Below are 51,109 nucleotides of genomic sequence, written 5' to 3' on the forward strand. Positions count from 1 at the left end.
CCATCTTCCCCATGACTGCATCTCCATGTTCAGTTTAGGAAGAATAGGTCTTTCTTTGTTTTGTCTCCACCCTCTTTGCCGGTCAAAGAAAAGTGACCGGCAGCCCCCGCAGGGGGATGTCGTATGGCCCTTGGGTCCAAAAACCAACACCGAAAAATCAAATCCGAAGCGTGAACAAGAGCAAACGGTTCTGCTCTTGCCCCCCCACCTTACCCCTCCCCCATCCTCGCCAAAACAGGCAACACCGGCAACTCCCCCGCCACCTCCGCAATCATCCTGCGCATCCACATCACATCCGGCGCAGCATGACACCGCTCATGCCACAGCTGATAAAACCGCATCCGCGGAAACGCCACCGGCGAAGGCACCATCTTCAGCGGCAGGTACTGCGCATAATGCGCGGCAAACTGCCGTCCCGTGGTGAACACCATATCGGTCTTCATCAACACATACGGCACCAGCCCGAAATACGGCAACGTGACCTGGATATTGCGCTTGTACCCCTGCTCGGCCAGCGCCTGGTCGATCATGCTGCGCTGCATCGAGGCATAAGGCGCCGGCGCCAGGTGCGGCATCTCCAGGTAGTGCTTGAGGGTCAGCCCCTTGCGCGCCAGCGGATGCTGCGCCCCCAGCATGCACACCACCTCATCGTCGAACAGCGGCGAAATATGCAGATGCTCCGGTGGCGACAGCCAGTTGCCGACCACGATGTCGAGTTGCCCTTGCTCCAGGCTGTCGAGGAAGTCGCTCGATGACGTCATCGGGTGCACGAACAGCTTGGCGCCGGGCGCCAGCCGGCGCACGCGCTCGACGATGTTGGGCAGGAAGAAGGCGTCCAGGTAGTCCGGCGCGCCCAGGTGAAAGGTACGGGTCGTGGTGGCCGGGTCGAAATGCTGGGGCGGCCGGGCGATGCGGTCCATGGCCGCCAGGCTCTGTTCGGCCAGCTGCAGCAGCTCGCGGCCGCGCTCGGTCGGCACCATGCCGCTCTTGCCGCGCACCAGGATGGCATCCCCCGTGATTTCCCTTAGCCGCTTGAGCGTATTGCTGATGGCGGGCTGCGACTGGCCGAGGCGGACCGCGGTGCGGGTCACGCTCTGCTCGGTGAGCAGAGTGTGCAGCACCCGCAGCAAATAGGTGTCGAGATGGTCGCGTCCGTGCATGGCGAGGGGGCGCCTGGCGCGCTTTGCGGCCGGTGGCGTGGGGAATGGGAACGGCGCATAGTGTATGTCACGCACCCCGTCATTGGTCAAATCCGGTGGCCGCCGCCCTCGCCGGCCGCCAGAACGCTCTCCCCGCTTGATGGGGCATATCACCTGGGCCGAATATTGCATCATCGGCGTCAGTGCTATGTTTGGCCCCATCCACAAAGAGAGAAGACACCATGGAGACGCAAACCATCCGCTTTTACCACCGGGGCAAGGTCACGGAGGTCGCAGACGCCCCCGTTACCCGCACCGTGCTGCAGTACCTGCGCGAGGACGCGCGCTGCACGGGCACCAAGGAGGGCTGCGCCGAAGGCGATTGCGGGGCATGCACCGTGGTACTGGGCGAGCTGGGCGAAAACGGCCAGGTCGAGTTCAAGGCGGTCAATGCCTGCATCCAGTTCCTACCCACGCTGGACGGCCGCGCGCTGATCACCGTGGAAGACTTGCGCCAGGCCGACGGCGCGCTGCACCCGGTGCAGCAGGCGATGGTGGAGTGCCATGGCTCCCAGTGCGGTTTCTGCACCCCCGGCTTTGTGATGTCGCTGTGGGCGCTGTACCAGCAAAAATCCGAGGACGCCGGCACCGGCCGCGCCCCGGCGCGCGAGGCCATCTGCGACGCCCTGACCGGCAACCTGTGCCGCTGCACCGGCTACCGCCCCATCATCGAAGCTGGCCAGCGCATGATGGCGCTGCCTGCGCCGCAGGCCAGCAAGCTGGACCCGCGCCAGATCGCCGACACGCTGCGCGCGCTGCAGCGCGACGACACCTTCCACTACAGCGCCGAAGGCCAGCACTTCTACGCGCCCCGCACCGCCTCGGCTTTTGCCGCCATCAAGGCCGCCGAGCCCGGCGTGCGCATCCTGGCCGGCAGCACCGACGTGGGGCTGTGGGTGACCAAGCAGTTCCGCGAACTGGGCAACCTGCTATACGTGGGCCAGGTGGCTGACCTGAACGGCATCCGCGAAATCGATGGCGCCCTGGAAATCGGCGCGGCGGTCTCGCTGGAGCGCGCCTACGCCGCGCTGAACGACGTCCATCCCGAGCTGGAGGAATTGTGGAAGCGTTTCGCTTCCCTGCCGATCCGCAATGCCGGCACGCTGGGCGGCAATATCGCCAACGGCTCGCCGATCGGCGACTCCATGCCCGCGCTGATCGCGCTTGGCACCGAAGTGGTGCTGCAGCGCGGCGACGTGCGCCGCACCCTTGCGCTGGAAGACCTCTACCTGGCCTACCAGAAGACCGCCATGGCCGAAGGCGAGTTCGTCGCGGCGCTGCGCGTGCCGCTGGCCGGGCCGGAGCACTTCCGTACCTACAAGCTGTCAAAACGCTTTGACGAAGACATTTCCGCTGTCTGCGCGGCCTTTGCGCTGACGCTGGAAAACGGCGTGATCCGCCATGCGCGCGTGGCCTTCGGCGGCATGGCTGCCACGCCCAAGCGCGGGGCACTGACGGAAGCCGCGCTGATCGGCCAGCCCTGGACCGAAGCCAGCGCCCGCGCCGGCATGAGCGCGCTGGCGCGGGACTTCACGCCGTTGTCCGATATGCGCGCCACCGCCGCGTACCGCAGCCGCGGCGCCGCCAACCTGCTGTACCGCTTCTGGCTGGAAACGCGCGCCGACGCGCTGCCCGCCGCCGCCGTCAATGTCCGCGCCATCGGCGCGGGCGCGGCCACCGCCACCGCTACCGCGTAAGGAGAGATCGGCATGAACAAGCAAACCGAACCCTTCCTGCTCGACGCCGCGAGCGAAGCCAGGAGCGCCATTTCGACGCAGCAAGTGGGCGTCTCGCGCCCGCACGAATCAGCCCACCTGCACGTGGCCGGCACGGCAACCTACACCGACGACATCCCCGAGCTGGCAGGCACGCTGCATGCCGCGCTCGGCATGAGCACACGCGCCCATGCTCGCGTCAAGTCGATCTCGCTCGACAAGGTGCGCGCCGCGCCGGGCGTGGTGGCGGTGCTGACCGCCGAGGACATTCCCGCCGCCAACGAATGCGGCCCGATCATCCACGACGACCCGATCCTGGCCAACGGCCTTGTGCAGTTCATCGGCCAGCCGATCTTCGTGGTGGTGGCCACCTCGCACGATGCCGCGCGCCGTGCCGCCCGCCTGGGTGCGATTGAGTATGAAGACCTGGCGCCGGTGCTGTCGCCCGAGGCCGCGCACCAGGCCGGCAGCTATGTGCTGCCGCCGATGCACCTCACGCGCGGCGAGCCGGCCAGCCATATCGCCGCCGCCGTGCATCGGGACAAGGGCAATATCCGCCTGGGCGGCCAGGAGCAGTTCTACCTGGAAGGCCAGATCGCTTACGCCGCGCCCAAGGAAAACGACGGTATGCATGTGTGGTGCTCGACCCAGCATCCCACCGAAATGCAGCATGCGGTGGCGCATATGCTGGGCTGGCACGCGCACCAGGTGCTGGTGGAGTGCCGCCGCATGGGCGGCGGCTTCGGCGGCAAGGAATCGCAATCGGCCATGTTCGCCTGCTGCGCCGCGCTGGCCGCCTGGAAGCTGCTGTGCCCGGTCAAGCTGCGTCCGGACCGCGACGACGACATGATGATCACCGGCAAGCGCCACGACTTCGTCTTCGACTACGAAGTCGGCCACGATGCCGACGGCCGCCTCGACGGCGTGTCGGTGGAGATGGTTTCGCGCGCCGGCTTCTCGGCCGACCTGTCCGGCCCGGTGATGACCCGCGCCATCTGCCATTTCGACAACGCCTACTGGCTGCCGAACGTGCAGATCGACGGTTACTGCGGCAAGACCAACACGCAGAGCAACACTGCCTTTCGTGGCTTCGGCGGCCCGCAGGGTGCCTTTGCCATGGAGTACATCCTCGACAACGTGGCACGCACCGTGGGCCGCGATGCGCTCGACGTGCGCCGCGCCAACCTGTACGGCAAGACCGAGCGCAACGTCACGCCTTACGGCCAGACCGTGGAAGACAACGTCATCCACGAACTGCTCGACGAACTCGAAGCGACCAGCGCCTACCGCGCGCGCCGCGAGGCCACGCGCGCGTTCAACGCCACCAGCCCGGTGCTCAAGAAGGGCATCGCCATCACCCCGGTGAAGTTCGGCATTTCCTTCAACGTGGCCCACTTCAACCAGGCCGGCGCGCTGGTGCACGTGTACAACGACGGCTCGGTGCTGGTGAACCACGGCGGCACCGAGATGGGCCAGGGCCTGAACACCAAGGTGGCGATGGTGGTGGCGCATGAGCTTGGTATCCGGCTCGAACGCGTGCGCGTAACCGCGACCGATACCAGCAAGGTGGCCAACACCTCGGCCACCGCCGCCTCCACCGGCACAGACCTGAACGGCAAGGCCGCGCAGGACGCCGCGCGGCAGATCCGCGAGCGGCTGGCGGCGTTTGCCGCGCGCCAGGCCGGCGTGGACGCCAACAGCGTGCAGTTCGGCGACGACCTGGTGGTCGCGGGCGAACTCCGCCTGGACTTCAGCGACCTGGCACGGCAAGCCTACGTGGCACGCGTGCAGCTGTGGTCCGATGGCTTCTACACCACGCCCAAGCTGTACTGGGACCAGTCCAAGCTGCAAGGGCGGCCGTTCTATTACTTCGCCTATGGCGCGGCGTGCTCGGAAGTGCTGGTGGACACGCTCACCGGCGAATGGCGCCTGCTGCGCGCCGACGTGCTGCACGACGCCGGCCGCTCGCTCAACCCGGCCATCGACATCGGCCAGGTAGAGGGTGGGTTTATCCAGGGCATGGGCTGGCTGACCACCGAGGAACTGTGGTGGAACAAGGACGGCAAGCTGATGACGCATGCGCCCTCCACCTACAAGATCCCGACCGTCAACGACTGCCCGGAAGACTTCTACGTGCGGCTGTTCGAGAACGACAATGCGGAAGACAGCATCCATCGGTCCAAGGCCGTGGGCGAGCCGCCACTGCTGCTGCCGTTCTCGGTGTTCTTCGCGATCCGCGACGCGGTGGCCAGCGTCGCGGACTACAAGGTGAACCCGCCGCTGGTGGCGCCCGCGACCAGCGAGGCAATCCTGGATGCGGTGGACGCGGTGTGGGCGGTGCGGGTGGTGCAGTAGGAGACAGCGGCTTGCGGATGCGCCAGCCGGCTCCCACAGGCCATCTTCGCTGAAGACCGAAATGAAGTAACGAAGTAACAAGCTGAAGTAACAAGCTTCACCCAGAGCATCAACCTAAAAAGGCATCACCATGCAGGACGCGCCCCTCAAACCCTTCCGCTTCGCCGACGCCACCCGCTGGGTGCGCGCGGGCGTGCCGGTGGCGATGGTCACCATCGCCGAGGTGAAAGGCTCCGCCCCGCGCGAGGCGGGCGTGCGCATGCTGGTGACCGCCAACGAACTGGTCGGCACCATCGGCGGCGGCCATCTCGAGTGGCGCGGCATGGAGATCGCCCGCACCATGCTGGCCGAGCGCGACGCGATGCGGCAGATCGTGCGCATCCCGCTGGGCCCGGCGCTGGGACAATGCTGCGGCGGCGTTGTGCTGCTCGCCTTCGAGGTGTTGGGCGAAGCCGACCTGCCGTGGCTGGACGCGGTGCAGGCCGCGTTCGGCACCGGACGCGCGCTGATGCGCACGGTGCCGCGCACCGGCGCGGTGCAACACGCCGCAGCGCCGGCGCTGCTGCCCTCGGTGGCCTTGCAGGCGGACGGCGGCTGGACCGACACCCTGGTGCCGGACGCGCTGCACGTGGTGCTGTTCGGCGCCGGCCACGTGGGCCATGCGCTGGTCAAGGTGCTGGCCAACCTGCCGTGCCAGGTGCACTGGGTGGATGAGCGCGACACCTTGTTCCCCGCCGACCTGCCCGACAACGTCACCCCGGAAGCCAGCGACATCCCCGAAGCCGTGGTCGACCATGCGCCGGCCGGCAGCTACTTCCTGGTGATGACGCACAGCCACGCGCTGGACCAGACGCTGTGCGAGCGCATCCTGCGGCGCGACGACTTCGCCTACTTCGGCCTGATCGGTTCCAAGACCAAGCGCGCGCGCTTCGAGCACCGCATGGCGGAGCACGGCATTGACCCTTCCCGCTTTGCGGAAATGACGTGCCCGATGGGCGTCTGCGGCATCACGGACAAGGCTCCGGCTATGATTGCGGTTGCCATCGTCGCCCAGTTGCTGCAGGTTCGCGACCAGCGCCTCGCCCATCTGGGCGCGCTCGTCGCCAGCCGCGGCGGCAAAGCGACGAGCTCGACGCAAACCAAGACCGCAAAAGGAACCCCATGACGCTCGATGCCGCGCTCGCAGACCGTATCCGCCAGACGCCCAAGGCGGAACTGCACGTCCACATTGAAGGCACGCTCGAGCCTGAGCTGATCTTCCGGCTGGCCCAGCACAACAAGGTCAAGTTGCCGTACGCCAGCGTGGAAGCCCTGCGCGAGGCCTACGCCTTCACCGACCTGCAATCCTTCCTCGACATCTATTACGCCGGCGCCAGCGTGCTGCTGACCGAGGACGATTTCTTCGACATGACGATGGCCTACGTGCAGCGTGCCGTCGCCGACAACGTGCGCCACGCCGAGATCTTCTTCGACCCGCAGACCCATACCGAGCGCGGCGTGCCGATCCATGTGGTGATCGACGGCATTTCCGACGCGCTCGCCCAGGCCCGCACGCAGTACGACTTCTCCAGCAGCCTGATCCTTTGCTTCCTGCGCCACCTCTCCGAGGAAGACGCTTTCGCCACGCTGGAAGCCGCGCTGCCTTACCGCGACCGCTTCGTCGGCATCGGGCTGGATTCCTCCGAGCAGGGCAACCCGCCGGAGAAGTTCGCCCGCGTGTTTGCCCGCGCCCGCGAGCTCGGCCTGCACCTGGTGGCGCATGCCGGCGAGGAAGGCCCGGCGCAATACGTGACCGACGCGCTCGACATCCTCAAGGTGGAGCGCATCGATCACGGCGTGCGCGCCATCGACGACCCGGCACTGGTCGAGCGGCTGGCCCGCGAGCGCGTGGCGCTCACGGTATGCCCGCTGTCCAACCAGAAGCTCAAGGTCTACCCCGACCTGCGCGACCACTCCCTGCACCGCCTGCTGGAAGCCGGCGTGCTGGTCACGCTGCACTCGGACGACCCCGCCTATTTCGGCGGCTATATGAACGCGAACTGGGAAGCCACTTTCGAAGCCTTGCCGCTGACCGCGGCCGATGGCCACAAGCTGGCGCGCAACAGTTTCGAGGCGTCGTTCCTGCCCGCCTCGCAAAAGACTGCCTTCCTCGCCGAAGTCGACCACTTCTGGCAATCCCCCTTGCCCGCCGCGGCCTCCACGGCCTGAAGCGCGGCTCACACCAAGATGCCGGCGCGCCATGCGCGCGCCGGCGCATGACGAGACATCGATATGACGACCACGCCCCCCACCCAGTCCATCACCCGCGCCATCCGTGGCCGCGTGCTGCACTTCCTGCGCGACCCCCAGTTTCATGACGACGCGTATCAGTATTGGGAAGACGGGGTGCTGATCGTCACCGCCGGGCATGTCGCCGCGGTTGGCAACCATGCCGACCTGGCCGACCAGATCCCGGCTGGCGCCGAAGTGATCGACCGCCGCGGCAAGCTGATCGTGCCGGGCTTTATCGACACGCACGTGCACTACCCGCAGACCGACATCATCGCCTCGCCCTCGCCCGGCCTGCTGCACTGGCTGGAGACCTATACCTTCCCCGAGGAGCGCCGCTTTGCCGAGCCGGAATATGCGGCGGCCGTGGCCGGCTTCTTCGCCGACGAGTTGCTGCGCAATGGCACCACCAGCGCCGTGGCCTGGAGCACCGTGCATACGGCCTCGGCCGATGCGCTGTTTGCCGAAGCCGACCGCCGCAACCTGCGCCTGGTCACCGGCAAGGTGATGATGGACCGCAACTGCCCCGAATTCCTGCGCGACACCGCCGAGTCCGGCGCGCGCGATTCGGCCGACCTGATCTCGCGCTGGCACGGCAAGAACCGCCTGTCGTACGCCATTACGCCGCGCTTCGCGCCCACCTCCAGCGAAGCGCAGCTGCAAGCCTGCGGCGAGTTGGCCAAAGCCTACCCGGACGCATTCATCCAGACCCACGTGGCGGAAAACCGCGACGAAGTGAAATGGGTGGCCGAGCTGTTCCCGCAAGCCCGCAGCTATCTGGACATCTACGATCACTACGGCCTGCTGCGCCCGGGCGCGCTGTACGGCCACGCCATCTACCTCGACCAGGACGACCGCAAGCGGCTGGCCGACAGCGGCGCGGCGGTGGCGCACTGCCCCACCTCCAACCTGTTCCTGGGCAGCGGCTTCTATGACTTCCACCAGTCGGATGCGCACCGCCTCAATGTGACGCTGGCCACCGACGTGGGCGGGGGCACCTCGTTTTCGATGCTGCGCACCATGAACGCCGCGCACAAGGTGGCGCGCATGGGCGGCTACCACCTGAGCGCGCTGCGCATGTTCTACCTGGCCACCCGCGCCGCCGCCGATGCGCTGGGCTGGGGCGAGCGCGTGGGCAGCTTCACCCCGGGCTGCGAGGCCGACTTCATCGTGCTCGATCCGCAGGCCACGCCGCTGATCGCGCGCCGCAGCGAGCGCTCGGAAACGCTGGAAGAGCAGTTGTTCGCCTTCGCCATGCTGGGTGACGACCGCGTCATCGGCGAGGTGTATGTGATGGGCGAGCCGGCGAGCGCGCCAGCCTCCGCCGCGCACTAATCATCACTTTTAACAAGGTGGCACCGGGTCCGGCCTCGCGGGCTTGACCCGGATCAACACCCCTGTCATGCAATACTTCTAAGCTGTCACATCATCGGCCGCCCTGTGGCCGTGCACCGCCAGTCTCGGGCCCAGCCCGACCCCGCGTTCGACAACTGAAGGTTTTTGCATGATTGCCACGCAGCAAGCTTCCTTTCCGGAGCCGATTTCCCCTGACGTCCCCCTGCCCTCGCGCAAGATCATCCGCGGCTGGCTGATCCCGCTTGGCGCGCGCAGCACGCCGCGCGCGCTGGCGCTGTTCGCGCTGGACACCGCGCTGTTCCTGGCCGCGCTGGCCGGGGTGGTGCTGTTCTCCCACTGGCTCGCCAAGCTGGCCGCCAGCGTGGCAACGGGGCTGATCATCGCCCGCCTGTTCATCATCGGCCACGATGCCTGCCACCAGAGCCTGACGCCCCGGCGTGGCCTGAACAAATGGCTGGGCCGGCTGACCTTCCTGCCGTCGCTCACGCCTTACAGCCTGTGGGAAGTGGGCCATAACGTGGTTCACCACGGTTACTCCAACCTCAAGGGCTTCGACTTCGTCTGGCAGCCTTACTCGCTCGAGGAATTCCAGGCCCTGCCGCGCTGGCGCCGTGCGCTGGAGCGGGTCTACCGCACCGGCTTTGGCGCGGGCCTGTACTACCTGGTCGAGATCTGGTGGTTCAAGATGTTCTTCCCCAGCCGCCGCCAGATGCCCACGCGCCGCGCCGTCTTCATGTGGGACTGCACGCTGGTGGCGCTCTTTGGCGTGGCCTGGATCGGTGCGCTGGCGTGGCTGGCCCTCGCCACCGGGCAGTCGGTGGCGCTGCTGGTCGGGCTGGGCTTCGGGCTGCCGTTCCTGGTCTGGAATTTCACCGTGGGCTTCGTGCTCTACGTGCACCACACCCACACCAGCGTGGCCTGGTACGACACCAAGGCCATGTGGGCGCGTGCCCAGCCCTTCGTCTCCACCACCGTGCACCTGCGCTTTCGCTATGGCATCGGCGCGGCGCTGCACCACATCATGGAGCACACCGCGCACCACGTGGACATGAGCGTGCCGCTGTACCGCCTCAAGCGCGCCCAGGCGCTGCTGGAGCATGCGCTGCCGGGCCGCATCATCATCCAGAACTTCACCTGGCGCTGGTATTTCCATACCGCGCGCCGCTGCAAGCTGTACGACTTCAAGGCGCTCTGCTGGACGGACTTCCGCGGCCGGCAGACCAGCGCCAACGCGCCAGTGCCGGCATAACCCACCACCACCCCCACCCCCTGCCGCAGCCGCCCTGGCTGCGGTTTGTCTTTTGGGACGCGTAATACTCAATTACAAAGTCTTTCCGCGCGCTTGTCCCGCGCAGCGGCGCTTGCCTCGTTAAGCAAGGTATCGGTCCCAAGGTCATTGCGCATCCCGACCCGGGGCCGCCCCTTGGACAACGCCCGAGCGCCAATCAGCGCCGACAGGACAAACAGGACAAAGACAAATGGCAATCAGCAAACCCCATGCGCCGGCACGCCGCCGCCTGCTCCGCGCCGCCCTGCCGGCGCTCGCCTCGCTGGCGGTGCTCGGCAGCCTTGCCGGCTGCGTGACCGAGCGCGTGGTAGTACGCCAGCCGGCGCCTGCGCCACCCCACCAGATGGTCCGCAACATGCCGCCGCCGGTGCACGAAGACCGCGGCCCCGCGCCTGCCTACGGCTGGAACTGGGTGCCGGGCCACTGGAAGTGGGAAGGCAACGACTGGTTCTGGGTGCACGGCCGCTGGGTCCAGCAGGCGGTGCCGGTGATGCCGCCCGTGATCGTGGAACAGATCACGGTTGCCCCGCCCGCGCAGCATGCCTACTGGGTGCCCGGGCATTGGGTCTGGCGCTTCGAGGGCGGCGGCTGGGTCTGGATGAAGGGCGCCTGGCACGGCTAAGCCCCGCACGGGCCCGCCGCCCATGGCGGCATGGCTCAGACCTGAGGCCCGGTGGCGCCGGCATGATTACTTAGGCGTCGCCACCATCTTCCCGCCCTGCTCCGCCATGCGCGCGCGCATGGCGTCGGCCGAGCCGATCTGATGGAACAGCGGCCCGCCCGGGGCGAAGCTGTCGGCCGTGGCAAGCCGGCCGACCACCACCGGCTCGAAGCCTGCATCGCGCACCAGTTGCTCCCCGATGCGCAGGGCCTTGGGATCGTCGGCGGCGATCGGCACCGCGATCAGGCCCTCAGCCCGGTGGTTCTGATTGGCGAAGTTGGTGGCGCCCATGAAATTGAAGGCGCGCACGATACGCGCGCCGTGCAGGTACTTTGCGGTGGTGATGCCGATGCCCTTGCGCATCGCCTCTTCGGCGATGGCACCATCGCGCGCACGCACGGCGTTGGTCGCATCCACCACCACTTTGCCGGCAAAGGCCTTGCCATACTCCGCCGATATCTCAGGCAACGCCTTGTAAGGGACGGCGAGAAAAATCACATTGGAAAACGCCAGCGCCTCGGCCACCGTGCCCGCGCGGGCAAGCGGGCCAAGTTTTTCGACCAGCGGCTTGAGTTCATCCGGGTGGCGCGAGGAGAACAGGACGGGATGGCCTGCCTTCACCCACAGGCCGCCTACCGTGCTGCCGATGCGGCCCGAGCCAATCACGCCGATGGGCACGAGGGCGCTGTCCCGGCTAGCCTGCGCGCGCAAGCGCGAGGGCGAGATCCCCAGCCACATCGCCAGCAACGCCAGGCTCACGCTGCCGGTGAGCAGGCGGCGCTGCCGGCTGATGGTTTCGATGCGCTCTGGAAACGGCATGGCGGACTCCTCGATCCGATGACCATCAAACATCGTGGTGCTGCAACACAGCAAGCGGGTGCGGTGCACTTGGCACGCCTTCAAACTCTAGGCGAAAAATGCAGCGCGCGCCGCCGCCCCGTTGCCGCCGCGTGATCGATTTGGCGCTTGCCACCCTGTGCACTACAGTAAGTAGCACTTGCATCACCCGCGATCCCCCGCCCTTGCGTCCTTGTCCCCACGGAGACGGTAATGGCCCCCGCCCTCCCCTGTCCGCGCCGCTCAAGGCTCGCGCCGGCCGCGCAGCGTAGGGCAGCCGCATGCGCACAGGTGGCGCGGGCGGCGCGGGTGGCCCTGGCGGCGCTGGCTGCGGGCGCGCCGGCGGGCGTGGCCGCCCAGACGCCGCAGCCAGCGCCTGGCGACGAGGTCCACAACCTGCGCGAGGTCACCGTGGTCGCGCCCGCGCCGCTGCCGTCGTTCTCCATCCCGCGCGAGGCGTTTCCCGGCAATGTGCAAACCGCGACGGACGCCGACATGGAGCGCGCCAAGTCTGGCAACCTGTCCTCGTTCCTCGGCGAGACCATGGACAGCGTGGTGATCAACGACGTGCAGGGCAACCCGTTCCAGAAGGACATTCTCTATCGCGGCTACCGCCTGTCCTCCACCCTGGGCGCGGCGCAGGGCATCGCGCTCTACCTGGACGGCGTGCGCCAGAATGGCGCGCTGGGCGATGTGGTCGACTGGACGGCGATCCCCGAGGCTGCCATCAGCACCATCACGCTGGTGCCCGGCAGCAATCCGCTCTACGGCCTCAACGCGCTTGGCGGCGCGCTGGCGCTGACCACCAAGTCCGGCGAAACGCATCCCGGCGTGGAGGCCGACCTGAGCCTCGGCAGCCACGGCCGCGCACGGCTCGACGTGAGCGGGGGAAAGATGCTTGGCGATGGCTGGCACGCCTTCGTGGCGGGCACGGGCTTTCGCGAGGACGGCTGGCGCCAGCTATCCGGCAGCAGCCTGGGCAACCTGTTCGCCAAGGTCGGCCGCTCGACCACCGATACGCAATGGAGCGTGAGCGTGCTGGGCAGCAGCAGCAGCCTGTCCGGCAATGGCCTGCTGCCAGACAGCATTTACGGCAGCCAGCGCAATGCCATCTACACCGCGCCCGACCTCACCCGCACGCGCTCGCTGCAGGTCACGCTCAACGGCACGCACCAGCTCAACGCCGAGGACCAGATCGCGCTGACGGCTTATGCTCGCCTGGGGCACGCAAAGGCCAGCACCGGGGACGTCAGCGACGACTACCTCGACACCTTGCTTGGCTGCCAGGGCAACGCGGGTTGCGAGCCAGGCGCCGCGCCGGCCGGCGCGGTGCTCAACACCTCGACCGTCACCACGCATGACTACGGGCTGTCCGGGCAGTGGTCCCATACGGGCGACGTCCACGACGCAGTACTGGGCGCCGCCTTTGCGCTGAGCCGCGCATCGTATCGCCAGGACACGCAGCCCGCCGGCTTCAGCGACGATCGCGTGGCGGTGGCAGACCCCGGCGCCACGCCCGGCACCAACGCCTCGCTCGATGGACGCACCAGCACCGTCAGCCTGTATGCCTCCGATACCGTCAAGCTGCTGCCGCACAGCTACCTCACCGCGAGCGCGCGCTGGAACACCTCGCGCACGCACACGGTGCTGACCTTGCCGAATGCATCCGACGAACGCTTCACGTTCTCGAAGCTCAATCCTTCGCTTGGGCTCTCGCACCAGTTGCGCAGCGGCCTCACGGTCTTTGCCTCGGCCTCGCAAGGCACGCGCATGCCGACCGCCATCGAGCTGGGCTGCGCGGATCCGGCCAACGCCTGCCAGCTGCCCACCGGCCTGCAGGCGGATCCGTACCTGCGCCAGGTGGTATCGCGCACGGTGGAGTTCGGCGGGCGCTGGAAGGCCAGCGATGCCACCGACCTCACGCTCGCGCTGTACCGCAGCGACAACCGCGACGACATCCTGTTCCAGCGCTCGCCGGTCAGCCCGCTCGGCTACTTCACCAACTTCCCCAAGACCCGCAGCCAGGGGCTGGAACTCGGGCTGCGCCAGCGCCTGGGCCCGGTGATGCTGCGCGCCAGCTACAGCTACCTGCAAGCCACCTACCAGGCGGACGGCCAGATCCAGACGCCGTTCGCGGCGCCCGTCAACGTGCGCCCCGGCACGCGCATGGCGGGCGTGCCGCTGCACAGCTTCAAGCTCAGCGGTGACTGGCGTGCAACCGCATCGGTCACGCTCGGCGGCGCCATGGTCGTATCGTCGTCGCGCCCGGTGGCCGGCAATGAGGACGGCGCGCTGAGCGCGCAGGATCCGCGCCTGGCGCGCACCGCCGGCTTCGTGCTGTTCAACCTGCGGGCGAGCTGGCAGGTCGATGCACGCTGGCAGCTCTACGCGCGCGTCGACAATGTGTTCGACCGCCGTTATGAAACCTATGGGCAGGCGGGCCTGAACGTGTTTCCGGGCGGCACGCTGCTGCAGCCCGGCGCGGCGGTGCCGATCGAGCGCTTCGTCGCACCGGGCGCCCCGCGCCTCTTCCTGGTGGGCGTGCGCTATGAATGGGGCGGACGCTAGCGGCCGCAGGCATGCGGGAAATCCTTGGCAGTTGCCGCGCCGTCACCAAGAATGGAAAGCAGCCGGACGGCATCGGGCCGGGAACAGCGACAAGCAACGCAAGCGGGAGGCGTGCATGGCGACGAGACAGGGCAATGGCCAATCTGGCCGGATCATGCTGGCGCTATGCGCCGCGCTGGCCTGCGCCGCTTGCGCGCCAGGCCCGGCGCCGCGAGGCGCTCAGGCGGCCAAGGCCTATGTGTCGAGCGAGAGCGGCGGCATCGCGGTGATCGACCTCGACCGGCTCGACATCACAAACACCCTCGACACCGGCGGCAAGGGTCCGCGCGGCATCGCCATCAGTACGGATGGACGATACCTGCTGGCCGCCAACAAGGGAACTGGTGACCTTACCGTCATCGACACACGCGATGGCCAACTGGCCAAGCGCATCCCGATCGGCAAGAACCCGGAATTCGTACGCGTGTCCGGCGGGCAGGCTTTCGTCACCTATGAGCCCGGCGAGCCGGGCAAGACTGGCGACGACGCGCCGGTCCCGGCGCAGATCGCGGTGATCGACCTCAAGGACTGGCGCGTCACGCACGCGATCCCCAGCGGCCTGGAGACCGAAGGCATCGAATTCTCGCCGGACGCGCGCCTGCTGCTGGTCACCAACGAGGGCGACGATACGGTGTCGGTCTACGAGCGCGCCAGCGGCGGCCGCCTCAACCTGATCAAGACGCCGCCCGGATCGCGGCCGCGCGGCATCAAGGTGAGCCCCGACGGACAGCGCTATATCGTCACGCTGGAGTCAGCCAACGCGTTCCTGGTGCTCGATGCGGCCGACTACCACATCGTGCGCACGGTGGCGACGCGCAGCGGGCCCTACGGGGCCGCCTTCGACCGCGCTGGCAAACGCCTGTTCGTGGCCGCGTCGCGGGCGGACACCATCCAGGTATTCGATGCCGACAGCTATGAGAACATCGCCAACATCGCCACCGGCAAACGCTGCTGGCACTTCAGCTTCACCCCCGACGACGCGCGGCTGCTGATCGCCTGTGGCCGCTCGAACGCAGTCTATGTGGTGGACGCGCGGACCTACCAGCCGCTGCGCGAAGTGGCCGGCGTGGCGCTGAGCTGGGGCGTTGTCACCTACCCGAAGAGCCCGGGGACGCTCGATGCGCCTTGAATCCACCGGCGCGCGCCGGCGCCGGGGACATTGTGCGCTCGGCGATGCCTGTCGCAGAGCCTGGCATCGTGCAAGCCGTTAGTTAACAAAAACGGAACTGTCAATACGATCCTCTCGGTTTCGCGTTGTCGCGATAGCCTCTGGCCTCCTTGATCTCAGCCCTGGTGGCATCGGCGTTAGCCGTCAGCAGGACCAGCCTTTCGAAGTAGTTGGCCGCCTTCGCATCGTTGTGCATCATCTGCGCTGATTTTGCCGCGCCATACAGTCCTCGCAGCCGGTTCGGGGTGGACTTCAGGGACGTCTCATATTCCTGCAATGCAGCGCCAGGCTGGTTCAGTCCCAGCAGCATATCGCCCAGGAGCTCGCGCATCGGATACAGACGGTTTTCCATGGCCACATCCTTCTCGCTCGCGTCTTCGAGCTTGGCCGCCTGCCGCATATGGCTCACGGCTTCCTCATTGCTGCCCATATCCAACTCGACCCAAGCGCTTGCAGCGAGGATTTGAGCATCGCCCTGCTCGACCCAGTAGGCTTGCTTTGACTTCTCGAGGTTCGCGCGGAGTTCGCGCAGCTTCTCGATGTCGGTCTGCGCGGCTTGCGGATCGCCGCTGCGCGCGGCGCCAAGTGCCCGTGCGAAATACGTAATCGCCTCGGCTTGCGCATAGCTGCTGCCTCGCGGTTGCAATGCCGCGGCTTCCTGCCATGCACCGCGCTCCAGCGCGTAGCGCGCAGGGATGGCGGCAAGCGCCGTGTATAGAGCGGGCCGCTCAAAGGGGAACTTCCGTGCCGCTTCTGCCTGGTCCCGCACGCTGGAAGCGAGCCGATCCATTCCCATTTGCAGGTACGCGTACTCCATGAAGTCCCACGAGTGCGCGGCGTTTGGATGCGTCGCCCCGGGCCAGGCTTTGGCGGCATCCCCGACCATGACAACCAGGGCGGCCTCGTTCGATTTCACGGACTCCGGCCACATCCCCAGCATCGAATAGGTATGCGAAGGCATGTGGAGCGCGTGGGGTGCATCGGGGGCAATCGACGCATACTTCTCGGCGAAGGGCAGGCCGCGCTGCGCAAGCGCTGTACAGTCGTAGCTGTGAATCAGGTAGTGGGCAACGCCTGGATGGTCCGGTTGCTCGCGATAAATCCTCTCCAGAATGGCGCCTGCCTTAAGCTGCTTGGCGTAAGTTTTGTCACTGTGCGATGCGCCCTCGTTGAGGGCGAGTGCATAGAAAATGGCGGCCTCGGTATCTCGTGGATATTTGGCGGAGAGCTTCGCCATCGCTTGCTCGTACGCCAGCGTGCGCTGCTGCTGGTTGACCGTGCGGTAGTCCTCGTAGAACAGATCGATCGCGCGCAGCCAGTCGGCTTCCCGTTCCGTCTTCGGACCAAGCGCCAGGCCCCTTTGCGACGCTTCCAGCCCGTTTTTCAGGCTAGTCTCGTCGAAGGGTGTTAGCAATGGATTGGGACGTTGGCTCATCGCAATGCCCCAATAGGCAATGGCGCATTGTGGATCGTCCTCAAGTACGGATTTGAATGCCGAAACGGTATTTGGATAGTAAAAGGAGTGCAGCATTGCCAGCGCGTGCTCGAACTGCCGCTGGGCCGCCGGGTTGCACGAGGTCGGAAAATGAACCGTGCCGAATTTCTCATTGCCCAGGGTAGCTTGGGCTGCCTGAGCATTTGCAAAGGACGGCAGAGCCAGCACGGCCATCAGCGCGCCGAGGCGAGAAAACTGTCTTATTGCCTTCATCATTGGCGTCTCCTTGGGCTGGGCCAGGCGGTGCGGCCCGTCATTTGCCGCCATCCGTGGTGGCTGGCTCGCCGCCGCCGGCATGGCGGACCACACCGCAGATCAGACGAGCGTAGGTCGAAGGTTTGCGAATTCTCCGGGGACTCCTAATAGCGTAGCCGCCCTTTTGGTCCACGCAAAACAGAAAAGCGCTCAGACCCTTGCCGATCGCGTTCCTCAACAGCAGGAATGCCGGTGATCGTCAGGCGCCTCATTCCAAGTCTCCTATATTGCATATTGGCGAGACGTGGTGCCCCCACCAATCTCCCTCGCCCGTACGACGAAAGGCCAATTGACGCACCAGGGGATCGCTGCCAGAGTGAATCTGTCGGCAGCGGCGGCACGCTGCCGCACCTGGCTTGGGGGCAAGCATGATCCACCTTCGGCGCATCGTCGGACGCATCGTCAAACGACTGTGGCTGGGTACGTTGCCATTGCTCGCTGCCGCCGCCTTGCCGGCCCATGCCGCGGATGGCGATACGCTGGCGCAGGCCAGGTCGCGTGGCACGCTGCGCTGCGGTGTCAGCGAGGGCATTGCGGGGTTTTCGGCGAAGGACGCGGCGGGACGCTGGTCTGGCCTTGACGTCGATTTCTGCCGCGCCGTAGCGGCGGCGGCGCTGGGCCGGGCCGACAAAGTCACCTTCGTAGCGCTGAAGGCTTCAGCCAGGTTTCCGGCCCTGCGCACCGGCGTGGTGGACCTGATCAGCCGCAACACCACGTGGACCCTCGCGCGTGAGAGCACGCTGGGCGTGCAGTTCGCCGGCATCCTCTTTTATGATGGCCAGGCCTTCATGGTGCCGCAGCAGGGCGCGCCGAAGTCAATTGCCGCGCTTGACCGCGCCACCGTCTGCGTCGAGAAAGGGACATCGAGCGAGGAACATCTGGCCGCCTATTTCGCGGCGAAACGGTTGAGCGTGAGCCCGCTCGCCGTGGACTCCGCAACCGAAGTGGCCGACGCCTTCTTTGCGGGACGCTGCCTCGCCTATACCGCGGATGCCTCGCACCTCGCAGCCGTACGCCTGCGGGGCCGGGGCGGATCGCAAGCCTACGTCATCCTTCCCGAGCGGATCTCGGAGGAGCCGCTCGGACCGGTCGTGCGCAACGACGACCAGCAGTGGCTGACACTGGTCCGCTGGGTACTTTTCTCGCTCGTTGCCGCTGAAGAAAACGGGATCACGCAATCCAACGTGCGCGAGCGCATGCGCGATCCGTTGCTGGGCGCCTCCCTCGAGCCCGGCGACGACGCCAGCAAGGCGCTCGGCGTCGCGCCGGGCTGGGCCGTGCGCGCGGTGCAAAGCGTGGGCAACTACGGTGAGATGTTCGAGCGCAATCTTGGCGCGCAAAGCCCGCTCAAGCTGGAGCGCGGCCTCAACCGGCCATGGACGCAGGGCGGCCTGATGTACGCGCCGCCCATGCGGTAGATACGATAGGTGGGATAGGTGGGATAGGTGGGATAGGTGGGATAGGTGGGATAGGTGGGATAGGTGCTATCGATGCAACGGGCCGCGGAGGTCGCCGCATGAGTGAGCTGCAGATCTATATCGTCCTTGGCGTCTTCGGGGCCGTGATCCTGGTCATCGCCTTGAACCTGCTGGACATGGCGGTGGCAGCCCTGATCGGCGTGTGCGTGCTGATCGCGCTGGGGATCCTCAACGAACAGGATCTGCTGAGCGCCACCCGCACCTCCGGCGGCCCCATCGGCTTGCTGTTTGGTGGCATGGTGGTGGCGCGCATCCTGTCCACCACGGGCCTGTTCGACCGCCTCGGCGACCTGTACCTGAGCGCCACGGGCGGCAGCGGCAAGCGCTTCCTGTTGTTGCTGATCGCGATGGTTGCACCCTTGTGCGCCTTCTTGCCGAACGCGACCACGGTGATCCTGCTCGCCCCTATCATCATCCGCGTGGCCATCGCCCTGGAGGTGGACTTTGTCGGGCCGATGGTGCTGACCGCCATCGTGAGCAATTCTGCCGGCCTGCTCACGCTGGTCGGCGACCCGGCGACATTCCTCGTCGGCAGCGCGATCGGCATGACATTCGGCGAGTACCTGCGCCGCGTCAGCCTGGGCGGCGTGGTCGCCCTGCTTGTCATCGTCCCGCTGTTGCCGCTGCTGATGCCGGACCTGTGGCGGATGCGGCGTGCCTTGCCGCAGCGCCAGCCACACAGACGGCTCGAGCGCCCCGTCTATGCGGGGCTCTCGCTTGCCGTCCTCTTGACGATGGTGGGGCTGTTCGTTTTCGGCGAGCACCTGCCCACCCGGCTCGTGCCGCCCATGGCCGCGCTGATCGCCAGCGCCCTGGCGCTGCTGGTGGGGTATGAAGCCCGCTTCGAGCCAACCGACGACGTGCTGCGGGACGTCGACTGGAAGACGCTGTTGTTCCTGGGGTGCATCTTCTGCCTGGTGCAGGCGGTGACCAAGACCGGCCTGCTGCAAGTCATGGCGCTGAAGCTGCACGGGTCGTTCGGCACCCAACTGACGCTCGTTGCCCTGGTGATGATTGCAGTCATCGGCCTGCTCTCAAGCCTGCTGGCAAACGTCCCGGTGGCAGCCGCGTCGATCCTGATGATCAAGGGCTACCTGGTGGCGGCGGAGGTCGTCCCCGACGCCGCGCTTGGCGCGCTTTTCACTCAGTGGCCGGCAACCACGATTCCGGTGTTCGTCGGCATGATGTTCGGGGCAACGCTCGGTGGCAACGCCACTCTCATCGGCGCATCGGCCAACATCGTGTGCGCTGGCATCTGCGCGCGCCACGGCAAGCCCGTCACGTTCGCCACGTTCATGCGCTATGGACTGCCAGTCACGGCGGCCCAACTCACCGCGTCGGCGATCTATGTCATCGTGTTGTCGCGTTGGATGCGCTGAGGGCGCCGATATGCGATACGGGACCATGGTCCAATGCCCGCGCACCGACCCCCGGCAATGGGACCTTGGTCCCATTTCCATCGCGGGATCGCGCCGCCGGCAAGGCTGCCCCGCTTGCGCGAATCCGCGCATGGTAAGTTCCACAATCGCGACTTATGTCTTTTACAAAGCAACGCCAGCGCCTACACTTTTTTTGCCTCCATGCCACATGATCGTGGGGCCGCCCGTCCCGCCAGTGACGCTTTACCCACCTGGGCGCGGGAGCGCGAGGAAGCACTTAAGACGGGTCCGCTGATCAGCCCAGCGCATGTAGGCGGTGGCGAGCATCTCGCTGCCACGGCGCAGCTGCCCAATGCCACCGCATGCACGCTGAATGGCTCAATCGCTCGCCGGCTTGCCGACGGCGCCGGGTTCGCATGCCTGCCTGCGAACCATTGACAGGGAGCACGGCGCCATGACCATCATCCGCACTGCTGCCCTCCTCGAGGCAGCGTTCATCGCGCTGCTGTTGTTGTTGCTGCTGCTGCAATTCCGGCGCGCGCGGGCCAACGGTGCAACGTGGCGCTACCCGGCGGAGGACTCCCCCGCAGCGCAGCCACACCCCGCCAAGGGTCCGAGATTTCGCCAGTCCTGGCGTCAGGGCTGGCGTCAGGGCTGGCGTCAGGGCTGGCGCCCCATTGGCGCACGCCTTGCCATGCTCTCCCCTGGCCGCGTCCAGCGCACCGCCATACGCCCGGAGCCACGGGATGGGCCCCTTGATCCCCGAGGCGATACATCTGACGGGTTCCGCGGCTCCGCGCGAGCATTGCAGCATGATGAAAGCGTGCGCGGCCTGCTGGCCTTGTTGCCATTTGCCATTCTGATGACCAATCCGCGCGGCCAGATCCTGTTGGCCAATGCTGGCGCGGAAAAGCTCTTCGGCTATCGCCAGGAGGAACTGATCGGCGCGTCTGCGGACGCGCTCGTTCCAGGATTGCAGGGCGACAGCGGGACCGTGCGCTTGTCCCGGCCGGCAGGCGGCACGCATGACCAGTTCGCGCGACGCAAGGATGGCACTGAGTTCCCGGCGGAAATCACCGCCAACGATGCCTCGTTCGACAGGGAGCCGCTCCTGCTGACCGTCGTCATCGACCGGACCGAGCGCTACGAACTACAGCGTAACCGGCAAGAGCTTGCCCATCTGACGCGTGTCTCCACGCTGGGTGAGCTGGCGAGTTCGCTCGCGCACGAGTTGAATCAGCCGCTTACGGCCATCTTGAGCAACGCGCAGGCCGCTCAACGCTTTATGTCGACGCAGCCTGTCAACCTGGCCGAAGTGCGTGAGATCTTGCAGGATATCGTCGAGGACAACCACCGCGCGAGCGAAGTGATCCGCAGGATTCGCAGGCTGGTCAAGAAGGGCGACCTCGAAGCCGCGCCCATCAGTCTTGAGCGCGTCATTGGCGACGTGGCGCTGCTGGTGCACAGCGATGCGATCGTACGCGGAATCCGCGTGGTCCAGCACACCGAGCCCACGCTGCCGCGCGTCCAGGGCGATAGCGTCCAGGTGCAGCAGGTGGTACTGAATCTGTTGCTCAACGCCTTCCACGCAAGCGAGTCCCGCCCGGCGCGGGACCGCGTGGTCATGGTTGACGCCACGTGCGAAGGCGCCAGCATGGTGCGCGTGGCGGTGCGGGACCGTGGCCCCGGCCTGAGCGCGGACAAACTCGACCAGGTCTTCAAGCCATTCTTCACCTCAAAGCGTGAAGGGCTTGGCCTCGGGCTGTCCATCAGCCGCTCCATCGTTGAAATGCACGGCGGACGCATCTGGGCGCAGAACAATAGCGACCAAGGTGCCACTTTCTATTTCACGTTGCCGGTCGCAGCCAAAACAGAGCCCGTCCATTCGGGGGAACACCCATGAACAACCCCACACCAACCGTCTTCGTGGTGGATGACGACGACGCGGTGCGCCGGGCGCTGATGCGCCTGATTGGCTGCGCAGGCTACCGCGCCGAAGGATTCGGCACGGCGCGGGCGTTCCTCGACAGCGTCTTGTCTGCCGAGAGCAACGCCTGCCTGGTGCTCGACTTGCAACTGCCCGACCTGAACGGCCTGGAGTTGCAGCGCCAGCTCAGCAGCGCGGGCTGGCCGCTGCCGATCGTCTTCCTCAGCGGACACGGCGATATCCCGGCAAGCGTGCGCGCCATGAAAGCGGGCGCGACGGACTTCCTGGTCAAGCCGGTCAGCGACAGCGAGCTGCTGAACGCGATCGAAGCCGCGCTGGGGCGCGCGTCGCAAGCACGCGCGAGCCGCATCGAGATCGAAGCGATCTACAGCCGCATTGACCGCCTCACGCCGCGCGAGCGCGAAGTGCTCACGCTGGTCGTCGAAGGCCGCCTGAACAAGCAGATGGCTTGTGAGCTGGGCACGGCGGAAAAGACCATCAAGGTCCACCGGGCCCGCGTGATGAGAAAGATGGAGGCGCGCTCCCTGGCCGAGCTTGTGCGCATCAGCGACAAGGTCGGCATCCCCCATCCGCTCCTTCACCCACCGCAGGGTGCAGCCGCTGCCGCTGCCGCTGCGCCATAACATAGCCCGGGAGAGCCTGACGCCAACCGCAGCGCTTCAATTGCAGCCCTGATGGCGGGCCGTCCTGGCGCAGGTCTTTCCGCTCGGGCTTGTATAGACCCCCTTGCCATCCTTGGTCTTGGCCTCTCCGCCCTTGGTGGTCTGCGTCGTTGTCACGCCGTTCTGATTCTTCTCCGACGTAAAGCCGTTACCCGTGTTCCGGTTATACCCGGCGGCAGACTCTCCGTTGTTGCAAACCACAGCCCCGCGCGCGTTGGTGGTGCATTCGGCATAGGCGTTCGCGCACAGCATTACGCATGCCAACATGGCTAGCATCTTCATCACGACTCCTTGTTATGGCCGGCACAGACGCCTCGCGCCGGCGCGTCCTCTGCTCAAGAGTAGGTCAGCAGCGCGCGGAGCGCGGCGCCTCCTGCGCTACCGGCCAAGATGGGCGAACGCGTCGTGCATGGATGCAAGCGACACGCTGACCAGCCCATAGAGCGGCGTGCTCATTTCCTCGATCAGGAAGATCGCCCCGGAAGTCGACAAGGCGCACATCATCAACGCGGCGACGATGGTCCCGTTGCGCTCGGCGAACAGCCCGAACGTGCCGAATACGATGGACAGCCACAGCACCAGCACGATCAGCAGGGAGATCGGGATCGAGGATTTTGTCTGCAGCAACGCGAGCCAGCGCGCAGCGAACACGCTATCGACAATCTGCAGGGCCTTCGCCTTCAGCTCGCGCTGCGCGTCGTCGCGCGGCGCAAGCGCCTCCAGCTTGCGCTGAAAGCCTTCCAGCTGGCTGACAGACTCGGCATTGCCAAGCTTTGCCAGCTGCGCCTCGTCCCCGGAGTCGAGTATCTGGATTTTCTCGGCATAGACACGCTTGAGTAAAACGCGAACCTCCTGCGCGTCCGGCCCATATTTGGCCAGTACCCGATCGAGCTGGATGACGCTGGCGGAATTCTGCACAAGCTCGCTGCTCACGGTGTCGAACGTGCCTTTCGCCGACGACACCAGCAGCCCCAGCACCAGCGCCGCCATCGTGGCGATCAGGCCTGTCGCCATCTTGACCACGCTGATGGACTGATCGCTGAGGTGGTGTTCAGGCAGCATGGCGCGCGCCCACATGCCGAGCAGTGAACTGCCGAAAACACAGGCGAACACGATCAAGGCGATGACGAGGTGGTTCATGTCTCACCCCCTGTTGCCGCGATACGGCGAGCCAGGCTCAAGCGCCAGCCTCCACCCCAGCCGCGCTGCGCCGTCACTGTGAACGTGCCGTGCGTGCCGCACGTATCGCGCCAGCAATGTCGCGGCTGACAGCCGCCAGCGCCCGGCTGTGCGCGTCGACGAGGGCGTCATACCCTGCGGCGCCGGCGGGCTCCCGCTCGTCGCTGCGCCCGCTCACCAGTGGCCCCTGCTTTGGCGGCCGTACGGACCACACTACCGAGATGACGGCCGCATCGCCGGGGGCCGAGTCGAACCTCTGGACGTCGACAGACACCAGGTATGCCGTCCCCGGATCGGCCCACTGCGGATAGCTGGACACCAGCGCTCCCGGGAAGAACTGGGCCAGGTCTGCGCCGAGCACGGCCGGGATCTGCCGCTTCAGCGGCTCCGCCCAGCGGGCGAACTCGTCAAGCCTGACCTGGGTCGCACTAACGCGCAGTACCAGTTGCGGACGGTCGACCATCTCCGGCACCGCCACAGGCCCGATCGCGATGGCCACGGGGACATCGGCGTCCGCGCGTTCCTGCGCCCGCGCGGGTGTCAACGTATAGTAGGTTGACCGAGGCGAGCTCGCGCAACCGCCAAGCACCGCCAACCCAAGTGCCGCGGCCATTAAACGAATGGGGCGCATCACTTTTTGTCCTCCGTCTTGCCGCGAAGCAACGCTTCGGGATGGCTCTCGAGGTAGTCCGCAAGCGCCCTGAGCGATGCCGCCGTGCGCGACAGCTCGCGCATTGTCTCCGCCGTGCTTTGCGTCAGCGCGGAGTCGGGCGCGAGCGCGTTGTTGGCTGACTCTAGCGCCGCGCGCGCGGAGACCATGGCGGCGCGCGCCTCCGGAGCCACGTCGGCGTTGAGTGTCTTGAGCAGCCCATCCGCTTGCTGCAGGGATTTGCGCAGATCATTGCCAATGCCCTCGAGCGGCACCTTGTTGAGCTTGGCAATCAGCGCCGTCACCGAGTCCTGGAGCGATTGCAGGCCACCGGGCACGGTCGGCAACTCGGGCGGCTTGGCATCCCAGTCCATCTTGGCCTTGGGCGCCGCCGGGAAGAAATCCAATGCAACGTAGAGTTGCCCGGTGAGCAGGTTGCCGGTTCTCAACTGGCCGCGCAGACCATGCTCGATCAGGAACTGCGCCAGCTTATGAGGCTCGTCCGTCAGCCTGCCTCCCTTCGTGCCCGACTCATAGCGGGAGGTGAAGCGCTCCGGATAGATTCGTATCTCGACCGGAATGCTGAACTCTTTCTTCTCCCGGTCGAAGCGCGTGTAGATCCCCGTTACCTCCCCCACCACGATGCCGCGGAAGTCGACTGGCGCACCGACCGCCAGCCCTCGCACCGACTCCTTGAAGATCAGCACGTAGGTATCGGCAAACCTGTCATGACGCTTCATCGCCTCCGCGCGGTCGTGGAACAGACCGAATTCCGTGTTGGCCTCGGCCGGCGGGCCGTCCGCCGAATCCTGAGGCGATTGAAACGCAACGCCGCCGATCAGAATCGCGACCATCGATTGCGTATTGACCTTCACGCCACTCGTGTCGAGCGACACATCGATGCCACTGGCATGCCAGAAGCGCGTGTCGGCCCGCACATACTTGTCGTAGGGTGCATTGATGAAGACGCGCAGCGTGACCCCATTGCCATCCGCGTCGAGGGTGTAAGCCGTAATCTGGCCGACCTGCAGGCGCCTGAAGAAAACAGGCGTGCCCACATCGAGCGAGCCCATGTCCTCGCTCTTGAGCACGAACTCCCGCCCGGGGACGTCCTTAGCGACGGCGGGAGGGTTCTCAAGGCCGACGAAGTCACGCCGCGCCTTGGCCTGCGTGCCGACATCCGTGCCGATGAACGAGCCGGACAGCAGCGTACCGAGGCCGGACACGGTGCCACCGGAAACGCGCGGCCGCACCACCCAGAAGCGAGTGTCGTCGACCAGCAAGGAGGTGGCGTCCTTGGCCAGTTCGGCCCTCGCAACCACACCGCCGTGGTCCTTGGACAGCGCGACGCTCTTGACCACGCCGATGTCCACGTCCTTGTACTTGATCTTGGTCTTGCCTGCCTCGATCCCCTCGCCCGTCTTGAAGCTGATGGTAATGGTCGGGCCCTTCTGCAAGACCGCCTGCACCGCGAGCCAGCCGCCGATCAACACCGCAACCAGCGGCACCAGCCAGACCAGCTGCAGGCGCCAGCGCGAGCGCAGCTTGACCACCGCCTCGGGGAAATTGGGCGAGCCCGGCTCGTCGCGCCGTTCGGGCGGCTCAACCATGATCTTTCTCCGTGGCGTCCCAGATCAAGCGCGGATCGAACGACATCGCGGCGAACATCGTCAGCACAACCACCGCGCCGAACGCCACCGCGGCCGGGCCGGCCTTGATCGTCGCCAGCGCGCTGAACTGCACAAGTGCCACCAGAAGCGTGATGACGTAGATGTCGAGCATCGACCAGCGCCCTACCAGCTCCACCAACCGATAGATGCGCGTCTTCCTCTCAAGCAGCCACGGCGAGTGGAACTGGACCGAGATGACGAGAAACAGCAGCGCGATGATCTTGAGCATCGGCACGGCGATGCTGGCAATGAACACGACGGCGGCCAACAGCTTGGCGTCCGAGGTCCAGAGATAGACCACGCCGCTCAGGATCGTGTCCTGCTGCGCGCCAAACAGCGAGCTTGTGTCCATCACGGGCAACGCATTGGCCGGAATGTAAAGGATCATCGCGGCAATCAGGAACGCCCAGGTGCGCGCGATGCTGGCCGGCTTGCGAAAGTGCAGGTGCGCACCGCACCGCGGGCAGCTGCCTTCATGGGCGTGCGGGGGCGGTTTCGACAGCATCCCGCAGCCGTGGCAAACGAGAAGCCCCGCCCGGGCCGCCGTGGCAGCCGACGCGGTAGTCACACCGCCCGCTCCGTGCACGCTCGATGCCGCCTCCATCCGCGCCCACAGGTCGCGAGGATCGAACGCGGCGGTGGCGGCGGCAAGCAAGAGCATCACCCCGCCGAACGCCCACAGCGCGACGCCGGGCACCACGGTAGCGATATGGGCGAGCTTGACCAGCGCCACCAGCATGCCGAGGATCAGGACCTCGGTCATGCCCCACGGCGCCGCCATCTCCAGGATGCGAAACGCTACGTCGGGCCGGCGCGGGAGCCGTTGCAGGCGCAGCGGCAGCAACAGGTACACCATCGCCGCCATCCGCAGCAGCGGCATCATGAGCGTGGTGACGAACACGAGGCCGGCCAGCGGCCACATGCCGTCGCGGTACAGTATCCGGACCGCGCCGAGGAGCGTGCTCTGGACCAGGTCCCCGTTCACCGACAGCCCCACCACCGGGTACGCATTGGCGACGCAGAACAGCACCATTGCCGCGAGCGTGAAGGCAAGCGCGCGATCCACGCTTTCCGGCCGGCTCCGGTAGAGCTCCGCGCCACAGCGCCGGCAACGCGCAATGCCGCCGGGCGGCAGCGCCGCCTCGCGCTGCAACAGGTCGCACTCGTGGCAGGCGATCAGGCGCGCGGTTGTCATGGCCGTGGCTGGCTGGAGCTGGAGACGGACTCCCCTTGCCGTATGGGCGCGCCGCCGTCACCGTACGCCACCGGGGTCATGCGCTCAGCGTCGATCACCCAGCCGCCCCCCATCGCCTTGTATAGCGCAACGCTGGAGGCGAACACCGTTCCCTGCGCCTGCGCATAGCTCAGTTGCGCGTTGAACAGGCTACGCTCGGCGTCCAGCACTTCAATGTAGCTGGTGTATCCGCCCTCGTAGCGCAGCCGCGCGAGCCGCGCGTAGGTTCGCAGCGCCTCGACCTGGCGGCCCTGCACGACGAGCCTCTCGCGCGTCTTCTGCAGCGACACCAGCGCGTCCTCGACCTCCTGGAACGCGACCTGAATCGCCTTTTGATAGGCGAACAGCGCTTGTTGCTGCTGCGCCTCGGCCTGCCTGACCTGTCCGCCGATATTACCCGCGGTGAAGATCGGCACCGTCACCGCGCCGGCGTATGACCACAGCCGGGCCGGGCCGGTGAAGAGCGACGAGAACTGGCCGCTTGCCGTGCCGAACACGCCGGTCAGCGAGATCGACGGGAAGTAGAGCGCGCGCGCCGCGCCGATCAGTGCGTTGGCGGCGATCAGGTCCTGCTCGGCCTGGCGCAGGTCCGGGCGGCGCGTGAGCAATTCGGATGGCAGGCCAGCCGGCACCATGGGCAAGGCCAGGTCGTCCAGTCCCCGGCCACGCAGGATCGGCTGGGGATTCTGCCCCAGCAGGATCGACAGTGCGTCCTCCTGTTGCGCGATCTGGAGTTCGATCTGCGGGATGGTCGCGAGCGAGGACTCGTACTCCGACTGGCTCTGCGCCAGCTCCATCTGCGACACCTCCCCGCCGCTATAGCGCAGCTGGAAGACGTGCACGGAATCTGCCCGGCTGGCCACGGTTGCCTTGGCAATTTCCATTTGCCGGTCCAGCGACAGCAGGTTCACATACGACGACGCAACGGCAGCCACCAGCGTCAGGATGGTCGCACGCCGGCCCTCCTCGCTCGCCAGCAAGCTCGCGCGCGCGGATTCCGTCTGGCGGCGCACCTTGCCGAAGACATCGAGCTCCCACGAGGCCGAGAGTGTCGCCTGGTACTGGTTGATGACCGGCCCGACACCGGGCGGCAATAGCGCGGAGCCGACCGGCACGCGCTCGCGCTGTGCGTTGGCGAGCGCCGAGACTTGCGGGAACAGCTGCGAGCGAGTGCTCTGGAACTGCCCGAGGAACTGGTCGACGCGCGCCGCTGCAATCTTCACGTCCTTGTTCTCGGCCAGCGCTATCGTAATCAGGTCGTTGAGCACGGGATCCTGGAACTGTACCCACCACGTCGTATTGACGACATCCTTGGCTTCGGCCTCGGCAAAGCGGAAGGCAGGTGGCGCGTCAACGGCCGGGCGCTGGTAATTCGGCCCGAGCAGGCAGCCGCCGAGCGTCAGCAAGGCGATAAGCGAAAGCGCCGAAGTTCGCATGTCATTCGCCCTCGTGCCTGGCAGACGGCGTAGCCGCCGGAGCACCCGGGCCCGCGCCGGTGGGGCCCGACGGCGGCTCGCCGGGCGCACCGCCCTGCGGGCCCGGGGTCTTCTTGCCCCCGCCGGAGCGCTCCGACATCGACTCCAGCGCGTAGTAGAACATCGGGATGAAGAACACCGCGATCGCCGTCGCGCCGAGCATGCCGCCGATGACGCCGGTGCCGATCGAGTGCCGGCTGTTGGCCGACGCGCCGAGCGCAATGGCCAGCGGCACGCAGCCGAGGATGAAGGCCAGCGAGGTCATCACGATCGGGCGCAGCCGCTCGGCCGCCGCCGTGACGGCGGAATCGTAGACCGACGCCCCCGCCTCGCGGTTGAGCACCGCGAACTCAAAGATCAGGATGGCGTTCTTGGCGGCCAGCGCGACCAGCATCGTCAGGCCGATCTGAAAATAGACATCGTTCTCGAGGCCGCGCAGCAAGATGGCCAGCAACGCGCCAAACAGTGCGAACGGCACCGCCATCAGCACACCGACCGGCAAGCTCCACTTCTCATATTGCGCGGCGAGGATCAGGAACACCATGATCAGGCCGAACACGAACACCAGCCCCGAAGTACCGCCAGCCTGCCTGGCTTCATAGGCTTCGCCGCTCCACCCCACGCCGTAGTCGGGCGGCATCACCTCGTCAGCCACCGATTCCAGCGTGGACAGAACCTGTCCGGAGCTGTAGCCCGGTGCGGCGTTAGCGGTAATCTTGACCGCCGGGAAGTTATTGAAGCGCGTCACCAGGTCCGGACCGGTGACGAACCTGGTGCTCATCACGGCCTTGAGCGGGACCATGCTGTTGGTCTTGCTGCGCACGAAGATCTGATCCAGATCCCCGGGCTTGAGCCGGTACGAGGGCTCGGCTTGCAGGATGACCTGCCACAGCCGGCTCGAGCGGTTGAACTGCGACACGTACAGCGAGCCGAACATGGTCTGCATGGCGCTGTACACCTCCTCGATCGGCACGCCCAGGGTCTCCGCCTTGTCGCGGTCCACGCTGACCAGCAGTTGCTGGGACGCCGCATTGAAGGTCGAGGTGACGCGAGCGAGTTCCGGCCGCTGCTTCGCCTTGGCCATGAAGTCGTTCACCACGCCTGCGAGTTGGGGAATGCTGGCATCCCCCTTGCTCTGGATCCACATCTCGGTGCCGCCAGTCGTGCCGAGCCCCGGGATCGACGGCGGATTGACCGGCAGGATGATCCCCTCCTTGACCTGGGACAGGTTCTCGTACGCGCCGATCAGCACGGCACGGGCGTTCTGCGTCTTGATGTTGGCAAATTTATAGCGCTCGTCGAAACTCTTGAAGCCGATAAAAAAGGCTCCCGCGTTGTTCTTGTTCTGGCTATCCAGCAAGCTGAAGCCATCGACCACCGTGACGCTGCTCACGGCCGGCTGCTTCATGAAGTAGTCGGTGACGTGCTGGGACACGGCCCCGGTGCGATCCAGGCTCGCCGCGTCCGGCATGATCACCGCGCCGAGCAAATAGCCCTGGTCCTCCGGCGGCAGGAACGAGGTCGGGATCGAGCGCATCATGAACACCGCAAGCACGATCATGCCGGCGAACAGCAGCAGCGCCACCACGAAGCGCTTGATGATCAGCTTCACCATGCGCGTATAGCCAGCGGTCATCCGCGCAAAGGCATTTTCGAACCACTTGAAGAAGCCTTTCTTTTCGTGGTGCCCGGGCTTGAGCAACAATGCCGCCAGCGCCGGCGACAGCGTGAGCGCGACCAGTCCGGAGAACACCACCGAGATCGCAATGGTGATGGCGAACTGCTTGTACAGCTGCCCGGTGATGCCGCCAAGGAAGGCAACCGGCACGAACACCGCGCACATGACCAGCACGATCGCCACCACCGGCCCCGAGACCTCGTCCATGGCCCGTTTGGCGGCGTCCTTCGGGCTCAGCTTGTGGACGTTCATGTTTCGCTCGACGTTCTCGATCACGACAATGGCATCGTCCACCACGATGCCGATGGCCAGCACCATGCCGAACAGCGTCAGCATGTTGATCGAGAATCCGAGCATGAGCATGCCCATGAAGGTGCCGACGATCGACACCGGCACCGCCAGCACCGGGATCAACGTGGCGCGCAAGCTCTGCAGGAAGACAAAGACCACGATCACGACCAGCACAAGGGCTTCGAAGAACGTATGGATGACGTCCGAGATCGACGCGCGAGTGAACTCGGTCGTGTCCATCGCGATGCTGTATTCAAGGCCTTCGGGAAACGATTTCTTCATCTCCGCCAGCGTCTTGCGCACCTGGCTGGACACATCGAGCGCATTGGCGCCCGGCTGCTGGTAGACAGCGATGACCGTTGCCGGTTTGCCCTGGAACTTGCTGCGGATCGAGTAGTCCTTGCGGCCGAGTTCGGCACGGCCGATGTCCTTGAGGCGCACGATCGCCGCCTCGCCGTTTGCCGCGCGCAGGATGATGTTCTCGAACTCGGCCGGATCGCTCAGGCGGCCAGTGGTGGTGACGGCAAAGGATTGCTCCACCGCCGCGCCGGTTGGCGACTGGCCGATGCTGCCGACCGCGAACTGCTGGTTCTGGTTGGCGACGGCCTTCTGCACGTCGGAGGCCGTGATGCCGAGCTGCGCCATGCGGTCAGGTTTGAGCCAGATGCGCATGGCGTAGTCGGGGTTGCCGAAGATGCTGGACTGGTTCGCTCCGGGCACGCGCTTGAGCCCATCGAGCACGTAGATGTTGGCGTAGTTGGCGATGTAGGTCGAATCGTAGCGATCGGTGGGCGAATAGATGGCGATGACCATCATGAACGCCGAAGATTTCTTCTGCACCTGAATGCCCTGCGCCTGCACCGACGACGGCAGTTGCGGCAGCGCCAGGTTCACGCGGTTCTGCACATCGACCTGTGCCAGCTCCGGATTGGTGCCGATCTGGAAGAAGACATTGAGCGTGAAGTTGCCGGTCGATGAACTCGACGAGTTCATGTAGATCATGTTGTCCGCGCCGTTGACCTGCTGCTCGATCGGCGCGGCGACATTATTGGCAACCACGTCGCCGGTGGCGCCTGGGTACGTCGCCGAAATCGTGATCTGCGGTGGCGTGATGTCGGGATACTGCGCGATGGGCAGGCTTAGCATCGCCAGCGCGCCGCCAAGCGTGATCACGATCGAGATGACCGACGCAAAGATCGGCCGTTCGATGCAGAAGTGGGAGATGTTCATGTGGCCTGCCCGGTCAGTTCGTTGCGCCAGGGGCAGACTGGCGCTGCGAGAGGCTCTGCTCTTCGCTGCGCGGTTCAGCGGCGGCGGCACTCTTGGCCGGCGCCTGGGTTATCTTCAGCGGCGTGTCGGCAACCACGCGAATGGCGCCGTCGACGACGATCCGCTCTCCGGGCTTCAGGCCCTCGGTGATGAACCAGTCATCGCCGTGCCACTCTCCGACTTCGACCACCCGCTGATGGCCTTTCGCATCCTTGTCGACTGCCCAGACGAAATGGCTCTTCGATCCCTGCAATACCGCGCGGCGCGGCACCAGGACCGCATTCGGGCGCACCGCGCCCGAAACCCGCGCGCGCACGAACTGTCCGGGGCGCAGGGTGCCTTGCGGGTTGGCGAACGAGGCCCGCACGAGGAAGGTGCCGGTCTGTGTGTTGAACGCGGGGTTGGTGAAGTTGATATGCCCGCGAGCCGGGAACACGCTGCCGTCGGCAAGCACGACAGCCACCTCGAAATCGTTGTTCGCCGGAAACCGCAACTGGCCTTTCTCCACCTGGCCCCGGTATGTCAGCAACTCATTCTCGGAAATGCTGAAGTTCACCCACATGGGGTCAAGCTGGTAGATGTAGGTCAGCAAGCCCGTTGCCGCCGCGGTCACGTAGCTGCCGTCCTGCTGCCGCGCAAAGCTCGACAAGCCGGTGAGCGGGGACTTGATCGTGGTGTAGCTCAGGTTAAGCTCGGCGGTCCGGACCTGGCCCTTGGCCGCGATCACGGCGGCCTCCGCCTCCTTCTCGTTGCCCGTTGCGTTGTCAAGATCCTTCCGGCTGAGGGCGTTCTGAGCGGCAAGCGGAATCACGCGGGCAAGATTGGCCTTGGTCACGGTGAGCCTGGCCTCCTGCTGTGCAAGCTGGCCCTTGGCCGACTGCAGCACCGCTTCGAATGGCGCGGCGTCCATCATGAAGAGCACCTGCCCGGCATGCACCAGTTGCCCCTCGGTATAGACGCGCTTTTCCAGGAAGCCGTCGACGCGAGCGCGAATCTCGACCTCGCGCGAGCTTTGCGTCTGGGCGGTAAATTCGAAGTCGACCGGCGTGTCGCGCTGCGACACGGTCATGACCGTCACCTCGGTGGTCGCGCGCGGCAACTCGTTCGCCGGTTTGTGGCAAGCGGCAAGCAGCAACAACGCTGCACCGGCAAACGCGAACCGCAACCAGGCGCGGCTGCGCACACGCCCGACGGCTGCAATCCGCAGAGGTGAAATCAGTTTCGTTGCCATGTCTGGATCCCCAGCTGACCGCGCCTTTCTTCTACATCTGCTGCGTTCTCTACTGAACGGTGTATCCGCGACCGGTCATGCACGCCCCCACCGCCCGATTGAATGTCGCCATTTCCTGGGAGACCTGTTGCTGCCCCGCCTGCTGCTGCTCGGCCGCGGCCTCGTTCTTGCGGCGCTGGCGCACGCCGCCGGCCGCCGTGCCGGTGACCGCGCCGATCGCGGCGCCCTTGCCTGCATCGCCGGCAATCGCGCCAATCGCCGCACCGGCCGCTGCGCCACCGGCCGCGCCCCTGAGGCGTCCGCCTTGCTGTGGCGGCGCTGCAGGCTGGCCGGCTTTCTGCGCGATGGCGACCGGATCCACGCCCGTGGTCTGCTTGGCCCACTGCTGGCACGCGGCGGTGTCCGAACTCTGCTTCTGCGGGCTCTGCCCCTTGGCGGGATAGATGATGGGTTGCTGCGCGCTGGCGGCTAACGCCAGCGCGCACAGCATCAGGCCAATTACGGTTCGCAGCGTGCGTTGCATGGTCGTCTGCCAGGTCAGCGGCTGAGCTTGGTGATCTTCTGGCCTTGCACGCCCAGGCCGGCCATCAGCCCCTGCTGCCCGTAGATGAAAGCGTAGACGTCCGAACTCAGCGTGGTGGTGGTCAGGGATTTTCCCATGCCTTCATCGACCACCACAACGCTCGGCCCGACACCGACCGACAACCCGTTACGATCGTTGAGATCGGTGAGAGCCGAGTCGGTCATGAAGAACATGGCCTCCGAAAAGGTCTGGGCACCTGCCTGCAGGCCATACGAAACCGCCGAGGCGTTGTAGTAGCCCAGCACCGTGCCATCCGGGCCAAACATCACCCCGTTGCCACCTTGCGCGCCCACGATAAGGCCCGCTTTCATGATGTCGGGGAAGACGAGAACCCCCTTGGACCGGGCCAGGAGATCCTTGGTCTTGGGATTCGTATCATTGAGCTTTTGCAGTGCACCGCGCGCACTAGCTTCGAGCTGTGGATTGTTCCCTACGGTTGAAGTCTGCTGGGTAGAGCAGGCCACCGCGACCAGCAACAGGGGAATCGCGAGGATGAACCGAAGGGTCTTGATCATGATGCGTGCTCCAAGCATGAGAATTAACGACACTGACGACGCTGTGTAAAGCGCAGGCCCACCGAGCATTCTTCCGGGGTCTGATCCATAGTGATATCCGAGACCGGCTAAAACAATGGGACCTTGGTCCAATAGCCGCTAGACCGCCGCGGTGGCTGCCGCGCTACGGAGGTGGATGGATGGCCGCACGCACGACCCGGATGAGAATCTCGTCGTCGAACGGCTTGCGCAGATAGGCCGCCGCGCCAGCGGCCAAGGCCCGCTCGCGAGTGCCGATCTCGTCGTGTGCCGTGATGAAGATCACGGGAATGCCGCTGCCCGCAAGCCGGCGTTGCACCTCAAGCCCGTTCAGGCCCGGCATCTGGATATCGAGCACGATGCAGTCCGGACGATATGCCGGTATAGAATCGAACATGTCCAGGAACTCGTCACCGCTCTTGAACGTGTCCGCTGACAGGCCGACAGAGCGCAGGAGCCGTTTGATGGCACGGCGCACCGATTCGTCGTCATCCACCACTGCGACGAACGGCTTGACTTTGCTCATGGCGACATTCCCCACACAGGCAGCGCAGCACCCAGCCTGATTCGACGCTAGGTTGAGCGTATGACAGTTGCCTGGCTGCAGATATGGGACTTTGGTCTAACAGGCGGGGGGAGAGGGGGAGACGCCGCAACAGCGTGTACCGTGGCGGCCGCAATCCGGGTCTTTAATGCTGCGCGCTCAACAAGCCGGCCACGGTCTTCGCGCCAGCCTGATCGGCGATCTCCCGCGCGGTCAGCCCGCGGTTGTCGCGCAGCTCGGGCCGGGCGCCTCTGGACAGCAGCAGGCGCACCGTATCGACCTTGTCGTAGCCGGCCGCCCACATCAGCGCGGTGAGCCCGTTGGCGTAGAGGGTGTTGACGTCCACGCCAGCGTCCAGCAGTTGCCGCACCACGCCGGCATGACCCTCGCCGGCCGCGTAGATCATGGCGGTCTTGTCGACGCGATCCGTGGCGGCCAGCTCCGCATGGCGCGCCAGCAGCACCGCCACAATCTCATCAAAGCCGCCGAAGGCCGCGGCCATCAGCGGCGTCACGCCCTGCACGTTGGCCTGGCTGACGTCGGCGCCATGCTCGACCAGCGTGCGCGCCATCTCGGTCAGCCCGCGTTTGGCCGCGGTGAGCAGCGGCGTATCGCCGATGCGGTTGCGCGCATTCACCGCCGCGCCCTGCTGCAGCGCCGCGCTCACCGCCGCCGCGTCGCCGGCCCGGGCGGCCGCGAGCAGGCGGGCATTGAGGCTGATGTCGTCATCGGCCCTGGCCGGCAGGCACAGCGTTCCGATGCCGCATAGCAACGCAGCGGCAAGCCGCGCGCGCCACCCAGTGCGTCCGTTCATGTCCGTCCCCCGCCGCTGCCGTTGACTACGTTGCCAGCCTTATCGCGACATCGTTGCTGGCTAGGTGTGGAGCTAAGTGTGGAGGTTAGGACGCGCAATTTCAAGGAGCGTCCACAGGCATGCTGCAGTGCGGCGAACACCAGTTTGACGCGCGCCGCGATGCGGGTTGTTTTGCCTGCACTCTTGCCTATACTGCTTGTGACCCGGGCCGCCACAGTGTGCGACAAGCACGCCCTTTCGCCCTGGGAAAGCCGGGGCACGAAGAATTCAAAAAAGGAGCTTCCCATGCTCTCATCCCGCAGCCATGCCCGGGTGACCCTCCCCTTGCTGTTGCTTGCACTGGCCGCCGCGGCCGCCGCGCTCATTCCCGCAGCCTTCGGCGCGGACGAAATCCAGGGCGGCGCGACCACCCCGGGCGCGGCCATGACCCGGCCCCTCCCGCCGGTGACGCAGGCACAGCTCGACGCGGCCGGCAGCAACGCTAACGACTGGGTGCATTCGAATGGCTCCTACGTGCAGACGCGCTACTACCCGGGCAGCCAGATCAACACCAAGAATGTGGCAAAGCTGAAACCCGCGTTCCTGTTCCAGACCGCCGTGCTCGAGTCCATGGAGACCGCGCCGATCGTGGTCAACGGCGTGATGTTCCTGACCACGTCCTATAACCACGTCTATGCGATCGATGCCGTGACCGGCAAGGAGTTCTGGCACTACAAGCACAAGATGGGGCCGATCACGACCTTCTGCTGCGGCCCGAACAACCGCGGCGTGGCAGTCAGCGCAGACCGCCTCTTCATGGGCACGCTCGACGCCAAGCTGGTCGCGCTGGACGCCAAGACCGGCAAGCTGCTGTGGGAAACGCAGATCGCCGATCCCGAACTGGGCTACTCGGAAACCATGGCGCCGGTGGTGGTGGACGACAAGATCCTGATCGGCACCAATGGCGGCGAGTACGGCATCCGTGGCTTCCTCAAGGCGTATAGCGCCACCGACGGCAAGCTGCTGTGGACCTTCTACACCATCCCCGAAAAGGGCCATGAAGGCGTGTGGGCCACCAAGGATGCCACCGGGCGCGACATGAAGCGCGACATCGCGGCCGAGAAGAAACAGCTCGCGGACAAGGGCGGCGATTTCTACAAGGCGCTCGGCGGCGGCGTGTGGATGCCGCCGGCGATCGACCGCAAGAACAAGATGGCGATCTTCGTGGTCGGCAATCCGTCGCCCGACCTGTATGGCGCCATCCGCCCCGGAGACAACCTCTATACAGATTCGATGGTCGCGGTGGACCTGGATACCGGTGCCTACAAATGGCACTCGCAGTACATCGCCCATGACGTATGGGACCTGGACGCCGCCAGCCCGCCGATCCTGGTCGACGTGCGCGACAAGAACGGCCAGATGATTCCCGGCGTGATCCACGGCGGCAAGACCGGCCACGTCTATGTGCATGACCGCCGCGACGGCCGGCTTATCCGCTTCTCGCAAGCCATGATCCCGCAGGAAGACATGTGGACCCTGCCCACGGCCAATGGCGCACGCATGCTGCCGGGCGCCAATGGCGGCGTGGAATGGTCGCCGATGGCCTTCAACCCGAAGACGCGGATGGCCTATGCCGCCAACCTGCACCAGCCGATGACTTACCAGGTGGAAGCCTCGCCCTACCCGGGCGGCAAGCTCTGGCTGGGCGGCGCCTTCAAGACCATCCCTGCGGAGGCGCAGTGGGGCAAGCTCTCCGCGGTGAACATCGATACCGGCAAGGTGGTGTGGGACTACAAGACCGACCAGCCGCTGATCGGCGGCGTGCTCGCGACAGCCGGCGGGCTGGTCTTCAATGGTGAAGGCAACGGCCTGTTCCGCGCCTTCGACGCCGCCACCGGCAAGAAGCTGTGGGAGTACCAGTGCGGCGCGGGCGTGAATGCGCCAGCGGTGTCCTATATGGTCGGCGGCAAGCAGTACATCGCGGTGGCGGCCGGCGGCAATACGCAACTGGACTTCAAGCGCGGCAACAGCGTGCTGGTGTTCGCGGTGCAGTAGGCATGCGAATCCCGTCCAATCTGGCCCGGCCCCGGCGGTTAGCGCTGCCGGGGCCGGCGCTTCTGGCAGGCCTGCTGCTGGCAGCCGTCGCCAGCAGCGCGCACGCCGATCCCGACGCCGGCAAGCGCAAGGCCGAATCGTGCGTCGCCTGTCATGGCCCGATGGGCAACGCCAGCAATCCACTCTATCCGGTGCTGGCGGGCCAGACTGCACGCTACATCTATCTGGAACTGAAGGATTTCAAGGAAGGCCGTCGCAGCGACCCGATGATGACGCCGATGGCGGCGCCGCTGTCGCGCGAGGACATGCTCGACCTGGGCGAGTATTTTGCCGCGCAAAAACCCATCGCCTCGCAGTTCAAGGCCGACGGGCAAAAAGTGGAAGCCGGCAGGAAGAAGGCCGAGGAAGTGCTCTGCACCATGTGCCATCTCGGCGGCTTTACCGGGCAGAATGAAATTCCCCGTGTGGCGGGGCAGCAGTATGCGTATATCGTCAAGCAGCTCGAAGACTTCCGCTCGCGCAAGCGGACTAATGATGCGGGGAGTATGACTAGCGTGGCTCGCGGGCTGTCGGATGCGGATATTCAGAATCTTGCTAGTTATATTGCTAATTTGCAGTAGGGTTTTTGGGAGGCTGGGGGGCCATACGACATCGCCCTTGCGTGGTTGGTCGCTGTTTGTTTGAGCGGCGATGGTTTTTGCACCCAAGAGCCATCGCCGCACAAAGAAACAGCAACCAACCAAGCAAGGGCGATGTCGTACGGCACTTGGGTCCAAAAACCAACGCCGCAAAAAGAAACAGCGACCAACCCCCAATTACCAACTCTCAAATAAAAAAACGGGGCTTGCGCCCCGCTCAAACCCTCGTCGGTCCGGACCTCCGGCCATCAACAACATAGCCACCGGACCGCCGATCACCGATGCTCGGTAACAGGCCCGCCTCTCGGCCGGGCCCGTTGATCTCTATCAAATCAGTTGGTGGTCTTGGCGCCTGCCTCGAACCACTGGCCCAGCAGCGCGCGCTCGTCATCCGTGATCTGCGTGACGTTGCCAAGCGGCATGGCCTTTTGCTGCACCGCCTGCTGGTAGATCATCTGCGCATGCGCCTTGATCTCGTCGGCGGTATCGAGCTTGATACCCTTGGCGGCGCTCGGCATCATCTTTGGCGCCGCGGCGTGGCACTGGATGCAGCGCGAGTTGATGACTTCCTGCACCTGGGTGAAGCTCACCTGCGCGCGAGCTGCACCGTCCTTGCTGGCGACCACCTCACGCGGCACCGGCGCGATCATCACCGCGACCACCGCCAGCACGGCCACGCCGGCAGCCGGCCACGCGACGTTGATCTTGCCCTTGTGCTTGAGGATGAAGAACTGGCGAATCAGCACGCCGGCCAGCATGATCAGCACCAGCACGGCCCAGTTGTACTTGTAGCTGTAGGTCATGCTGTAGTGGTTCGACAGCATGGCGAACAGCACCGGCAGCGTGAAGTACGTGTTGTGCACGCTGCGCTGCTTGGCGTTCTTGCCATGCACCGGATCCACCGGATCGCCCGCGCGCAGCGCGGCAACCACCTTGCGCTGCCCCGGGATGATCCACACCAGCACGTTGGCGCTCATGATGGTCGCGATCATCGCGCCGGTCAGCAGGAAAGCCGCGCGGCCCGAGAACACGTGGCAGGCCACGAACGCGGCCAGCGCCACGTAGATCGCCACCAGGATGCCGACGGTGCGGTCGCTCTTGCCGAACACGCGGCAGATGCAGTCGTACACCACCCAGCCCACGCCAAGATACGACAGCGCAAACCCGATCGCCGCGCCCGGCGACATGTCCATCACGTTCTTGTCGATCAGGAACGTGCTGGCGTTGAACAGGTACAGCACCACCAGCAGGCCGAAGCCGGTCATCCAGGTGGAATACGACTCCCAGTAGAACCAGTGCAGGTTCTCCGGCAGCGTCTTGGGCGCGCTCAGGTATTTCTGCGGGTTGTAGAACCCGCCGCCGTGCACCGCCCACAGTTCGCCGCCCACGCCCTTCTCCTGCAGGTCTGGGTCGTCGGGACGGGTCAGGCTGTTGTCCAGCCAGACGAAATAGAACGAGGAACCGATCCACGCGATCGCCGTGATGACGTGCACCCAGCGCAGCAGCAGATTGGCCCAGTCGAGGATATAGCCTTCCATGTCTTGTCTCCTTTATTGCCCGTTGCCGCGCTTAGCTGCCACGGTAGGTCGAGTACGACCAGGGGGAGACCAGCAGCGGCACGTGGTAATGCGCGCTGGTGTCGGCGATGCCGAAACGCAGCGTCACCACGTCCAGGAAAGCCGGCTCGGGCAGCTTGGTGCCCTGGGTGCGGAAATAATCGCCGGCGCCGAATTCGAGTTCGTACACCCCGACCGCCATGGTGTCGCCATCCAGCAGGGGCTGGTCGCAACGGCCATCGTGGTTGGTGACGACTGTCTTCAGCGTCTCCTTACGATTGTCGACAATTTTATGCAGGGTAATCGACATGCCGGCGCCGGGCGTGCCGGCTGCGGTGTCGAGTACATGTGTGGTCAAGCGTCCCATCCTGTTATTCCTTAGGGCTTTGGGTTGTGAGAGGCGCCGCTGCCTTCACTAGCACCATTTGTGGGAATGGTGCCCGCTCGGTACGTATTTCTAACGCATCCCGGCGCTGGACTGGTGCATGGCGACAATGCTTCGCACCACTCCGGATGGCAACTCAGGAATTACCCTGACTTGTCGAAAACCTAGCTCGGTTTTGTTGACAATATTGCCGTGCTAACCAAATAATTGTCAACAATTTTTGGGGCGCGCCACTCTGCTTCACCCCGCTTACACGGCGCGCTGCTCCCCTCCTCACCGATACGCTGGTGCCAAGATGTCCAAGAGTCTCAAGCTGATCGCCGGTGCCGATGACACCGCCGCCCCGACCGAAATCAAGCCCGCCCGCAAGGGTTCCGTCGAGGAGCGCATGTATCACGAGATCTATGACGCGATCATGGAGCACCGACTGCCCCCGCGCACCAAGCTGACCGAGCACTCGCTGTGCGAAATCTATGCCACCGCGCGCCACACGGTGCGCAAGGTGCTGGCGCACCTTGCCGCCGACGGCATGGTGGACCTGGAGCCCAACCGCGGCGCCTTCATCGCCAGCCCCTCCACCGACGAGGCGCACGACATGTTCGAGCTGCGCCAGATGCTGGAGCGCGCGGTGCTGGAGAAGCTCGCCGGCATGCGCGACGTCAAGCGCGTGATCGCGCCGCTGCGCAAGATGGTGGAGGCCGAGCGCCAGGCCTTCCTCACCAATGAGCGGCCCAAGTGGATCCGCCTGTCGGCCGAGTTCCATACCGCACTGGCCGAGCTTTCGGGCAATGCGCTGCTGGTCACCATGATGCGCCGGCTGGTGTCGCGCACCACGCTGATGATCGCCAGCGTCGAGGCGCCGGGCAATAACGCCTGCTCCTTCGATGAACACGAAGAGATCCTCGACGCACTGGAACAGGGCGATGCCGCCCTGGCCCAGAGCCGTATGGCGCACCACCTCGGCGCATGCGCGGACCGCGTGCAGCCCGATGAACCGGGCAATTTCGATCTTCGCAGCGTGCTGGGTCACTCCACCTAGCAAGTTGTTCCCGTTGCCAACCTGCGGCCAAGGCCCGATTCCTGCTCATGAGAAACGCGTCCCCGACGATGCGCGAAGCCGGAGTCACATACCGAGAGCCACCCCGCCCGGCAACGTTCCCATCAAATCCAAAGGAGAGGAGACACATCCATGACTAGCGCTAGCACCACGGTCCCAACGGACCAAACCAACGAGCGGCTGCCTTCGGGCCGGCTGCTTGCGCTCGGCCTGCAGCACGTGCTGGTGATGTATGCCGGTACCGTCGCGGTGCCGCTGATCATCGGCGGCGCGCTCAAGCTGCCCAAGGACCAGCTCGCCTTCCTGATCAATGCCGACCTGTTCGCGGCGGGCCTGGCCACGCTGATCCAGGCTTTCGGCTTCTGGAAGTTCGGCATCCGCATGCCGGTCATGATGGGAGTGACCTTTGCCTCGGTGGCGCCGATGATCGCCATCGGCTCCGACCCCAATGTGGGCCTGCTGGGCATCTACGGCGCGGTGATTGCCGCGGGGGTATTCGGCATCCTGGTGGCGCCGCTGATGGGACGCATGCTGGGGCTCTTCCCGCCAGTCGTCACCGGCACGGTGATCACGCTGATCGGGGTGTCGCTGATGCGGGTGGGCATCAACTGGGCGGCCGGCGGCCAGCCCACCACCCGTGCCGTGATCGACGGCGTGGTCAAGGATGTGCCAAACCTCGCCTATGGCGACCTGGGCAACCTGGGCATCGCGGCGCTGGTGCTGGTGGCGATCCTGTTGCTGAGCAAGTATGGCCGCGGCCTGATCTCCAACTGCGCGGTGCTGCTTGGCATCGTGATCGGCACCCTGGTGGCGATGGCGCTGGGCAAGGTCTCCTTCGAAGGCCTTAACGACGCCAGCGCGATCGCGCTGATCACGCCGCTGCATTTCGGCATCCCGACCTTCGACCTTCCCGCCATCCTGTCGATGTGCGTGGTGATGCTGATCACGCTGGTGGAATCCACCGGCATGTTCCTCGCGCTGGCCGATATCACCGGCAAGCGCCTGTCCAACGAGGACCTGACCCGCGGCCTGCGTGCCGACGGCCTTGGCACCGTGATTGGCGGCCTGTTCAACACCTTCCCTTACACCTCGTTCTCGCAGAACGTGGGCCTGGTGACGGTGACCGGCGTGCGCTCGCGCTATGTGGCGGTGGCCGGCGGCATCATCCTGATCGGCCTGGGCCTGTTCCCGAAGATGGCGCACATCGTGGCCTCGGTGCCGCAGTTCGTGCTCGGCGGCGCGGGCATCGTGATGTTCGGCATGGTGGCCGCCACGGGCATCCGCATCCTGGGCTCGTGCGATTTCAACCGCAACCGTTTCAACCTGTTCATCGTCGCCATCTCGATCGGCTTCGGCATGATCCCGACGCTGGCGCCGACCTTCTTCCAGTACCTGCCCAAGTGGACCGACCCGTTCACCCACAGCGGCATCGTGCTGGGCACCATCGTGGCAGTCGTGCTCAACGTCTTCTTCAACGGCATCCAGTCGCGTGAAGAAGCCATGCGCAACGCCGCGGCCAACTCGCACGGCACGGAATAAGTCCAGCCGGCGGCGGCCGGCACAGTTTCCTGAAGAACCATGACCCTGATGACAAGCCACAACTATCCACGCGATCTGATCGGTTACGGCAGCCAGCCGCCGCACGCCCGCTGGCCGGGCGGCGCGCGCATTGCGCTGCAGTTCGTCCTCAACTACGAAGAGGGCGGCGAAAACAACGTGCTGCACGGCGATGCCGGCTCCGAGCAGTTCCTCTCCGAGATCATCGGCGCGGCGGCTTACCCCGACCGCCACATGAGCATGGAGGGCGTGTACGAGTACGGCTCGCGCGCCGGCGTCTGGCGCATCCTGCGCGAGTTCGAGCAGCGCGGGCTGCCGCTGACGATCTTTGGCGTGTCAATGGCATTGCAGCGCCATCCGGACCTGACCCGCGCGTTCGTCGAGCTCGGCCATGAGATCGCTTGCCATGGCTGGCGCTGGATCCACTACCAGGGCATGGACGAAGCCACCGAGCGCGAGCACATGCGCATCGGCATGCAGATCATCAAGGAGCTGACCGGATCGCTGCCACTGGGCTGGTACACCGGCCGCGACAGCCCCAACACGCGCCGCCTGGTGGTGGAGCACGGCGGGCTGCTGTACGACTCGGACTACTACGGCGACGACCTGCCCTTCTGGACCGAGGTGGAAGTCACCGGCGGCGAAAAGAAGCCCCACCTGGTGGTGCCCTATACGCTCGACTCCAACGACATGCGCTTTGCCACGCCGCAAGGCTTCAACACCGGCGAGCAGTTCTTCCAGTACCTCAAGGACGCCTTCGACGTGCTCTACGCCGAGGGCGATCCGCAGGGGCTGGATCGCCCCAAGATGCTGTCGGTGGGCATGCACTGCCGCCTGCTGGGCCGCCCGGGCCGCATGCGCGGGCTGCAGCGCTTTCTCGACTACGTGCAGGGACACGACAAGGTCTGGATCTGCCGGCGCGTGGATATCGCGCGCCACTGGGCCGAAACCCATCCCTACTCCGCACAGAACCACGCCTAAGCCGAACCATAAGCCGAACCATAAGCCGAACGATAAGCCGAACCATGAGCCAGACCTACACCCTCGACCAACTCAACGCCATGCCGGCCGCCGACTTCATCCAGGCGCTCGGCGGCATCTATGAACACTCCGCGTGGGTGGCGCAGGCCGCCGCCACGCAGCGCCCCTTCGCCCATGCTGCCGCGCTGGCCGACGCCATGCGCGCCATCGTGGACGGCGCGGGCGATGCCGCCCAGATCAAGCTGGTGCGCGCCCACCCGGAGCTGGCCGGCAAGGCCGCCGTGCGCGGCGAGCTGACCGCCGAATCCACCCGCGAGCAAAGCGGCGCCGGCCTGGACCAGTGCTCCGCGGCGCAGTTCGAGCAACTGCAGTCGCTCAACCGCCAGTACAACGAGAAATTCGGCTTCCCCTTCATCCTGGCGGTGCGCGGCTACGACCGCGCCGGCATCATCGGCGAGTTCGCAAGGCGCGTGAACAACGAACCGGCCGCGGAGTTGCAAACTTGCATCAACCAGATCCACCGCATTGCGCAATTCCGCCTGAACGACTTAGTATCCGGCTGAGCCAAAAAAGCAGCGGGTTCGTTAGCCCTGCCATACCTCTGATTTACCGCTGACTTACCCACGCTGCTGTAACGGGCATTGCCCGGACCGAGCCCAGGTCCGGCGCCTGCCCGGCACGAAGAAAAACACCAGAGCTAATAGAACCCGTCAGGGACCCAGTACACAGAGAACGCAACGGATCAACCACGGAGAAACCCACAATGCATAAGCAGATCAAGCCGGCCCTCAAGCTGGCAGCGATGGCGGCAGCCCTTTTCAGCGGCGCGGCCATGGCGCAATCCAGCGTCACGCTGTACGGCCAGGCCGACATGTTCGTCGGCGGCGTCAAGAACGTCGGTGCCGCCAACCGCGCCTATGTCGCCAATTCGGGCGGCATGCAGACCTCGTACTGGGGCATCAAGGGCACCGAAGACCTCGGCGGCGGCACCAAGGCCATCTTCGACCTGAACGGCTTCTTCCGCACCGACAGCGGCTCCTCGGGCCGCTTCAACGGCGACTCGATGTTCAGCCGCAATGCATTCGTGGGCCTGCAGAACGACAAGCTGGGCACCATCAAGCTGGGCCGCAACACCACGCCCTTCTTCGTGTCGACCATCCTGTTCAACCCGCTGGTCGACTCCTACGTGTTCTCGCCGATGGTGTTCCACACCTATTTCGGCGCCTCCACGGCCCGCGTGAACGACCCGGGCATCATCGGCGATTCGGGCTGGAACAACTCGCTGCTGTACTCCACGCCGAACTTCGGCGGCCTGACCGCCAACGTGATCTACTCGTTTGGCGAGAAAGCTGGCGCCACCGGCCAGAACAAGTGGGGCGGCAACCTGATGTACTTCAACGGCCCGTTCGCTGCCACGCTGGCCTTCCAGCAAGTCAAGTTCGACAGCACGCCGGGTGACGTGACCGCGTCGACCAGCCCGCTGCTGGTCGGCTTCAGCAAGCAGAATGCGGTGCAGGGCGGCGTGAGCTACGACTTCAAGATCGTCAAGCTGTTCGCGCAAGGCCAGTACATCAAGTCGGACATCAACAACAACGTCAACGGCGACATCAAGCACACCAACGGCCAGGTCGGCGTTTCGGTGCCGGTCGGCAATGGCAATATCCTGGCGTCCTACGCTTACGACAAGACCAAGAACTCGGTCGCGGACTTCAAGCGCAACACGGTGGCAGTCGCCTACGACTACAACCTGTCCAAGCGCACCGACGTCTACGCCGCTTACTTCTACGACAAGATCACCGACCTGTCGCACGGCGACACCTTTGGTGTGGGCCTGCGCCACAAGTTCTGACGCTTTCCCCTTGCCAACGGGAACGGATACCCGTCCTCCCGCCCAACAACCCGCCCTTGTGGCGGGTTTTTTTATGCCCCGCCGGCGCGCCGTGCTCAGGCTGCCAGCAGGTTGCCGGCGATGAAGTCCACGAAGGCCCTGAGCTTGGGCGACAGCTGGCGACTGGACGGCCACAGCACGCGCAGCATCGTGCGGTCCTGGTTGTAGTCGTCCAGCACGCTGACAAGCGTGCCTTCGTCCAGCTGGCGCCGATCAGCGAGGGGCTGGGGGTATCCGAGGCGCTTGCTGGCCAGTTCGTAAGCCTCTACGCCATCGGCTCGCTGGTGGCGGCCATCCCGCTCACCGCGGCCACGCAAGGCTGGCGCCGCCGGCCATTGCTGCTGGCAGCGCTGGCGGGACTGCTGGTCTTCAATACGCTTACCGCGCTGGCGCCCGGCCACGTGATGGCACTAGTGGCGCGCTTCCCGGCCGGCATGGCGGGCGGCCTGACCTGGTGCATGCTCGCGGGCTATGCGCGGCGCATGGTGCCGGATCACCTCAAGGGCCGCGCACTGGCCGTGGCCGGCGTCGGCGCGTTCCCGTGGGCGCTGCTTGTCTTGCTGGTTGTGGGGCTGCTGATTGCGTGGGCCTCGCGCGGGCATGGGTTCCCGGCGCGTCCCGGCGTGGCCTAGCGCGCGGCGCTGCGAGCGCTAGGGATTCTTGAGCCGCCGGCCGGGCTTGGGCGGCGGCGCCTGCAGGCTCACCAGCAACCGCCCGAACTCGCACGCGGCCGGCGTCTTCTCGCCATCGCTCCAGATCAGCGCAAAATCCGCTGCAGGCAGCGCCGGCAAGCCGTACTGGCCATCGACCACCTTCATCCCCGGCTTCAGGTCGCCGCGGATTTGCACCGAGGCGCCGAGCCCCGCCAGTACCGCGGTGCGGATGCCCTCCTGGCTTGGCGAAGTAAACGCCACGTGCCACGGTATGGAGGTGCCCTCCAGTGCCGCCACGCCCACCTGCCGGTTGACGCACGGCGAGGGCGACAGCGCGAGCGGCAACGACGCACCCGGTGCGATCTCGAAGGCCTGGGCGGCGGCCCACACGAACTGCGTCTGCTGCAACACCGTGCCGCCCTCCCCGCCGGGCGCCGACAACACCACGGCAAGATCCAGTTCGCCGGCCTTGATCATCGCGCGCAAGTCCAGGTAAGTGCCCACGCTCACATCGAGACGCACGGCGGGGAATGCCCTGGAGAACCGTGACAGCAGTTGCGGCAGCCGTTCGCCCAGGAAGGTTTCCGGCACGCCGAAGCGCACCACGCCGCAAACGGGAGAGGGCAGGAACCGGCGCGAAAGTGCATCGAGCGAGGCCAGGATCTGCTCCGCGTGCTGGAGAAAATCGTTGCCGTCCTCGGTCAGGGTCAGAGTGCGTGTCGTGCGGTGCAGCAGCGGCCGGCCCACCTGCTCTTCGAGCCGCCGGATCTGATGGCTGACCGCGGACTGCGTCAGGTGCAGCCGCTGCGCCGCACGCGTGAAGCCGCCGGTTTCCTTGACGGCGACAAAGGCCCGCAGCAGTGTCGGATCGAAATCCATGGTCCCTTATTTATGATGAACGCTAATGAATCGGAAGAAATTAGATCATTTCTATCATGGCGAGGACTCGCCCACAATGTGCGCCAAGACCGGCGTCGAGCATGACGCCATCCGTTCCCCGCAACCGGATTCGCCTGGAAAGCACCATCGATGCGCCTCACTCATTCCCGTAAAAACCAAATGGCATTGGCCGCCGTCTGCCTGGCCGCGCTGATGTTCGGCCTGGAGATTTCCAGTGTGCCGGTCATTCTGCCCACCCTTGAGCACGTCCTGCACGGCGGCTTCGGGGACATGCAATGGATCATGAATGCCTACACCATCGCCTGCACCACGGTGCTGATGGCGGCCGGCACGCTGGCCGACCGCTTTGGCCGCAAGCGCATGTTCGTCCTCGGCATTGCCTTGTTCGGCATCGCCTCCCTGATCTGCGGCCTGGCGCAAAGCGCCGCCGTGCTGATTGCCAGCCGGTTCCTCCAGGGCATGGCCGGCGGCGCGATGCTGATCTGCCTGGTGGCGATCCTGTCGCATCAGTTCCAGGAAGGCAAGGAACGCAGCAAGGCCTTTGGCGCCTGGGGCGTCGTGTTCGGAATCGGCCTGGGTTTCGGGCCAATCGTTGGCGGCATGATCGTTGCCGTATCCAGCTGGCAATGGGTGTTTCTGGTGCACGTGCTGCTGGCCATCCTGACCTTGGCGCTGGTCTTCGCGGGCGTGGAAGAGTCGCGCGATCCGCAGGCGGGCAAGCTCGATATCGCGGGCATCGTCACGCTGTCGCTGGCCGTTTTCGGCCTGGCCTACCTGATCACGCAGGGACCGGAGGCCGGGGTTTCCCGCGCCGCCGCGATCGGCATGACGGCCGCGACGGCGGCCAGCTTCGTGGCTTTCCTGCTTGCGGAAAAACACAATCCGAATCCGATGTTCGATGTTTCGGTGTTCCGCAGCCGGGACTTCTCGGGCGCGCTGCTTGGCTCCATGGGCATGAACTTCAGCTTCTGGCCATTCATGATTTACCTGCCGCTTTATTTCCACGGCGGCCTGGGCTACGGCAGCGTGACCGCCGGTTTGTCCTTGCTGGCTTACACGCTGCCCACGCTGTTGTTTCCGCCGCTGGGAGAGCGGCTTGCGCTGCGCTACGGGGCCGGCAGGGTCATTCCCCTGGGCTTGTTCACGATCGGGCTGGGCTTCATGCTGATGAAGCTCGGCAGCAGCCTGGCGCAGGCGAGCTGGCTCACCCTGCTGCCGGGTTCGCTGCTGGCCGGCATCGGCCTGGGCATCACCAACACGCCGGTGACCAACACCACCACCGGCTCGGTTCCCAGCAGCCGCGCGGGCATGGCCTCCGGCATCGACATGAGCGCGCGGATGATCTCGCTGGCGGTCAATATCGCGTTGATGGGATTCATCCTGGTCGCAGGGATCTCTGCGTATCTGAAGCGTGCCTTTCCGGGGGCGTTCGATGCGTTGCAGTTGCGCGCGCTGGCGCAGCGCATTGCCGCGGGCAACCTGGATGCGCCCGGTGACGCCTTCGCGCAACTGCCGGCCCTGGACGCGTCCGGCGCCGCGCTGCATGCGGCGCTGGTCCATGGCTTTGGCTGGGTGATGCTGTATGGCGGGATTGGCGCCTGGGTCCTCGCCTTGCTCAGCCTGATGATGTTCGCCCCCGGCAAACGAGGGCATCAGGCGGTTGCCGATCCCGCGGGCCGCTGCGCTTAGAAGTCCGCCGCCATCGCCAGCTGGAAGGTGCGCGGCGTGCCCTGCGTCAGGTAGCCGCCGCAGGTCGATGCCCGGTACGTTCAGCCGCCTCCCCGGGTTGGCACGCCGGCGATGGCCCAGGCCGACGATTCACGCCGTGCCGGGCACGGAATCGCGCACGCCTTGCGCCCCGCGAACTCGCTGGCCACGCGGGCCAGGTCGATCTCCCAGCCGCGCGCTTCGAGCGCCTTGAGCGTCTTGCGAAAGGCGATCTGCAAGCCGTCCGAGCGCACCGACACTTCCTCCTGCCAGTCGTCGGGCGTGTGCTGGGGGCAAACCCGGGATAGCACGGCATGGTCCTGCTCGAAGATGCGCAGGTTGCTGCGGCGGGTGCGCGCGTCAAGCAGCGCGCTCTTCATGAAGGTACGTCCCATCATCCACAGGGTGCGCGTGCGTTTGGCGTCGACCGGCAGGTGCGCCGAAACGATGCGGATCTCCCAGCCGGGACGGGGCTCGAGCCGCAGCGTGGTGCACGGCCCGGAGAAGTGGTAGCCCGGCGTGGTGTAGACCGGCACCCGGCCACCCGCTGCCCCGCGGGCGAGCCACGCCGGCCATGAGCGGCGCCGCGGGCGGTACATGCGCATGCGCGCCTCGCCCTGCCACTCGCCTGCCTCTACCGTGAAGTCGTCGATCTCGGGATGCGCGGGGTCGCCGAAAGCCGTGCCATGCACGAATGGCGCGTGGGCAAAATCCAGGCCGTTCTCCATCACGCGGTCCCAGCTGGCATCCCAGTCGAAATGCCCGCGCACCAGCCGGAAACGGGGATCCTCGGCCCAGGACAGATCCGGCAGCGGCGGCCGCTCCGCCGGCGGCAGGTCTCCCAGGAAGGCCCAGACCCAGCCAAAGCGCTCCACCGTCGGGTAAGCGTCCACCCGCGCCCGGGTGGGCACCCGCAGTCCCGGCTGGGCCGGGATATGCGTGCAGATGCCATTGCCGTCGTAGCGCCAGCCGTGGTACGGGCACGCCACGTCGCCGGCCACCACGCGGCCATGGCTGAGCGAGCCACCCCGATGCGCGCAAACGTCGGACAGCACGCAGGCCAGGCCGGCGCTATCGCGAAACAGCACCAGCTTCTGGCCCAGCGCGGTCACCGTGACAGGCTCGGCACGCACATCCGTTGAGTGGCCTAGCACATACCAGAGATTCTTCAGCATGGGGATTGCCTTGAGGATGGCCGCGAGGATGGCCAGGGGTCGCCAGGTTCGCGAGATTGCTCTGGCGCCGAGGGGAGCCTCGCCGCCGGACCGGCGGCGCATTGCACGCCTCGCGCCCGCTGCTGGGCAGCGCGCGCCGCACCATGGCGGTTCGACCGGTTTGGGCGCCGCTGGTTTCGCCGGTGCCGCGACGCAGCATGGATTTGCTGCAGTGCGATAGAGATAAACTACCGGATTTCGGGATCGAAAGTCGCTGCTTAATAGGGCGATTCAATTGGCGGGCCTGCGCCTGCGTGCCTAAATTTAGGTTCCAGGCAACAAGACGGCAACGGACGAGGTGACTCATGCGGCGTGATGCAAAGACCCGGTCGGAGTTGATGGCCATCCTGAACCAGTTCCTCAACAACAATCCAGAGTGCGGCGAGTGCGAACTGCACGCCATGCGAGTTCACCAGCCCGACCACACCGGTTGCAACTGGAGTGCGGAAGTCGATTTCCCGCGCGAGGAGGACGACCATTTGCCAACCCGGCTGGCAGCAGCCAAGTCCATCATCGTCGTGATGCGCGAGCAGTACAACATGTTGCAATAGCGGCAACGGGATCAGGGCGGGACAGGTTTTCCGGGCCGGCGGAACTGCTTCACAAGCCGGTCAAAAAAAACGGGGCTCCAAAGGAGCCCCGTCAGATTGCTGACGAACCCCACATTTTTCGGAGTGTGGGGTTTTTTGTTTGCGACGGTGCTGGCGTCAGGCCAAGT

At 65.7% G+C, this 51,109-nt stretch carries 42 protein-coding genes and 1 pseudogene; 23 read left to right on the forward strand and 20 right to left on the reverse strand.

Going from position 1 to position 51,109, the window contains the following annotated elements:
- Positions 1-209: 209 nt before the first annotated feature.
- Positions 210-1,160, reverse strand: a complete 951-nt coding sequence (locus AC07XB_RS33235) for a LysR substrate-binding domain-containing protein (protein ID WP_492833081.1) — start codon at positions 1,158-1,160, stop codon at positions 210-212.
- A gap of 221 nt (positions 1,161-1,381) precedes the next feature.
- Between AC07XB_RS33235 and xdhA the strand changes: the two genes are divergently transcribed.
- The 7 genes from xdhA to AC07XB_RS33270 all read left to right on the forward strand — a co-directional run bounded on the left by xdhA (position 1,382) and on the right by AC07XB_RS33270 (position 10,803).
- Positions 1,382-2,896, forward strand: coding sequence for a xanthine dehydrogenase small subunit (gene xdhA, locus AC07XB_RS33240; RefSeq protein WP_492833083.1), 1,515 nt, complete (start codon positions 1,382-1,384; stop codon positions 2,894-2,896).
- Positions 2,897-2,908: 12 nt separating this feature from the next.
- Positions 2,909-5,269, forward strand: a complete 2,361-nt coding sequence (gene xdhB, locus AC07XB_RS33245) for a xanthine dehydrogenase molybdopterin binding subunit (RefSeq protein WP_492833085.1) — start codon at positions 2,909-2,911, stop codon at positions 5,267-5,269.
- A gap of 130 nt (positions 5,270-5,399) precedes the next feature.
- Positions 5,400-6,434, forward strand: coding sequence for a xanthine dehydrogenase accessory protein XdhC (xdhC, locus tag AC07XB_RS33250; RefSeq protein ID WP_492376674.1), 1,035 nt, complete (start codon positions 5,400-5,402; stop codon positions 6,432-6,434).
- Positions 6,431-7,477, forward strand: coding sequence for an adenosine deaminase (locus tag AC07XB_RS33255; RefSeq protein ID WP_416047989.1), 1,047 nt, complete (start codon positions 6,431-6,433; stop codon positions 7,475-7,477). The genes xdhC and AC07XB_RS33255 overlap by 4 nt, the downstream gene beginning before the upstream one ends.
- A gap of 63 nt (positions 7,478-7,540) precedes the next feature.
- Positions 7,541-8,872 (forward strand): guanine deaminase, encoded by a 1,332-nt coding sequence (gene guaD / locus AC07XB_RS33260; protein ID WP_492833087.1) that lies wholly within the window; start codon positions 7,541-7,543, stop codon positions 8,870-8,872.
- A gap of 169 nt (positions 8,873-9,041) precedes the next feature.
- Positions 9,042-10,142, forward strand: coding sequence for a fatty acid desaturase (locus AC07XB_RS33265; RefSeq protein ID WP_492833089.1), 1,101 nt, complete (start codon positions 9,042-9,044; stop codon positions 10,140-10,142).
- 229 nt (positions 10,143-10,371) lie between these two features.
- Positions 10,372-10,803 (forward strand): hypothetical protein, encoded by a 432-nt coding sequence (locus tag AC07XB_RS33270; RefSeq protein ID WP_492376844.1) that lies wholly within the window; start codon positions 10,372-10,374, stop codon positions 10,801-10,803.
- Positions 10,804-10,869: 66 nt separating this feature from the next.
- Here AC07XB_RS33270 and AC07XB_RS33275 read toward each other — a convergent pair whose 3' ends face one another.
- Positions 10,870-11,661, reverse strand: a complete 792-nt coding sequence (locus tag AC07XB_RS33275) for an NADPH-dependent F420 reductase (RefSeq protein WP_492833091.1) — start codon at positions 11,659-11,661, stop codon at positions 10,870-10,872.
- Between the two features lie 231 nt (positions 11,662-11,892).
- Between AC07XB_RS33275 and AC07XB_RS33280 the strand changes: the two genes are divergently transcribed.
- Positions 11,893-14,247 (forward strand): TonB-dependent receptor, encoded by a 2,355-nt coding sequence (locus tag AC07XB_RS33280; RefSeq protein ID WP_493688165.1) that lies wholly within the window; start codon positions 11,893-11,895, stop codon positions 14,245-14,247.
- Between the two features lie 115 nt (positions 14,248-14,362).
- A complete protein-coding gene (locus AC07XB_RS33285; RefSeq protein WP_492832130.1) occupies positions 14,363-15,415 on the forward strand; it encodes a beta-propeller fold lactonase family protein in 1,053 nt (350 codons plus the stop codon).
- Positions 15,416-15,515: 100 nt separating this feature from the next.
- On the opposite strand, the gene AC07XB_RS33290 is transcribed toward AC07XB_RS33285, so the two are convergent.
- Positions 15,516-17,165, reverse strand: a complete 1,650-nt coding sequence (locus tag AC07XB_RS33290; RefSeq protein ID WP_492832128.1) for a hypothetical protein — start codon at positions 17,163-17,165, stop codon at positions 15,516-15,518.
- Between the two features lie 407 nt (positions 17,166-17,572).
- Between AC07XB_RS33290 and AC07XB_RS33295 the strand changes: the two genes are divergently transcribed.
- From AC07XB_RS33295 to AC07XB_RS33310, 4 genes are all read left to right on the forward strand, one after another.
- Positions 17,573-18,622, forward strand: a complete 1,050-nt coding sequence (locus tag AC07XB_RS33295; protein WP_492374127.1) for an amino acid ABC transporter substrate-binding protein — start codon at positions 17,573-17,575, stop codon at positions 18,620-18,622.
- 98 nt (positions 18,623-18,720) lie between these two features.
- A complete protein-coding gene (locus AC07XB_RS33300; protein WP_492374126.1) occupies positions 18,721-20,061 on the forward strand; it encodes an ArsB/NhaD family transporter in 1,341 nt (446 codons plus the stop codon).
- A 454-nt stretch (positions 20,062-20,515) separates the two neighbouring features.
- Complete coding sequence (locus AC07XB_RS33305) at positions 20,516-21,964, forward strand: sensor histidine kinase (RefSeq protein WP_492832125.1); 1,449 nt, start codon at positions 20,516-20,518, stop codon at positions 21,962-21,964.
- A complete protein-coding gene (locus tag AC07XB_RS33310; RefSeq protein ID WP_492809811.1) occupies positions 21,961-22,632 on the forward strand; it encodes a response regulator transcription factor in 672 nt (223 codons plus the stop codon). The genes AC07XB_RS33305 and AC07XB_RS33310 overlap by 4 nt, the downstream gene beginning before the upstream one ends.
- Before the next feature lie 36 nt (positions 22,633-22,668).
- Here AC07XB_RS33310 and AC07XB_RS33315 read toward each other — a convergent pair whose 3' ends face one another.
- From AC07XB_RS33315 to AC07XB_RS33370, 12 genes are all read right to left on the reverse strand, one after another.
- Positions 22,669-22,953 carry a hypothetical protein gene (locus AC07XB_RS33315; protein WP_477132932.1) on the reverse strand — a complete coding sequence of 95 codons (285 nt, stop codon included), beginning with the start codon at positions 22,951-22,953 and terminating at the stop codon, positions 22,669-22,671.
- Positions 22,954-23,049: 96 nt separating this feature from the next.
- Positions 23,050-23,811, reverse strand: coding sequence for a bestrophin-like domain (locus AC07XB_RS33320; protein WP_492374122.1), 762 nt, complete (start codon positions 23,809-23,811; stop codon positions 23,050-23,052).
- Between the two features lie 73 nt (positions 23,812-23,884).
- Complete coding sequence (locus tag AC07XB_RS33325) at positions 23,885-24,481, reverse strand: PqiC family protein (RefSeq protein WP_492374121.1); 597 nt, start codon at positions 24,479-24,481, stop codon at positions 23,885-23,887.
- Positions 24,481-26,109: a PqiB family protein gene (locus tag AC07XB_RS33330; protein WP_492832123.1), complete on the reverse strand. Its 1,629-nt coding sequence runs from the start codon at positions 26,107-26,109 to the stop codon at positions 24,481-24,483. The genes AC07XB_RS33325 and AC07XB_RS33330 overlap by 1 nt, the downstream gene beginning before the upstream one ends.
- A complete protein-coding gene (locus AC07XB_RS33335; RefSeq protein WP_492374119.1) occupies positions 26,102-27,364 on the reverse strand; it encodes a paraquat-inducible protein A in 1,263 nt (420 codons plus the stop codon). Before AC07XB_RS33335 ends, AC07XB_RS33330 begins: the two co-directional genes overlap by 8 nt.
- The gene (locus AC07XB_RS33340) at positions 27,361-28,839 is read right to left on the reverse strand and encodes an efflux transporter outer membrane subunit (protein WP_492809820.1); all 1,479 of its coding nucleotides are present in this window, start codon (positions 28,837-28,839) and stop codon (positions 27,361-27,363) included. The genes AC07XB_RS33335 and AC07XB_RS33340 overlap by 4 nt, the downstream gene beginning before the upstream one ends.
- Position 28,840: 1 nt before the next feature.
- On the reverse strand, positions 28,841-32,077 hold the full coding sequence (locus AC07XB_RS33345; RefSeq protein ID WP_492374117.1) for an efflux RND transporter permease subunit: 3,237 nt from the start codon (positions 32,075-32,077) through the stop codon (positions 28,841-28,843).
- Positions 32,078-32,090: 13 nt separating this feature from the next.
- Positions 32,091-33,299, reverse strand: a complete 1,209-nt coding sequence (locus AC07XB_RS33350; RefSeq protein ID WP_492832120.1) for an efflux RND transporter periplasmic adaptor subunit — start codon at positions 33,297-33,299, stop codon at positions 32,091-32,093.
- Positions 33,300-33,396: 97 nt separating this feature from the next.
- Positions 33,397-33,870, reverse strand: a complete 474-nt coding sequence (locus AC07XB_RS33355) for a glycine zipper domain-containing protein (protein ID WP_492832118.1) — start codon at positions 33,868-33,870, stop codon at positions 33,397-33,399.
- 14 nt (positions 33,871-33,884) lie between these two features.
- Positions 33,885-34,445: a lipid-binding SYLF domain-containing protein gene (locus tag AC07XB_RS33360; RefSeq protein WP_492374114.1), complete on the reverse strand. Its 561-nt coding sequence runs from the start codon at positions 34,443-34,445 to the stop codon at positions 33,885-33,887.
- A gap of 163 nt (positions 34,446-34,608) precedes the next feature.
- Entirely contained in the window at positions 34,609-34,989 is a 381-nt protein-coding gene (locus tag AC07XB_RS33365) for a response regulator transcription factor (protein WP_492374113.1), read from the reverse strand.
- 163 nt (positions 34,990-35,152) lie between these two features.
- On the reverse strand, positions 35,153-35,821 hold the full coding sequence (locus AC07XB_RS33370; protein ID WP_492832116.1) for an ankyrin repeat domain-containing protein: 669 nt from the start codon (positions 35,819-35,821) through the stop codon (positions 35,153-35,155).
- 285 nt (positions 35,822-36,106) lie between these two features.
- Here AC07XB_RS33370 and AC07XB_RS33375 point away from each other — a divergent pair, with 285 nt between their 5' ends.
- Positions 36,107-37,855 (forward strand): pyrroloquinoline quinone-dependent dehydrogenase, encoded by a 1,749-nt coding sequence (locus AC07XB_RS33375; RefSeq protein ID WP_492374111.1) that lies wholly within the window; start codon positions 36,107-36,109, stop codon positions 37,853-37,855.
- A 2-nt stretch (positions 37,856-37,857) separates the two neighbouring features.
- Complete coding sequence (locus AC07XB_RS33380) at positions 37,858-38,475, forward strand: c-type cytochrome (RefSeq protein WP_492832114.1); 618 nt, start codon at positions 37,858-37,860, stop codon at positions 38,473-38,475.
- Positions 38,476-38,825: 350 nt separating this feature from the next.
- Here the strand turns inward: AC07XB_RS33380 and AC07XB_RS33385 are convergent, their stop codons facing one another.
- On the reverse strand, positions 38,826-40,031 hold the full coding sequence (locus tag AC07XB_RS33385) for a urate hydroxylase PuuD (protein ID WP_492832112.1): 1,206 nt from the start codon (positions 40,029-40,031) through the stop codon (positions 38,826-38,828).
- Positions 40,032-40,062: 31 nt separating this feature from the next.
- A complete protein-coding gene (uraH, locus tag AC07XB_RS33390) occupies positions 40,063-40,416 on the reverse strand; it encodes a hydroxyisourate hydrolase (RefSeq protein WP_043344662.1) in 354 nt (117 codons plus the stop codon).
- A gap of 313 nt (positions 40,417-40,729) precedes the next feature.
- Here uraH and AC07XB_RS33395 point away from each other — a divergent pair, with 313 nt between their 5' ends.
- The 5 genes from AC07XB_RS33395 (at position 40,730) to AC07XB_RS33415 (ending at position 45,878) form a co-directional block, all read left to right on the forward strand.
- Positions 40,730-41,473: a GntR family transcriptional regulator gene (locus AC07XB_RS33395; protein WP_174423888.1), complete on the forward strand. Its 744-nt coding sequence runs from the start codon at positions 40,730-40,732 to the stop codon at positions 41,471-41,473.
- 150 nt (positions 41,474-41,623) lie between these two features.
- Complete coding sequence (locus AC07XB_RS33400) at positions 41,624-43,030, forward strand: nucleobase:cation symporter-2 family protein (RefSeq protein WP_492809829.1); 1,407 nt, start codon at positions 41,624-41,626, stop codon at positions 43,028-43,030.
- 48 nt (positions 43,031-43,078) lie between these two features.
- Positions 43,079-44,029, forward strand: a complete 951-nt coding sequence (gene puuE, locus AC07XB_RS33405) for an allantoinase PuuE (protein ID WP_492374132.1) — start codon at positions 43,079-43,081, stop codon at positions 44,027-44,029.
- Between the two features lie 44 nt (positions 44,030-44,073).
- A complete protein-coding gene (gene uraD, locus AC07XB_RS33410) occupies positions 44,074-44,592 on the forward strand; it encodes a 2-oxo-4-hydroxy-4-carboxy-5-ureidoimidazoline decarboxylase (RefSeq protein WP_309408741.1) in 519 nt (172 codons plus the stop codon).
- A 200-nt stretch (positions 44,593-44,792) separates the two neighbouring features.
- Positions 44,793-45,878, forward strand: a complete 1,086-nt coding sequence (locus AC07XB_RS33415; protein WP_492374109.1) for a porin — start codon at positions 44,793-44,795, stop codon at positions 45,876-45,878.
- Positions 45,879-45,973: 95 nt separating this feature from the next.
- Here AC07XB_RS33415 and AC07XB_RS33420 read toward each other — a convergent pair whose 3' ends face one another.
- Positions 45,974-46,234, reverse strand: a complete 261-nt coding sequence (locus AC07XB_RS33420; RefSeq protein ID WP_492374133.1) for a hypothetical protein — start codon at positions 46,232-46,234, stop codon at positions 45,974-45,976.
- On the opposite strand from AC07XB_RS33420, the pseudogene AC07XB_RS33425 reads away from it, so the two are divergent.
- Positions 46,121-46,504: pseudogene (locus tag AC07XB_RS33425) on the forward strand (MFS transporter); the annotation flags it as partial. The gene AC07XB_RS33420 and the pseudogene AC07XB_RS33425 sit on opposite strands and share 114 nt — an antisense overlap.
- Positions 46,505-46,567: 63 nt before the next feature.
- Here AC07XB_RS33425 and AC07XB_RS33430 read toward each other — a convergent pair.
- Positions 46,568-47,449: a LysR family transcriptional regulator gene (locus AC07XB_RS33430; protein ID WP_492832110.1), complete on the reverse strand. Its 882-nt coding sequence runs from the start codon at positions 47,447-47,449 to the stop codon at positions 46,568-46,570.
- A gap of 150 nt (positions 47,450-47,599) precedes the next feature.
- Here AC07XB_RS33430 and AC07XB_RS33435 point away from each other — a divergent pair, with 150 nt between their 5' ends.
- Positions 47,600-49,159, forward strand: coding sequence for an MFS transporter (locus AC07XB_RS33435; RefSeq protein WP_492809832.1), 1,560 nt, complete (start codon positions 47,600-47,602; stop codon positions 49,157-49,159).
- Positions 49,160-49,239: 80 nt separating this feature from the next.
- Here the strand turns inward: AC07XB_RS33435 and AC07XB_RS33440 are convergent, their stop codons facing one another.
- Positions 49,240-50,352, reverse strand: coding sequence for an aromatic ring-hydroxylating dioxygenase subunit alpha (locus AC07XB_RS33440; protein ID WP_492374106.1), 1,113 nt, complete (start codon positions 50,350-50,352; stop codon positions 49,240-49,242).
- Positions 50,353-50,696: 344 nt separating this feature from the next.
- Between AC07XB_RS33440 and AC07XB_RS33445 the strand changes: the two genes are divergently transcribed.
- Positions 50,697-50,942, forward strand: a complete 246-nt coding sequence (locus AC07XB_RS33445; RefSeq protein ID WP_492374105.1) for a hypothetical protein — start codon at positions 50,697-50,699, stop codon at positions 50,940-50,942.
- Positions 50,943-51,109 lie beyond the last annotated feature (167 nt).

The sequence above is a fragment of the Cupriavidus sp. GW821-FHT02F09 genome (genome assembly GCF_059421605.1).

Coding starts and splice junctions, on each gene's coding strand:
- AC07XB_RS33275 (WP_492833091.1), bottom strand. CDS start 11,661: ATGCCGTTTCCAGAGCGCATCGAAACCATCAGCCGGCAGCGCCGCCTG.
- AC07XB_RS33330 (WP_492832123.1), bottom strand. CDS start 26,109: ATGGTTGAGCCGCCCGAACGGCGCGACGAGCCGGGCTCGCCCAATTTC.
- AC07XB_RS33290 (WP_492832128.1), bottom strand. CDS start 17,165: ATGATGAAGGCAATAAGACAGTTTTCTCGCCTCGGCGCGCTGATGGCC.
- AC07XB_RS33400 (WP_492809829.1), top strand. CDS start 41,624: ATGACTAGCGCTAGCACCACGGTCCCAACGGACCAAACCAACGAGCGG.
- AC07XB_RS33375 (WP_492374111.1), top strand. CDS start 36,107: ATGCTCTCATCCCGCAGCCATGCCCGGGTGACCCTCCCCTTGCTGTTG.
- AC07XB_RS33285 (WP_492832130.1), top strand. CDS start 14,363: ATGGCGACGAGACAGGGCAATGGCCAATCTGGCCGGATCATGCTGGCG.
- AC07XB_RS33445 (WP_492374105.1), top strand. CDS start 50,697: ATGCGGCGTGATGCAAAGACCCGGTCGGAGTTGATGGCCATCCTGAAC.
- AC07XB_RS33345 (WP_492374117.1), bottom strand. CDS start 32,077: ATGAACATCTCCCACTTCTGCATCGAACGGCCGATCTTTGCGTCGGTC.
- AC07XB_RS33235 (WP_492833081.1), bottom strand. CDS start 1,160: ATGCACGGACGCGACCATCTCGACACCTATTTGCTGCGGGTGCTGCAC.
- AC07XB_RS33355 (WP_492832118.1), bottom strand. CDS start 33,870: ATGCAACGCACGCTGCGAACCGTAATTGGCCTGATGCTGTGCGCGCTG.
- AC07XB_RS33365 (WP_492374113.1), bottom strand. CDS start 34,989: ATGAGCAAAGTCAAGCCGTTCGTCGCAGTGGTGGATGACGACGAATCG.
- AC07XB_RS33255 (WP_416047989.1), top strand. CDS start 6,431: ATGACGCTCGATGCCGCGCTCGCAGACCGTATCCGCCAGACGCCCAAG.
- xdhA (WP_492833083.1), top strand. CDS start 1,382: ATGGAGACGCAAACCATCCGCTTTTACCACCGGGGCAAGGTCACGGAG.
- AC07XB_RS33265 (WP_492833089.1), top strand. CDS start 9,042: ATGATTGCCACGCAGCAAGCTTCCTTTCCGGAGCCGATTTCCCCTGAC.
- uraH (WP_043344662.1), bottom strand. CDS start 40,416: ATGGGACGCTTGACCACACATGTACTCGACACCGCAGCCGGCACGCCC.
- AC07XB_RS33295 (WP_492374127.1), top strand. CDS start 17,573: ATGATCCACCTTCGGCGCATCGTCGGACGCATCGTCAAACGACTGTGG.
- AC07XB_RS33305 (WP_492832125.1), top strand. CDS start 20,516: ATGACCATCATCCGCACTGCTGCCCTCCTCGAGGCAGCGTTCATCGCG.
- AC07XB_RS33360 (WP_492374114.1), bottom strand. CDS start 34,445: ATGATCAAGACCCTTCGGTTCATCCTCGCGATTCCCCTGTTGCTGGTC.
- AC07XB_RS33325 (WP_492374121.1), bottom strand. CDS start 24,481: ATGCGCCCCATTCGTTTAATGGCCGCGGCACTTGGGTTGGCGGTGCTT.
- puuE (WP_492374132.1), top strand. CDS start 43,079: ATGACAAGCCACAACTATCCACGCGATCTGATCGGTTACGGCAGCCAG.
- AC07XB_RS33300 (WP_492374126.1), top strand. CDS start 18,721: ATGAGTGAGCTGCAGATCTATATCGTCCTTGGCGTCTTCGGGGCCGTG.
- AC07XB_RS33380 (WP_492832114.1), top strand. CDS start 37,858: ATGCGAATCCCGTCCAATCTGGCCCGGCCCCGGCGGTTAGCGCTGCCG.
- AC07XB_RS33435 (WP_492809832.1), top strand. CDS start 47,600: ATGCGCCTCACTCATTCCCGTAAAAACCAAATGGCATTGGCCGCCGTC.
- guaD (WP_492833087.1), top strand. CDS start 7,541: ATGACGACCACGCCCCCCACCCAGTCCATCACCCGCGCCATCCGTGGC.
- AC07XB_RS33320 (WP_492374122.1), bottom strand. CDS start 23,811: ATGAACCACCTCGTCATCGCCTTGATCGTGTTCGCCTGTGTTTTCGGC.
- AC07XB_RS33335 (WP_492374119.1), bottom strand. CDS start 27,364: ATGACAACCGCGCGCCTGATCGCCTGCCACGAGTGCGACCTGTTGCAG.
- AC07XB_RS33430 (WP_492832110.1), bottom strand. CDS start 47,449: ATGGATTTCGATCCGACACTGCTGCGGGCCTTTGTCGCCGTCAAGGAA.
- AC07XB_RS33340 (WP_492809820.1), bottom strand. CDS start 28,839: ATGCGAACTTCGGCGCTTTCGCTTATCGCCTTGCTGACGCTCGGCGGC.
- AC07XB_RS33270 (WP_492376844.1), top strand. CDS start 10,372: ATGGCAATCAGCAAACCCCATGCGCCGGCACGCCGCCGCCTGCTCCGC.
- xdhC (WP_492376674.1), top strand. CDS start 5,400: ATGCAGGACGCGCCCCTCAAACCCTTCCGCTTCGCCGACGCCACCCGC.
- AC07XB_RS33385 (WP_492832112.1), bottom strand. CDS start 40,031: ATGGAAGGCTATATCCTCGACTGGGCCAATCTGCTGCTGCGCTGGGTG.
- AC07XB_RS33370 (WP_492832116.1), bottom strand. CDS start 35,821: ATGAACGGACGCACTGGGTGGCGCGCGCGGCTTGCCGCTGCGTTGCTA.
- AC07XB_RS33315 (WP_477132932.1), bottom strand. CDS start 22,953: ATGAAGATGCTAGCCATGTTGGCATGCGTAATGCTGTGCGCGAACGCC.
- uraD (WP_309408741.1), top strand. CDS start 44,074: ATGAGCCAGACCTACACCCTCGACCAACTCAACGCCATGCCGGCCGCC.
- xdhB (WP_492833085.1), top strand. CDS start 2,909: ATGAACAAGCAAACCGAACCCTTCCTGCTCGACGCCGCGAGCGAAGCC.
- AC07XB_RS33280 (WP_493688165.1), top strand. CDS start 11,893: ATGGCCCCCGCCCTCCCCTGTCCGCGCCGCTCAAGGCTCGCGCCGGCC.
- AC07XB_RS33310 (WP_492809811.1), top strand. CDS start 21,961: ATGAACAACCCCACACCAACCGTCTTCGTGGTGGATGACGACGACGCG.
- AC07XB_RS33415 (WP_492374109.1), top strand. CDS start 44,793: ATGCATAAGCAGATCAAGCCGGCCCTCAAGCTGGCAGCGATGGCGGCA.
- AC07XB_RS33395 (WP_174423888.1), top strand. CDS start 40,730: ATGTCCAAGAGTCTCAAGCTGATCGCCGGTGCCGATGACACCGCCGCC.
- AC07XB_RS33440 (WP_492374106.1), bottom strand. CDS start 50,352: ATGCTGAAGAATCTCTGGTATGTGCTAGGCCACTCAACGGATGTGCGT.